General features: G+C 47.5%; 49 protein-coding genes and 2 tRNA genes (1 of these 51 running past the window's edge). 31 read left to right on the top strand and 20 right to left on the bottom strand.

The genetic code is table 11. The annotated features are described in order from the left end of the window. The 5 genes from mnmE to ABWQ15_RS03285 all read left to right on the top strand — a co-directional run. On the top strand, positions 1–1,259 hold the 3' portion of the coding sequence (mnmE, locus tag ABWQ15_RS03305) for a tRNA uridine-5-carboxymethylaminomethyl(34) synthesis GTPase MnmE (protein WP_353907402.1). Its footprint begins 127 nt before the window's first position; only the last 1,259 of its 1,386 coding nucleotides appear in the window; the start codon falls outside the window, past its left edge; its stop codon occupies positions 1,257–1,259. 166 nt (positions 1,260–1,425) lie between these two features. Beyond that, a complete protein-coding gene (locus ABWQ15_RS03300) occupies positions 1,426–1,998 on the top strand; it encodes a DUF1836 domain-containing protein (RefSeq protein WP_353907401.1) in 573 nt (190 codons plus the stop codon). Then, positions 1,998–2,870, top strand: coding sequence for a DegV family protein (locus ABWQ15_RS03295; protein WP_353907400.1), 873 nt, complete (start codon positions 1,998–2,000; stop codon positions 2,868–2,870). The genes ABWQ15_RS03300 and ABWQ15_RS03295 overlap by 1 nt, the downstream gene beginning before the upstream one ends. A 77-nt stretch (positions 2,871–2,947) precedes the next feature. Beyond that, positions 2,948–3,907: a 50S ribosomal protein L11 methyltransferase gene (prmA, locus tag ABWQ15_RS03290; RefSeq protein ID WP_353907399.1), complete on the top strand. Its 960-nt coding sequence runs from the start codon at positions 2,948–2,950 to the stop codon at positions 3,905–3,907. A gap of 8 nt (positions 3,908–3,915) precedes the next feature. Then, positions 3,916–4,929 (top strand): bile acid:sodium symporter family protein, encoded by a 1,014-nt coding sequence (locus tag ABWQ15_RS03285; protein ID WP_353907398.1) that lies wholly within the window; start codon positions 3,916–3,918, stop codon positions 4,927–4,929. A 211-nt stretch (positions 4,930–5,140) separates the two neighbouring features. Here the strand turns inward: ABWQ15_RS03285 and ABWQ15_RS03280 are convergent, their stop codons facing one another. From ABWQ15_RS03280 to ABWQ15_RS03240, 9 genes are all read right to left on the bottom strand, one after another. Beyond that, positions 5,141–6,343: an ammonium transporter gene (locus tag ABWQ15_RS03280; RefSeq protein WP_353907397.1), complete on the bottom strand. Its 1,203-nt coding sequence runs from the start codon at positions 6,341–6,343 to the stop codon at positions 5,141–5,143. 100 nt (positions 6,344–6,443) lie between these two features. Continuing rightward, complete coding sequence (locus tag ABWQ15_RS03275; RefSeq protein WP_353907396.1) at positions 6,444–7,091, bottom strand: response regulator; 648 nt, start codon at positions 7,089–7,091, stop codon at positions 6,444–6,446. Further along, a complete protein-coding gene (gene amt / locus ABWQ15_RS03270) occupies positions 7,078–8,994 on the bottom strand; it encodes an ammonium transporter (protein WP_353907395.1) in 1,917 nt (638 codons plus the stop codon). Before amt ends, ABWQ15_RS03275 begins: the two co-directional genes overlap by 14 nt. A gap of 460 nt (positions 8,995–9,454) precedes the next feature. Then, positions 9,455–10,450 (bottom strand): LacI family DNA-binding transcriptional regulator, encoded by a 996-nt coding sequence (locus ABWQ15_RS03265; RefSeq protein ID WP_353907394.1) that lies wholly within the window; start codon positions 10,448–10,450, stop codon positions 9,455–9,457. A gap of 227 nt (positions 10,451–10,677) precedes the next feature. Next, positions 10,678–11,544 carry an FAD binding domain-containing protein gene (locus ABWQ15_RS03260; protein WP_353907393.1) on the bottom strand — a complete coding sequence of 289 codons (867 nt, stop codon included), beginning with the start codon at positions 11,542–11,544 and terminating at the stop codon, positions 10,678–10,680. Further along, positions 11,537–12,016, bottom strand: coding sequence for a (2Fe-2S)-binding protein (locus ABWQ15_RS03255; RefSeq protein WP_353907392.1), 480 nt, complete (start codon positions 12,014–12,016; stop codon positions 11,537–11,539). Before ABWQ15_RS03255 ends, ABWQ15_RS03260 begins: the two co-directional genes overlap by 8 nt. Then, entirely contained in the window at positions 12,006–14,267 is a 2,262-nt protein-coding gene (locus ABWQ15_RS03250) for a xanthine dehydrogenase family protein molybdopterin-binding subunit (RefSeq protein WP_353907391.1), read from the bottom strand. The genes ABWQ15_RS03255 and ABWQ15_RS03250 overlap by 11 nt, the downstream gene beginning before the upstream one ends. A 125-nt stretch (positions 14,268–14,392) precedes the next feature. Further along, positions 14,393–15,982, bottom strand: coding sequence for a BCCT family transporter (locus ABWQ15_RS03245; protein WP_353907390.1), 1,590 nt, complete (start codon positions 15,980–15,982; stop codon positions 14,393–14,395). Between the two features lie 107 nt (positions 15,983–16,089). Continuing rightward, positions 16,090–17,631: an HAL/PAL/TAL family ammonia-lyase gene (locus ABWQ15_RS03240; RefSeq protein WP_353907389.1), complete on the bottom strand. Its 1,542-nt coding sequence runs from the start codon at positions 17,629–17,631 to the stop codon at positions 16,090–16,092. 362 nt (positions 17,632–17,993) lie between these two features. Between ABWQ15_RS03240 and ABWQ15_RS03235 the strand changes: the two genes are divergently transcribed. Continuing rightward, the gene (locus tag ABWQ15_RS03235; protein ID WP_353907388.1) at positions 17,994–19,499 is read left to right on the top strand and encodes an HAL/PAL/TAL family ammonia-lyase; all 1,506 of its coding nucleotides are present in this window, start codon (positions 17,994–17,996) and stop codon (positions 19,497–19,499) included. Between the two features lie 182 nt (positions 19,500–19,681). Here ABWQ15_RS03235 and ABWQ15_RS03230 read toward each other — a convergent pair whose 3' ends face one another. Beyond that, a complete protein-coding gene (locus tag ABWQ15_RS03230) occupies positions 19,682–20,389 on the bottom strand; it encodes a response regulator (RefSeq protein ID WP_353907387.1) in 708 nt (235 codons plus the stop codon). Continuing rightward, on the bottom strand, positions 20,386–21,471 hold the full coding sequence (locus ABWQ15_RS03225; RefSeq protein ID WP_353907386.1) for a sensor histidine kinase: 1,086 nt from the start codon (positions 21,469–21,471) through the stop codon (positions 20,386–20,388). Before ABWQ15_RS03225 ends, ABWQ15_RS03230 begins: the two co-directional genes overlap by 4 nt. A gap of 331 nt (positions 21,472–21,802) precedes the next feature. Between ABWQ15_RS03225 and arcA the strand changes: the two genes are divergently transcribed. Further along, complete coding sequence (gene arcA / locus ABWQ15_RS03220) at positions 21,803–23,029, top strand: arginine deiminase (protein WP_353907385.1); 1,227 nt, start codon at positions 21,803–21,805, stop codon at positions 23,027–23,029. 211 nt (positions 23,030–23,240) lie between these two features. Here the strand turns inward: arcA and ABWQ15_RS03215 are convergent, their stop codons facing one another. Next, a complete protein-coding gene (locus ABWQ15_RS03215) occupies positions 23,241–24,086 on the bottom strand; it encodes a DegV family protein (RefSeq protein WP_353907384.1) in 846 nt (281 codons plus the stop codon). 438 nt (positions 24,087–24,524) lie between these two features. On the opposite strand from ABWQ15_RS03215, the gene ABWQ15_RS03210 reads away from it, so the two are divergent. The 3 genes from ABWQ15_RS03210 (at position 24,525) to ABWQ15_RS03200 (ending at position 28,096) form a co-directional block, all read left to right on the top strand. Beyond that, entirely contained in the window at positions 24,525–26,489 is a 1,965-nt protein-coding gene (locus ABWQ15_RS03210; RefSeq protein ID WP_353907383.1) for a peptidoglycan DD-metalloendopeptidase family protein, read from the top strand. 135 nt (positions 26,490–26,624) lie between these two features. Further along, the gene (hpf, locus tag ABWQ15_RS03205) at positions 26,625–27,164 is read left to right on the top strand and encodes a ribosome hibernation-promoting factor, HPF/YfiA family (RefSeq protein ID WP_353907382.1); all 540 of its coding nucleotides are present in this window, start codon (positions 26,625–26,627) and stop codon (positions 27,162–27,164) included. Positions 27,165–27,301: 137 nt separating this feature from the next. Continuing rightward, complete coding sequence (locus tag ABWQ15_RS03200; RefSeq protein ID WP_353907381.1) at positions 27,302–28,096, top strand: PIN domain-containing protein; 795 nt, start codon at positions 27,302–27,304, stop codon at positions 28,094–28,096. Between the two features lie 44 nt (positions 28,097–28,140). Here ABWQ15_RS03200 and gap read toward each other — a convergent pair whose 3' ends face one another. Then, positions 28,141–29,163: a type I glyceraldehyde-3-phosphate dehydrogenase gene (gap, locus tag ABWQ15_RS03195; protein WP_353907380.1), complete on the bottom strand. Its 1,023-nt coding sequence runs from the start codon at positions 29,161–29,163 to the stop codon at positions 28,141–28,143. Positions 29,164–29,520: 357 nt separating this feature from the next. Between gap and ABWQ15_RS03190 the strand changes: the two genes are divergently transcribed. The 4 genes from ABWQ15_RS03190 (at position 29,521) to ABWQ15_RS03175 (ending at position 31,985) form a co-directional block, all read left to right on the top strand. After that, positions 29,521–30,342, top strand: coding sequence for a sensor histidine kinase (locus ABWQ15_RS03190; RefSeq protein WP_353907379.1), 822 nt, complete (start codon positions 29,521–29,523; stop codon positions 30,340–30,342). Between the two features lie 96 nt (positions 30,343–30,438). Continuing rightward, positions 30,439–31,515: a tRNA 2-thiouridine(34) synthase MnmA gene (gene mnmA, locus ABWQ15_RS03185; RefSeq protein ID WP_353907378.1), complete on the top strand. Its 1,077-nt coding sequence runs from the start codon at positions 30,439–30,441 to the stop codon at positions 31,513–31,515. A gap of 282 nt (positions 31,516–31,797) precedes the next feature. Beyond that, positions 31,798–31,884 (top strand) — tRNA-Leu (locus ABWQ15_RS03180). Between the two features lie 25 nt (positions 31,885–31,909). Further along, positions 31,910–31,985 (top strand) — tRNA-Met (locus ABWQ15_RS03175). A gap of 95 nt (positions 31,986–32,080) precedes the next feature. Here the strand turns inward: ABWQ15_RS03175 and ABWQ15_RS03170 are convergent. The 4 genes from ABWQ15_RS03170 to ABWQ15_RS03155 all read right to left on the bottom strand — a co-directional run bounded on the left by ABWQ15_RS03170 (position 32,081) and on the right by ABWQ15_RS03155 (position 35,582). After that, positions 32,081–33,502: a site-specific integrase gene (locus ABWQ15_RS03170; protein WP_353907377.1), complete on the bottom strand. Its 1,422-nt coding sequence runs from the start codon at positions 33,500–33,502 to the stop codon at positions 32,081–32,083. 26 nt (positions 33,503–33,528) lie between these two features. Then, positions 33,529–33,723 (bottom strand): hypothetical protein, encoded by a 195-nt coding sequence (locus ABWQ15_RS03165; RefSeq protein WP_353907376.1) that lies wholly within the window; start codon positions 33,721–33,723, stop codon positions 33,529–33,531. Between the two features lie 158 nt (positions 33,724–33,881). Further along, positions 33,882–34,838, bottom strand: a complete 957-nt coding sequence (locus ABWQ15_RS03160) for a phage/plasmid replication domain-containing protein (RefSeq protein ID WP_353907375.1) — start codon at positions 34,836–34,838, stop codon at positions 33,882–33,884. A 573-nt stretch (positions 34,839–35,411) separates the two neighbouring features. Further along, entirely contained in the window at positions 35,412–35,582 is a 171-nt protein-coding gene (locus ABWQ15_RS03155; protein ID WP_353907374.1) for a hypothetical protein, read from the bottom strand. Between the two features lie 795 nt (positions 35,583–36,377). Here ABWQ15_RS03155 and ABWQ15_RS03150 point away from each other — a divergent pair. The 4 genes from ABWQ15_RS03150 (at position 36,378) to ABWQ15_RS03135 (ending at position 38,249) form a co-directional block, all read left to right on the top strand. Next, a complete protein-coding gene (locus tag ABWQ15_RS03150; RefSeq protein WP_353907373.1) occupies positions 36,378–36,698 on the top strand; it encodes a DUF6442 family protein in 321 nt (106 codons plus the stop codon). Then, a complete protein-coding gene (locus ABWQ15_RS03145; protein ID WP_353907372.1) occupies positions 36,695–36,904 on the top strand; it encodes a helix-turn-helix transcriptional regulator in 210 nt (69 codons plus the stop codon). The genes ABWQ15_RS03150 and ABWQ15_RS03145 overlap by 4 nt, the downstream gene beginning before the upstream one ends. Positions 36,905–37,062: 158 nt before the next feature. Beyond that, positions 37,063–37,662 (top strand): hypothetical protein, encoded by a 600-nt coding sequence (locus ABWQ15_RS03140; RefSeq protein ID WP_353907371.1) that lies wholly within the window; start codon positions 37,063–37,065, stop codon positions 37,660–37,662. 197 nt (positions 37,663–37,859) lie between these two features. After that, positions 37,860–38,249, top strand: coding sequence for a hypothetical protein (locus ABWQ15_RS03135; protein WP_353907370.1), 390 nt, complete (start codon positions 37,860–37,862; stop codon positions 38,247–38,249). A gap of 216 nt (positions 38,250–38,465) precedes the next feature. Here ABWQ15_RS03135 and ABWQ15_RS03130 read toward each other — a convergent pair whose 3' ends face one another. Both ABWQ15_RS03130 and ABWQ15_RS03125 read right to left on the bottom strand, forming a co-directional pair. Continuing rightward, positions 38,466–38,882 carry a hypothetical protein gene (locus ABWQ15_RS03130; RefSeq protein WP_353907369.1) on the bottom strand — a complete coding sequence of 139 codons (417 nt, stop codon included), beginning with the start codon at positions 38,880–38,882 and terminating at the stop codon, positions 38,466–38,468. Positions 38,883–39,057: 175 nt separating this feature from the next. Then, positions 39,058–39,315, bottom strand: coding sequence for a hypothetical protein (locus tag ABWQ15_RS03125; RefSeq protein WP_353907368.1), 258 nt, complete (start codon positions 39,313–39,315; stop codon positions 39,058–39,060). A gap of 1,115 nt (positions 39,316–40,430) precedes the next feature. On the opposite strand from ABWQ15_RS03125, the gene ABWQ15_RS03120 reads away from it, so the two are divergent. From ABWQ15_RS03120 to ABWQ15_RS03060, 13 genes are all read left to right on the top strand, one after another. Further along, a complete protein-coding gene (locus ABWQ15_RS03120; RefSeq protein ID WP_353907367.1) occupies positions 40,431–41,534 on the top strand; it encodes a hypothetical protein in 1,104 nt (367 codons plus the stop codon). Between the two features lie 177 nt (positions 41,535–41,711). After that, positions 41,712–42,320 (top strand): ribonuclease H1 domain-containing protein, encoded by a 609-nt coding sequence (locus ABWQ15_RS03115; protein WP_353907366.1) that lies wholly within the window; start codon positions 41,712–41,714, stop codon positions 42,318–42,320. 272 nt (positions 42,321–42,592) lie between these two features. Next, on the top strand, positions 42,593–43,153 hold the full coding sequence (locus ABWQ15_RS03110; protein WP_353907365.1) for a recombinase family protein: 561 nt from the start codon (positions 42,593–42,595) through the stop codon (positions 43,151–43,153). 401 nt (positions 43,154–43,554) lie between these two features. Beyond that, positions 43,555–44,715 carry a hypothetical protein gene (locus ABWQ15_RS03105; protein ID WP_353907364.1) on the top strand — a complete coding sequence of 387 codons (1,161 nt, stop codon included), beginning with the start codon at positions 43,555–43,557 and terminating at the stop codon, positions 44,713–44,715. 250 nt (positions 44,716–44,965) lie between these two features. Beyond that, positions 44,966–47,284, top strand: coding sequence for a hypothetical protein (locus ABWQ15_RS03100; protein ID WP_353907363.1), 2,319 nt, complete (start codon positions 44,966–44,968; stop codon positions 47,282–47,284). Then, positions 47,281–47,508, top strand: a complete 228-nt coding sequence (locus ABWQ15_RS03095) for a hypothetical protein (RefSeq protein WP_353907362.1) — start codon at positions 47,281–47,283, stop codon at positions 47,506–47,508. The genes ABWQ15_RS03100 and ABWQ15_RS03095 overlap by 4 nt, the downstream gene beginning before the upstream one ends. A gap of 141 nt (positions 47,509–47,649) precedes the next feature. Further along, positions 47,650–48,081 (top strand): hypothetical protein, encoded by a 432-nt coding sequence (locus ABWQ15_RS03090; RefSeq protein ID WP_353907361.1) that lies wholly within the window; start codon positions 47,650–47,652, stop codon positions 48,079–48,081. A gap of 253 nt (positions 48,082–48,334) precedes the next feature. Next, a complete protein-coding gene (locus ABWQ15_RS03085) occupies positions 48,335–48,757 on the top strand; it encodes a YkvA family protein (RefSeq protein WP_353907360.1) in 423 nt (140 codons plus the stop codon). Between the two features lie 235 nt (positions 48,758–48,992). Next, on the top strand, positions 48,993–49,769 hold the full coding sequence (locus tag ABWQ15_RS03080) for a restriction endonuclease (protein ID WP_353907359.1): 777 nt from the start codon (positions 48,993–48,995) through the stop codon (positions 49,767–49,769). Positions 49,770–50,439: 670 nt separating this feature from the next. Then, positions 50,440–52,002 (top strand): type I restriction-modification system subunit M, encoded by a 1,563-nt coding sequence (locus ABWQ15_RS03075; RefSeq protein ID WP_353907358.1) that lies wholly within the window; start codon positions 50,440–50,442, stop codon positions 52,000–52,002. Between the two features lie 2 nt (positions 52,003–52,004). Beyond that, positions 52,005–53,234, top strand: a complete 1,230-nt coding sequence (locus tag ABWQ15_RS03070; RefSeq protein WP_353907357.1) for a restriction endonuclease subunit S — start codon at positions 52,005–52,007, stop codon at positions 53,232–53,234. Continuing rightward, positions 53,231–53,911, top strand: a complete 681-nt coding sequence (locus ABWQ15_RS03065; protein ID WP_353907356.1) for a GIY-YIG nuclease family protein — start codon at positions 53,231–53,233, stop codon at positions 53,909–53,911. The genes ABWQ15_RS03070 and ABWQ15_RS03065 overlap by 4 nt, the downstream gene beginning before the upstream one ends. 32 nt (positions 53,912–53,943) lie before the next feature. Continuing rightward, positions 53,944–57,081 (top strand): type I restriction endonuclease subunit R, encoded by a 3,138-nt coding sequence (locus tag ABWQ15_RS03060; protein WP_353907355.1) that lies wholly within the window; start codon positions 53,944–53,946, stop codon positions 57,079–57,081. A gap of 269 nt (positions 57,082–57,350) precedes the next feature. On the opposite strand, the gene ABWQ15_RS03055 is transcribed toward ABWQ15_RS03060, so the two are convergent. Beyond that, positions 57,351–57,671 (bottom strand): hypothetical protein (locus ABWQ15_RS03055; protein ID WP_353907354.1); only part of this gene is annotated, 321 nt, incomplete at its 5' end.

Below are 57,671 nucleotides of genomic sequence, written 5' to 3'. Positions count from 1 at the left end.
CCGCGCTGGAGCCCCGCAGACTTTTTCTGGGCGATCTGCTGGACCCGCAGGGCCGCGTTCTGGACAGCGGCATGGCCGTCCGCTTTCCCGGCCCCGCTAGCTATACCGGCGAAGACAGTGCGGAACTTCACTGCCACGGCTCCCCTGTGGCCATGGGCGAAATTCTCTCCGCCCTGTTTGCCGCCGGGGTGCGGCAGGCAAAGGCCGGGGAGTTCACGAAGCGGGCGTTTCTGAACGGCAAGCTGGACCTGACCCAGGCGGAGGCAGTGATCGACCTGATCGACGCGGAGACTCCCGCCGCCGCCCGGAATGCCGCCGCCCAGCTGGATGGGGCATTGGGCCGTACCGTCTCCGCCGTGTACGACAACCTGACGGCACTGGCCTCTCAGTTCTACGCCGTGGTGGACTATCCCGACGAGGACATTGAGGATTTGAAGCTCAGCGAGATTCAGGCCGCCCTCCGCCAGGCGGACGAGGCTCTCTCCCGGTTGCTGGCCACCTGCGGGCGGGGCCGCCTTTTAAAATCCGGCGTCCATACCGCGATCATCGGCCGACCCAACGTCGGGAAGTCCTCCCTGCTGAACGCCCTGACGGGATACGACCGGTGCCTTGTCACGGACATCCCCGGAACCACCCGGGATACGGTGGAGGAATCCGTGCTCTGCGGAGGAGTTTTGCTGCGGCTTATCGACACTGCGGGCATCCGCGAAACGGAGGACACGGTGGAAAAGCTGGGCGTGGAGCGGTCAAAAGCCGCTTTGGAGTCCGCCGATTTGGTGCTGACGGTGCTGGACGGGTCTCAGATGCCCACTGCCGAGGACCTGGATGTGCTGAAGCTGGCCTCTTGCAGCAGACGATGGATTTTAGTGCGCTCCAAGTCCGATCTGGAGACCGCAGAAACCGTCTGCGCCGCCTCTTTTCAGGTCGGGCAAAATCTGCTTCCGCCCGCCGCCGACGTCTCCGTCTCCGCCGTCACCGGCGAGGGTCTGGACACTCTGGAACAGGCCGTGGCAGGGCTGTTCCCCTTTGAGGATGGCGCAAGCGGTGAGCTTTTGACCGACCCCCGGCAGATAGACGCCGTCTCCCGCGCCCGGGACGCCATCCGGCGGGGGCTGGAAGCGCTGGAGTCCGGCCTCACTCCGGACGTGATACTCACCGATACGGAGGAGGGTATGAGCGCTCTGGGGGAGCTGACGGGCCGCACCGCCCGGGAGGATATCGTGTCCGCCATCTTCTCCCGGTTCTGTGTGGGGAAATGAGGGACCTTGGCGGATTTAAGGGGTATCTGTCAAACAGGCGCGGTTTACGGACAGCGTTTGTCCGTTAGACATTATCTGATATTCATTTCCGCAAAATACGATTTACAAAACCAGATAATTGTGATATTCTAACAGTGAATCAATATTTGCGGGAGGGAGACGTACAATGGAGGATCAAGCGGAATTGCAGGAGCGGCTGCGCCGACAGCGCCCCGTGGATTGGGACCAGCTGCCGGACTTTTCCCTGTATATGGATCAGGTACTGAGTTATATGGACCGACAAGTCTTACGCTTTGACGGAGACGACGGACTTACTGCCGCCATGGTGAACAACTATACAAAAGGCGGACTGCTTCCCCGGGCCGACGGGAAGAAATACAGCCGTGAGCACCTTGCCTATCTGACCGTGATCTGCGTGCTGAAGCAGGTCCTCTCCACCAGGGACATGCATCTGCTGCTTGACCAGGAGCTGAAGGACTCCGGAAGCGTGGAGGCCGGTTACCAGACCTTCTGCCGGAGTTTGGACGGCTCCATGAACCTGACCGCCGACCAGATGGATCGGCATCAGGACCCGGAAAAGCTGGCGGACTCCGCCATTCACTTCGCTCTTTTGAGCTATGCCGCCGGGGCGGCCAGCCGCCGGTATGTGACGCTGCTGCGCCACCAGCGGGATGCAGGTGAGGAAAAGCCCGCCCGCGATAAGCGGGTCCGGCAAAAAAAAGAGGAGGAATCTGACTGATGCGTGACTTTGTAATTTTGACCGACAGCAGCTGCGATTTGCCCGCCGACATGGCGGAGGAGCTGGAATTAGAGGTGCTGCCCCTGAGCTTCAGCATCGGCGGACAGGATTATCACAACTGGCTGGACGGGCGGGAAATCAGTTTCCCCGATTTCTTTGCAAAAGTACGTGCCGGTGAGATGGGCGTTACTTCCGCAGTCAGCGTGGGGACCGCGGAATCAAAAATGCATGAAATTTTGGAGCAGGGAAAGGATCTCTTGTGCCTGAGCTTTTCCTCCGGTCTTTCCACCACCTATCAGTCGGCGGCGATTGCGGCGGAGGATCTGCGCGGCGAATATCCGGACGCCAAAATCTATGTGGTGGACTCCCTTTGTGCCTCGCTGGGACAGGGGCTGTTTGTATATCTCTGCGCGCAGCAGAAAAAGGCCGGCAAGTCCATTGACGAAGTCTTCGCCTATGCCGAGGATATGAAATACCATATCTGCCACTGGTTCACGGTGGATGATCTGAACCATCTGAAGCGCGGCGGTCGCATCAGCGCGGCTACCGCTCTGTTTGGAACGATGCTGTCCATCAAGCCTGTGATGCATATGGATAACGAGGGACATCTGATCCCCGTCAGCAAGGCCCGGGGCCGGAAGGCGGCGCTGATGGCGCTGGTGGACCAGATGGAGCGTCTGTCCATAGACCCCGCCGGGCAAACGGTGTTCATCTGTCAAGGGGATTGCTATGACGACGCAAAGCTTGTGGCCGACGAGGTCACCCGTCGCCTCGGCACAAAGGATATCCATATCAATTATGTAGGTCCGGTGATCGGCAGTCATACGGGCTGCGGCGTGGTCTCCCTGTTTTTTGTGGGCAGAGAGCGCTGATTGAAAAGGGCCCCGTTTGGGGCCCTTTTTAGATAAAATACGATTCGATAAAATGGACGAAACGGGAGGCGCGGCTGATGAAGTGGCTGGAAGTCCACATTCATACGAATCACGGCGGGCTTGAGACGGTGGAGGCCTTTCTCTCCGGTCTTGGCATTGACGACGTGGTGATTGACGACGAAACGGAGTTTCACGAATTTCTGGAGGAAAATCGGAAGAGCTGGGACTACGTGGATGAAGAGCTCCTGAAAAAGGAGGCAGGCGCATCCCGGATCATCTTCTATTTGGAAGAGAACGAGGCTGGCTTTGCACGGCTGGGAGAGGTCCGCATTGCTCTGGCAGAATTCAAGGCCGCCCATTCGGACTGCGGTCCTCTGCGGATGACCTTGGATAATTTGAAGGAAGAGGATTGGGCCTTTGGCTGGCAAAAATACTACAAGCCCATGGAGATTGGCAGCCGTCTGCTGGTAATCCCCGAATGGGAGAAAGACAAAACCGACTGCAAGGGCCGTGTGCCTCTGATTCTGGACCCCGGTCTGTCCTTCGGCACCGGGAGCCACGCTACTACCCAGCTGTGTCTTCAGGCGCTGGAACAGGTGGTAAAGCCCGGCGACTCCGTGTTGGATCTGGGCTGCGGCAGCGGCATCCTCTCCATTGCGGCGCTGAAGCTGGGCGCCGCCTCCGCTCATGCGGTGGACATCGACGACAAGTGCCTGGACGTGGCCTATGAAAATGCCGCCCTCAACGGTATCGGCAAGGACCGGTATACCGTTTGGACCGGCGATGTCCTCAGCGACGAGTGTCTTCAAGCTCGACTTGGCGGAAATTACAACGTGGTGGTGGCCAACATCGTGGCAGACGTGATTTTGGGCCTCGCGCCCATGGTGCGGCGATTTTTGAAGCCCCGGGGGCTGTTCCTTTGCTCCGGCATCATTGACGACCGGGCGGTCGAGGTGGCTAACGGACTGCGCCGCAGCGGCTGGGCTATTTTGGAAACCCGTCAGGAAAGCGGGTGGTTTGCCTATACCTGCCGTTGAGGAGAATTATGGAAAAGTTGCAAAAAATTGATCAATTTTTCTCAGACAAGATTGTCTGGTTTACGATTCTATGTTTGCTGCTGGGCATCTTTTTCCATGCCCCGCTCAGCAACCTGGTCCCCATCACCCCGGTACTCTTCGCAATGATGACCTTTATTAACACCCTGGGGTGCAGCTTCCGGCAGATCGGCCATGTGGTCTCTCACCCGGTTCCTGTGCTGGTGCTGCTGGCGATGCTCCACGTGGTGTTGCCTGCACTGTGTCTGGGGCTGTGTACCCTCTTATTTCCGGATGCGCCGCTGTTTACCACCGGATTGGTGCTGAATTTCGTTCTGCCCACCGGTGTGGCGTCATTGATGTGGGTGACCATCGGCCGGGGAGACCTGCCCCTTTGCCTGTCCGCAGTACTGCTGGACACACTGCTCGCCCCTTTGATCGTTCCACTCAGCATGAAACTTTTGGTAGGGTCCATGGTTGAAATGGACGCCACCGGGATGATGAAAGACCTGCTTTTCATGGTGGCCCTCCCCGCTTTTTTATCCCTGCTGTGCCACCGCATTCGAGACGGCAGAACCGCCGCGAAGTGGAAGCCGCGCCTGTCCCCGCTTGCAAAGCTGATCATGTTCTGTATTATTACCTCCAACGCCACGGGCGTCGCCCCATTCCTGAAAGCGGTTACCCCCACTCTGCTGCTGGTGATTCTGGTTCTGGTGGCGCTGTGCGTTTTTGCGTATCTGCTGGGCTGGTTTGTCTCCCATCGGCTGATGCATCTGGACTTTCCCTCCTGCCAGACCATGACGATCAACACGGGACTTCGGAACATCAGCGCCGGAGCGGTGCTGGCGGCGCAGTATTTTCCTGCAGACGTGCTGTTTCCCGTGGCCTTCGCTCCCATTTTTACGCAGATCATGCTGGCTCTTTCGGTGAAGCTCCTGCGCCGGACAAAGGCTGGGCAGGCGGATCAGGCCGCTTATGACGCAGAGCACGCCACTCCCCCGAATTCAAAGTCAGAACAAGCATAGCGCCCTTTGTTCCCTCTGCTTGTAATAAAATACAATTTCATTATAAAAGGGCAAACGGATCATTTGATTTTGACCCGTTTGCCCTTTTTAAGCTCTCTGAACGATGCCGAAGTCCGGGCATAGAGAATCCTCTCACGCAGTCAGGTAAGAGAGATACCAAAAGCGGAGCAGTGCACCTGCGCTGCTCCGCTTTTGGTATTGCTGCCGGATCTTATGCCACCTCATGAAACAGACTGTCCAAACCGGCCAGTTCCTCCGCCTGAGAAACTTTGACCGGCACAAAGCACTGGATTACTTTCAGCAGAGCGAATGTAACCACAAAGGAGTACACTGCGACAACGCCCACAGCCAGCAGTTGGATCAGGAATTGATGTGGATTTCCGGCGATCCAGCCATCCACACCGCCGAAACTTTTCTGGGCAAAAACGCCCACCAACAAAGAGCCTAACATGCCGCCCACGCCGTGAACACCCCATACGTCCAAGGCATCATCCCAAGCTCTTCCTTTGCGGAATTGAATGGCCAGCCGGCAGACCACACCTGCAGCAACTCCGATCAAGGCCGCAGCCCATGGGGCCACATAACCGGAGGCAGGCGTTACGGTGGCAAGTCCCGCCACCGCCCCGGTCATGGCCTCCACAATACTGGGATGATGGTCTTTCCTCCATGCCAGCAGCATCCAGGTCACCATGGCGGTCGCGCCGGCAATGGCGGTATTGATGAACGCCACGGCGGCGGTTCCGTTGGCAGCCAGTGCGCTGCCGCCGTTAAAACCAAACCAGCCGAACCAGAGAATACCGGTGCCCAACGCTATGTACGGCACACTGTATGGCTGTGTATCCTCATCCGGACGAATGGTTCTCTTTCCGACAAACAAGATGGAAGCCAGAGCCGCCATCCCGGCAGCAGTATGAATGGCAATCCCTCCGGCAAAATCCACCGCACCCAGCTTTTGCAGAAAACCGCCGCCCCAAATCCAGTGGGCGCATGGCGCATACACGAGCGGGCACCACAACGCCAGAAAGATCAGATAGCTTTTAAAGCTGACACGGTCGGCAAAAGCGCCGGTAATCAATGCCGGAGTAATTACCGCAAACATAAGCTGAAACAAGAAAAACGCCAAAAATGGAATGCTGGGGGCATAGGTACTGCTTGCCTGAAGCCCCACGCCGTTTAAAAACGCGTACTCCAGCCCACCGATGATCCCTCCGGCATCCTTCCCAAAGGCCAGACTGAATCCGCATACAAACCAGACAACCGCCACGACCCCCATAGCCACAAAGCTTTGCATCATAATGGTCAAGGCGTTTTTCCGGCGTACCAACCCGCAATAGAAAAAGGCGAGCCCCGGCGTCATAAAGCAGACCATCGCTGAGCAGATCAATACAAATGCGGTGTTTCCATAGTCAATCATATGATACCCTCCAACCGTTCGATTGTAGTCTATTCTAGTCGATTGACGGATAAAAGGGCATCGGGAATCGCCTGTAAAACTTCCGGGTTTATACTGTATTTTATGGCTCTATAATATGATTTCTCACAGCGTAGAGCACAAGGTCGGCCAGATTGCGCAGGCCAAGCTTACGCATAATGTTGGCCCGGTGCGTTTCCACGGTTTTGATGCTCAGATATAATTCCTCGGAGATATCCTTATTGGACTTCCCCTCTGCCAGCAGCTGGAGAATTTCCCGCTCTCTGGAGGAGACTCCCTCGGTCTGAATGCCCGTGTCCCGCAACCCGCTGAGGAATCCGTCCACCACAAAACCGGTCACGTCCTGCGATAAAAACATTTTTCCAGCAGATACCGTTTCAATGCACTCAATGAGCTCCTCCAGCGCATTGTCCTTTAGAACGTATCCTCTCACTCCGGAACGCAGCGCTTTGGTCACATATTCTTCCGTCTTGTGCATGGTCAGGATTATTGTCCGGACCTCCGGCAGTTCATTCTTGAGTCTGGCCGCCAGATCCAAACCGTTCAGCCGCGGGATGGAGATGTCAAGCACCGCCACATCCGGTTTCAGCTCCGTAATTTTCTGGTAGGCCTCCTGCCCGTCTCCGGCTTCTCCGACAACCTGAATATTCTCCTTCTGTGAGAGCAGGATGACCAGTGACTCCCGCAGGATTTTGTGATCGTCCGCCAGAAATACTTTAATTTTTACCATGTGGAATCTCCAAAATCACACGGGTACCCTGCCCCTCCGCACTGTCGACCACCATTTTTGCGTTCAGCGCATCCGCGCGCTCCCGGATGTTGGTCAGCCCAAAGCCGGAATTTACGCTCTGCATGTCAAACCCCCTTCCGTTGTCAATGATGCTGATGAGAAATATTTGATTGCTGAGCGCCAGCAGGTTCACGTCGGCCTCTGTGGCTTCAGAGTGCTTGATGATGTTGGTCAGGCACTCTTGGACAATGCGGTAAATATTCAGTTCCTCGGTTTCGGCCCATTCCGGCATTGCATCGGTTATATTGCAGTGAAACTGAATGCCACTCAAAGACTCCAGCTTACTGCACAGCGCGCGGATACTGTTGGAAAGCCCGTCCCGTTTCAGTTCCGTCGGCTTAAGATTGCCGATGACGCTCCGGATTTCCGCAATGGCGCCGTCCACCATTTTCACAGTCTTTTCGGCGTCCCGTCTGAGCTGTTCATCCTCCGGGCAGCGGGAGAGCAGCCCCAGGTTGATCTTCAGCGCCACCAGGGATTGGCCCACGCCGTCGTGGAGATCCCGCGCGATCTTCTCCCGTTCCCGCTCCTGCGTGGCCACCAGCAGATCCGACTGCCTGCGCAGAGCGATATTCTGCTGCCGGATGGTACGGTAAAGATCCTGGGTCAGATTCTCATAGTGCTCATCTTTCAGATGCTCCAGCCAGGAGGCAACATCGGAAAATTCTACAATATTGAGGCCCTTTTCTTCTTCCTCCGGAGATACCCGCAGGCCGATGGTCCGATCCAGAATCCAAAACATCAAAAATCCCATGCCGAAGGCCCATACAAAATTAACACTTACGCCCAGCAGCTGCACCAGCAGCTGCTGCCCTCTGGATGCAAGGTTCAAATCTCCGGGAGCGGCAAATACCGCGCACAAAATCGTGCCGCATGCCCCGCCGAATCCATGAATGGGGACGGCGTTGACGGCATCGTCAATCTTCAGTCTCAGCAGCAGCATACTGGCCAGCACCGTCACCGCGCCGGTGATCATTCCCACCAAAATGGCCTGCCAAGGGGACAGAATTTCAGAGCTGGCCGTAATTGCCACCAGGCCGCCCAGCGCTCCGTTAAAAACCGCCTCCATATAGCTTTGATCTCGCGCAAAGAGATAGGTGGTGAGAATGGCGCCCACAACGCCGGACGCTGCGGCAAAGTTGGTGTTCAGCAGAATCAGACCAACCTGATCATCAAACCGGAAAAGGCTGCCGCCGTTGAAACCAAACCAGCTGAACCACAGGATAAACGTTCCCAGCGCCGCAAAGGGGATATTGGAACGGCCCATTCGCCGTGGCCGCCCGTTTTCATCCCAGCGGCCCCTCCTTGCTCCCAAAACCATGGTACCGGACAACGCAATCCATCCCGCGGTGGAATGGACCACTGTGGCACCGGCATAGTCCATAAATCCCAGACTTTCAAGAAATGTGGACTGACCGATGTAATTTCCACCCCAAACCCAGTGCCCGTAAATCGGATAGATGATGATGCCGGTTACGGCAGCGGCGATTACCAGAGCTTTAAGCTTGGTCCGCTCCGACATGCTCCCAGAAAAAATTGTCACGGCTGTCCCGGCAAACATCAGTTGATAGAGGGCGAAGATATCGTCATAATTTCCATTCAGCCCCAGAAGCAGCCAATGACTGGTCCCGATCAGACCGCTGTGCGTATCACCGAACATGAATGCAAAACCCACCAGGTAAAAGGACAGCGTGGCGATCACAAAGGCAATGATATTTTCAATGGCTACGCTGACCACGTTTTTGGGCCGCACAAAGCCCACCTCATAGCAGATGAACCCCGCCTGCATAAAAAACACGAAGCACGCACAGATCACAACCCACAGATGATCGATGCCATTCATACGTTTCCCCGCCTTTCCAGATCCCAAGCGGCGCGCCCCAGCGCCGCCGCGGAAGGTCGCCCTGTCCCCAGTAGTATATACTGCTTGCGCGGAAAATCCAAGAGGGAACCTGTAACACTCCAAATGGGCAAGTTTCCCGCAGCGCAGTGGTTTTTATAGGTGTTCATTCTTCACAGTTTTAATAAGCCCAGAGCTATTTTCGAGACCACGGCTCAGTCGGGACGAGGATTATTATATGCTAAGGTCTGGTGCCGTTTTCCACAAAGGTCGGCCGAGACTGGAGAATCGCGAAAAAGCTTTTGCAGAATCGATTCAACCTATAAAAGCAAGCGGTACAGTATTGAACTGTATCGCTTGCTTTATACGTTTTGAGTAAGGAAACTGGATGTGGTGCTTTATGTGCTGCATTATCAGCCGCTTGCTTCTGTCCACCGTCCCGGCGCTATGTGCATACTGGAGCTTAAATCTCCAGTACGGAACCCCTCTCCACGATTTCACCGCATACGACATACATCCCACGTTTTTGAGATCCATGTTCAATCATGGAAATCTGAGCGCCTACCGCCTGTTCGGCCATGCTTTTCAGATCAATTCCATACGTCGTCAGCGGAGGTGAGACCAGTGTGGAGAAAATATACCCGTAAAATCCGGTAACAGAGATATCCGCCGGTATCCGATAACCCTTTTGCTGAAGATCCTGCACAAAATGGTATGCCGCCTGATCGCTGCAGCAGACAAAGGCAGTGGGCATATCGGCAGGCAGGTCAAAGCTTCGCTTGAATTCCACCCCGTCCCGATCCGGAATAATCCACTCCCTGTGCAACTCGATTTTGTTAAACGTCAGAGTCTTCAGGTACCCGTAATAGCAGTCTTGCATATGAGTATTGGCATCCACGCTGCCCACAAAGCCAATTTTTCTGTGGCCCTTCCCAATCAAATATTCCGTCATTTCCGAAATACCCCAATAGCTGTTGGGAATCACGCAGACTGCCTTTGCATCACAGTTTGAATCAATCTGCACCAATGGAAGCGCCGTCTGTTCAAGCAGCTGGAGATAGTCGTGGGACATGCGTCCCAGCACAAATATTCCTTCCACGGTTCTATTGGAAACAAACGCTGGCAGCGTCGGCTTCTGCTCATCCGTGGCTACCGGCTCAAACATGCAATTATAGTTGTGTTCCTTCAGGCATTCCACAACGCTCAGATAAAGCGCCCAGTAAAAAGAATGCTCCGGCTTGATCAGATAGTGTGCAATCAGAATGCCAACCGTTCGGGGTTTTTCGTTGGCTCTTTCCATGTTTTTGGGCTGGTAGCCCATTTGGGCGGCAGTTTGTGCAATTTTCTGACGGAGGGATTCGCCCACTCCGTCTTTGCCGGACAGCGCTTTGGAAACGGTAACAACGCTGATGCCAAGCTCTTTGGCAATATCGCTCATGCGTACTGCATTTTTTGACAAAGACGGTTCTCCTTTCGAAAGAATATTGAATAATTGTACTATATTTGGTTCAAAAAATCAATGCCTCCATCTTGTAATTGTCAAAGAAGCATTTATATACGCCGCTGCCCCCCCACGCAAAAGCCGGCGGCCAGGATTGTGCCGGCGGCAATATACAAGCAGCGCGGCAGCCGGATTGAGGCTGCCGCGCTGCAATTACAGGTGCGCTTGATAATAGTCCGCATCTTTTATGGCAGGGTTATCCCGCTGCGCTGCCGGATGGTATCCAGAACATCCTGCAGCACACCTTTCGATGCGTGGGCCTTGTAAAAGCGGTTGGGCCTCTTATTGATTTCCAGAATATATTCCGAAAGCGCCGACGCTGCATTTTCCACTGCCTCGGGTTCTAGTCTGCTCCCTTCCAGGCAGCGCTCCGCCGAAAGCGCCCGCACGGGTGTCGTGGCAACGGCACCCAGTACAATTCTTGCGGTCGAGACCACTTCCTCTTGCATCTGAACCAGAACAGCCAGCCCGACTCTGGAAATTGTGACCTCGCTTCTGCTGCCAAGCTTCCGATAGGCCGTGTAGGTGGACGCCGGCGGAACCGGGTAGGAAAACGACAAAATTGCCTCATTATGGCATAAAGATGTCTTTTCAATCCCGATAACGGTCTCATCCATCGTCGCAGTTCGGATGCCCTGCGGGCCCGCAATGTGGACCTTGGCACCCATCAGCCACAGCGGTACGGTCAGATCGCCTGCGGGAGACGCATTCGCCACATTTCCGCCGACGGTGGCCTTATTCCGAATCTGAACCGAACCCACATGTCCTGCGGCGTCCGCCAGTGCCATACAGGTTCGTCTCACCAACGGACTCGTGGCAATGGTAGTCATATCCGCCATCGCGCCGATATGGATCTCTCCGCTTTGCTCGGAAATCTCTCTTCCCTCCGGCAAGGCTCCCAGATAAAGCAGAGTGTCCGGGTGTATTTTTCCGGCATTCAGCTTCAAAATCAGATCCGTCCCGCCGCTGATGAACCTGCTGTTTGGTGTCATCTTTCCCAGACACTCAAAAAGTTCCTCCCTGGTTTTGGGAGAGAAAAACCCTTCAATCACGTTCTGCCTCCCCGCGTTCCTCTGCGGCAGCCCGCTTCACTGCCCGGATGATCTGCGTATACCCCGAGCAGCGGCAGATGTTTCCGGCAAGTGCGATACGTATTTCTTCCTCCGTGGGGTTGGGATTTTCATAGAGCAGTGCCCTTGCCGACATCACCATTCCCGTGGTGCAATAGCCGCATTGAATTGCCGTTTCCTCCACAAACGCGCGCTGCAGATCGCTCATCTCACCGCAATCACTCAGGCCCTCAATGGTGACAACCTCTCTGCCGGGCAACTGCGCGGCAACCGTGAGGCAGGAATGGACGGCCCGACGATCCAGCAGCACGGTACATGCGCCGCACTCGCCTTCCCCGCAGCCTTCCTTCGTTCCGGTCAGCCCCAGATCCTCCCGCAGGATATCCAAAAGCCTGCGGTCAGGCGGGACCTCCAAGCTGACGTTTTTTCCGTTTACCGTAAATTCAAGCTTCATGTTGCTCCCTCTTAATCATCAGATCCACAATTGCGTCCGGCGTCAGCGGGAAGCTGGAAAGGTCACTGTCCAGCGCATCGTTCACCGCTCCCGCCACCGCCGCCGCCACCGGAACATAGCAAGCTTCTCCAATGGACTTTGCCCCGAAGGGTCCCTGTGTCCCGCCGTCTTCGATCAGTTCTACCCGGACATTTAAAAAATCAGGCGTATTCCGGACGTGATAATCCTTCATGGTTGCGGTGGTCTTTCCGTTTTTGGGGTTGGTATCCATATGTTCGCTCAGTGCCGCGCCACTGCCCATGGCCACCGCGCCCTGAATCTGTGCCACACACATTTCCCGGTTAATCGCCTGTCCAATGTCGTGTACCGCCAGGTAATCCAGCAGCTTTACCATTCCGGTACAGGTATCCACCTCCACCCATGCGAAATGGGCGCCTGTGACACCGGGGTTGCTTTGGGACTGGCTCTGATGGTTTACCCAAAGTTCTTTCTGTTCCTCCCGAAGCATCCACACCGCAACATCCCCGTAGGAGACTGCTCTTCCATCGGAATATCTGATTTCTCCGTCTTTTACCCACAGCTCTGAAGAATCCGTATTCTGCCAGCGGCCACAGGCTTCCAATAGTTCATCCCGGAGTTTTTCGGAACAGTCAAAGAGTGCGCGTCCAATGACGTAAGTGGAACGACTGGCAAAGCAGCCCACATCGTGAGGGGTAACCGCCGTGTCACCCTCCGAAATCTGAATCTTCTCCAGTGGAAGGTCCAGTACTTCCGACACAATCATTTTCATGGCGGTTACTGTCCCGCAGCCGTGATCGTGCAGAGTTGCCAACACCTGTATGCCGCCGGATTCGTTAACCCGCATAGACACCCCCGCATAGTCGGGGAATCTTGGATAATACCCGTTTACGTGCCCGGCACAGCCCACCGCGATTCCCCGGCGGAAACGCGTCTGTCCGGCGTTGAACGCGCGGTTCTCTTTTTTTCGCTTCTCCCAAAAGAACTTTTCCCTTCCCAGCAGAAGGCATTCCCGAATCCGGATCTCACCCAGCGAAAGTCCCGTCTTCCGGTCCACTTCACCGGGCAGCGCCACATTCCGGAGCCGCAGCTCCAGAGGATCCATATGCAGCCGTCGCGCCGCCATATTCAGGTTATGTTCCATCATGGTGTACATCTCCGGGGCGCTCCAGCCCCTGTAAGCACCGGACATCGGTGTATTGGTGCACACCGCTCTTCCTGTGTAGTGCGCAAAAGGATAACTGTAGCACCTGAAAAACTTGCTTGCCAGCGCCTGAATATAGTCACAGGCATTTCCCACGTAAGCGCCCGAGTCCAGAATGACATCTGCTCCCATGCTCTGGATTTTTCCCTGGGGCGTGATTTTGGTGACAAACTTTGCGTGAATCGGTCCGCGGGAGATTGTGGAAACCATGCACTCTGCCCGGTTATAGACCAGCTTTACGGGCCGCCCTGTTCTCAGAGCAGCTGCCGCCGTGACGGGCTCCAGAACCCACTCCTGCTTTGCGCCGAAGCTGCCGCCCATGGTGGTCTTGACCACCCGTACCTTTTCATAGGGCAGGTCAAACAGCTCCGCCAGAACCGTGCGAATCCCATAGACCGACTGGTTGGGGCTCCAGACGGTCAACTGCTCCATAGCCCGGTCCCACGAGGCGACACAGCAATGCGTTTCCATGGTCATATGGGTCAGGCGGGGCAGAAAGGTTTCCGTCACGGTCTCCACGGTGTCCGGCCGCATTTCCGGTTCTTTGCCAAAGGCTAGCTCCACCGCGCCAAAAACTGCTCCTTCGGAATGAATGCAGTCAATCTTTCCCTCCAGTACCTCGGAAACCGTGGTTGCGAACGGCAGCGGATCATACGTAACCTCTACCAAAGCGGCCGCTTCCCTTGCGGCCTGTGGCGTTTCGGCAAGCACACAGCCCACGCGGTCCCCCACATAGCGGACATGCCTTTGAAAAACCCGGTCCTGTTCCAGCGTCTTTTGCCCCTTCATCGTCCTAAACCGGTTATATGGCCGATCTGTGGTATTGAAGCAGTGCAGGATCTCCACCACTCCGCCAACCTCCATTGCCCGGTCAACATTTACTTGCGTCACATATCCATGGGGGATCTGACTGAATATAACCGCGGCATAGAGCATGCCCGGAAGGTCAAAATCCCCCGCATATCGAACAGTGCCGGTCACTTTTGCCTTTGCATCGTGAATTGGCCGACTGCTCCCAACAATTTTCATAGCGCTTCTCCCTTATCTTTTACCTGATCAACACCGCCAAGCCGAATTTTCCCTTGGCGGCATGGATCAAATAGAGGCGGGAGGAGGCTGACAGGTATTGTCAGCCTCCTCTGCGCGAGGCCATCTTACTCTTCAATCTTCTCCATGAAGAATACTTTGATTGAAGATATAATTTGCAGCAAAAATACAAACAGTACCAGGAAACCGCCCGCCGTGGCCAACGCCTTGACGCCGTCCACGCCTTGTGCTCCTCCGCCGAACGCAGCCATGACGATTGCCACCACACCGATCACGATGCCCCAAAGCACCTTGAGCTTTGCAGGAGGTTCCGTTCCAATGGGAACGTTTTTGACGCACATGGAACCCACATTTGTCAGCGTTGCATCCGCCGCAGTCACAAAAGAGATAATAATAATCAGCAAATTGAATGGCACAACCAGCTTGCCGATTCCAAACGGCAGATTCTGCAAAAAGACCCACAATGCCATGACGGCTCCGCCCTGATTGATGGCGCCCACCAGATCCGCGGTGCCCTGCATCTGCATGTAAAGTGCGCTGTTGCCCCAGATTGCGAACCACACAAAGCCGAACACGGAGGGCAAAATCCAGTTGACAATCATGAATTCGCGGATGGTGCGTCCGCGGGAGATCATGGCCAGGAAGATACCGGTGACGGGGGCGTAGGCGATCCAGCATGCCCAGTCAAACAGCGTCCAGGACCGGGTCAGGGCCGCGCCGCCAATGTCAATGGGGTCCAGGCCCCAGAGCCAGAAGTTTTGAAACCAAGTGGCAAGGCCGGCAGTGCTGTTTCTCATGATAAACAACATCGGCCCCGTGACCAGCAAGAGGATCAGCAGTCCATAATAAAACCATGCGTTGAGACTGCCCAGTACCTTAAGTCCCCTGTCCATACCGACATAGGACGAAAGCGTGAAGCAGGCCACAATTACGACGCCTATGCCAATGAAAAGGGGCAGCGAGTCTGAAATACCGTAACCGCGCAAACCTGTCATCACCAGCGTGATGCACATGGCCAGACCGCCGCAGATGCCGATGCCCAGCGCCAGCATGGAAAGAGTGTCGATAAAAGCGGCCAACGGACCCTTGGTGATCCGCTCGCCAAACAGAGGACGCAAGGTAGACGTGACATTGAGCTTTTGCTTTTTGTTATAATAGAGATAGGCTACCAGTACGCCGCACAAAGCGTAAATCGCGTAGGGCAAAAAGGTCCAGTTCATGAAGCTTCTGCCCATTGCGAACTGGGCGGCCTCCGGGGTAAACGGCTTAATGCCAAGCTGATCAAGTTCCCCCCACACATTGCCGTAGTAAATCAGCGGTTCATTGACCCCCCAGGTCACAATGCCCGTGGCCACACCGCCGGTCAGCGTCATGGCAAACCACGCCATAAATGGAATTTTGGGTTTTGCGTCTTTTCCGCCCAGGCGCACACGGCCCAATTTTGAAAATGTGATAATTGCCACCAGGATGGTACTCCCTATGACGACGTACTGATAAAGCCATCCAAAAGAGTCCAGTGACCAGTTAAAAAACGACATGGAGGATTTCGTCAGCGCCTCATTGTTAAAAATTCCCACAAATGCTGCGATGGCAAACAGTACGAAACCCGGAATAAATACTTCCCAGCGGATGTTTTTCTTGGTCTCCTCGAACGACTCCTGCTTTTTTCCCTCTTGCGTTTGAACTTCCTTATTCAATTGCTCATTCTCCCTTTCTTTTCTAAATAACCGTGTGAGTCTCAAGCGGCCTTTGTCGCACCTCCCTCAGCCAAAATCAGCGTCCCGAAGGATATCCGTGACAGCGGTCAGCCCAGATCCCCGACCGCCTGCTGTGCCAAGTCCAAAAGCTTTCCGGAGTGAATCATCCCGCGCAAATGCTCAATATGGGGATAAAGGCGGATATCGTTTTCCATATCCGGAATCGCTTTTCCGATCTCGGTAAAAATACCGGCAGTCGCACGGCTGCGCCGCAGGCCCGGGTCCAAAAACTTCTGGGCCTGATAACCCGACAGTAGCTCGATCGCCAGAATGTACTCCAGATTCCTGACGACCAAACCAGCCTTTTTGCATGCGTTGTAGCCCATGGCCACATAATCCTCCTGCCCGCAGCAGGTGGGTGTATTGTCAATCACGGAGGGGGTGGACAGAATCCGCATATCCCCCAGCAGTCCGGCCTGCGTATACTGCGGAATCATCAGTCCGGAATTAAGCCCCGGATTTTTCACAAGGAAAGACGGAAAGCCCGACATCGTCTCGTCAATCAGGCGATTGTTCCGCCTCTCCGACATCTTTGCGACCATCGTGCAGGCGATCGCCGCACTATCCATGGCAATCCCCGCGTACGCGGAGTCACAGTTACAGGCTGAGAGAACATCCGTCGAGTCACCGTTATCCCAGATAATTGGGTTATCGCAGCAGGAGTTGATCTCCGTCTCCAGCGTATCCACCGCCATATGGATGGTCTTTCTCGCCGCGCCGTGCAATTGAGGAATACACCGCAGAGACAGCGCATCCTGCAAGCGGGAGCCGGCGTAATGGCGGATGACTTCCGAATCTTCCAGCAGCTTTCTCACGTTGGCCGCAGACGCGGCCTGTTCCGGGTGCGGCCTGACGGACATCACCCGCTCGTCAAAGGCCTGCATAACCCCCTTGAGCGATTCCAGAGAGACAGCTCCCACCACGTCCGCACATTTCACCGCGTTGACCATATCATATGCAGCCAGCGCCGCAAGGGCTGTGACGGAGGTGGTTCCAGAAATGAGAGCCAGTCCCTCCTTCTCCGCCAACTCGATTGGTTCAACACCTGCGCGGCGCATCGCCTCACCGCCGGACAGGAGTTCCCCGGAGAACCAGGCCTTTCCCTCTCCGGTCAGGACCAGGGCCAGATGCGCCTCAGGAGCCAAATACCCCACGGAGCCGTCCCGCGGCATCCAAGGTGTCACCCCGCTGTTGAGCATGCTGCGGATCGTCTCCAAAGTCCCCAGTCGAACGCCGCTGTATCCCTGCCCAAGATTCTGCAGGATCATCAGCATGGTCGCCCGCGCCTGTTCCTCTTCAAAAGGTTCTCCCACAGAGACCGAATGGGACAGTATAATATTTTTCTGAAGCGTTTTGGCCTGCTCCCGGTCAATTGTCTTCGTGCTGAGCAAGCCAAATCCCGTTGTCACGCCGTACATAACCCGCTCTTGTGAAATTGCTTGCTCGATCAGGCTTCGGGATCGGTTGACCCGCTTGCAGTAGCTCTCGGAAAATTCAACTTTTGCCCCGAGTCTTGCCACAGTAACCAAGTCCTGCAGCTCAAGCTTTTCTCCCAGCTTCACCTGACGGATCGTCTTTGCCACCGGCATGTTGCAGCCCTCCTTTACCTATCTAATTGAACCCTACAAAACTCTTCGTCGCAACGCAGCGCTTTAATTTTAAAATGTATTTACTTAAAAATAGCATTAAAAGCAAAATAATTCAACTAAATAATCTGCCAGAATTTTCTTTGCGTTTTTGTATACTATTTACAAAATATAAGACAACGCAAGGATATTTTTATCGTTATGCACAGTTTATTTATAAAAATTTATAGGATATAGAAAAAATGCAGTAAATACAAAAAAATTTTAAAATTCGATTGCATCTGCCTCTGATTAAAATTATAATAATATTACTTTATATGTCAGCAATCTATTTAGCTAAAAAGATTTAAAAATGGAGGGAAGATATGGAAAAAATTACTTTGACAGGTGAGAATCTTACGATTGAGGAAGTAGCCTCAGTTGCTAAGGATTATACCCAGGTCGAACTTTCCGAGGGAGCTGAAAAGAGGCTCCGTGACGCGCGCCAACTGGTTTTTGACCTTGTAGATGCCGACTTTCCCATCTACGGATTCAATGTGGGCGTTGGCTGGAACAAGGACAAAAAGGTTTTCAAGGAATTTTTCGGTCAATATAACTGCAATCTGATTCGTTCCCACAGCATCGGAGTACCGCCCTGGGCCTCTACGGAACAGGTTCGGGCTATTATGCTCACCCGGCTCAACGGGATGCTCAGCGGCTGCTGCGGAGTTGCCCCCGAAATTCCGGAGATGTACACGAAGCTGCTCAACCGTCATATTCATCCCATGATTCCCATGCGTGGATCGGTGGGCGAGGCCGATATCGGTCTGCTCTCCCATATTGGACTGGCCATTATCGGAGAAGGCAACGTCGAATTCGGCGGAAAGGTTATGCCCTCCAAAGAAGCCTTCTCCCTGGCCGGACTTGAGCCCCTGTCCCTCGGTCCGAAGGACGGACTGGCCATCGTCAGCTCCAACGCCGTCAGCGCCGGGCACGGTGCACTGCTCCTCAAGGACCTTGAGGATTTCCTCAAGGTTGCGGACGCCATCTACGCTCTTTCTCTGGAGGGTTTCAACGGCAATGTTTCGCCGCTGGATGACCGTAACCACAAACTGCGCCGCTATGTGGGGCAGCAGAAGGTCGCCGCGCGCGTCCGAGAGGATCTGGATGGCAGCTTTATCTATGAGCCGGATCGGCAGAAGGCGGTTCACGATCCCCTATGCTACCGGGATGTCCCCCAGATCCACGGAGCAGTCTTGGAGCTGCTGCAATATACCCGGGAACGTCTGGAGATTCAGCTCAATACAACGGACGACAATCCTTGCGTGCTGTTAGGGGAAAAGACGATTGTACCCTCCGCCAACTTCGAACCCCTTAACTGGGTACTGGGCTTTGAGAGTCTTGGCGTGGCCCTCTCTCACGTCTCAAAGGCCAGCTGCCTGCGGCTTATTAAGCTCTCCGATCCGTCATTTACCAATTTGCCCCGGTTCCTCAGTCCCGCGGCGGACGTTCTGTGCTTCTGCACCGTCCAAAAAACCTACACTTCTCTGGATGCGGAAATCCGGCATCTGTGCAACCCCGTTTCCATGGATACGCTCAGTCTGGCTGGCGGCATGGAGGATATGTCCACCAATGCGCCCTACGTGGTACAGAAGCTGGATAAAATTCTTGACAATCTCCGATACATCTTTGCGTTGGAATTGATCCATGCCGCCCAAGCAGTGGACTACCGGAAGGGGCGCAGTCTCGGAAAATACTCCGGGGCCGTTTATGAAAAGGCCCGGTCCGTCATCCCGTTTTACGACAAGGACCGCAACATCACGGAAATGATTCAGCAGGCGCACGAGTTGATCGCAGACGGTACGCTGCTGAGTCTGCTTCCCCGGGATTGAGCTCTTAAAAAAGGCAGCCGCACAGAAAATGCCCTGGGAATCCTCGCCGCAGCAGGCAAAGAAAAGCCCTCTGAGATCAATGATTTCAGAGGGTTTTTTATTTAAAAAAATCTTACTGCCCAGGCAAAGTATCCAGGTCAGGGGGCAACACAAAAAGCCGTGATCACAGACCGCAGGTGGATTCACTCACCTTCGGCAAGGCGATAGCCAACGCCCACTTCCGTGAAAAGATATTGCGGCTCCGCAGGATTTTTTTCCACCTTGCGCCGGATGTTCGCCATATTGACCCGCAGGATCTGATTGTCATCCCCGGCCCGGGGCCCCCACAATTCTCTAATGATAAAGTCATAGGTCAAAACTTTTCCCGCGTATTTCCCCAGCAGGGCCACAATGCGAAACTCGCTGAGAGTCAGCTTCGCGTTTTCGCCGTCCACCAGCACCTGATGCTTGTTGTAGTCAATCGTCAAATCGCCCACGGTATAGATGCCCTTGCGGGCGATCTCGTCATTGGCGGAAGTAGTGCGGGTATGTCGAATAGCAGCCCGGACCCGGGCCAGCAGCTCTCCGGTTCCAAAGGGCTTTGTCAGATAGTCGTCGGCCCCCAGGTCCAGAGCCGCCACTTTATCCTGTTCATGATCCCGGGCGGAGACCACCACCACCGGAATACTCGACCAGGTCCGCAGGCTGCGGAGTATCTCCAGTCCGTCCATATCCGGCAGACCCAGATCCAAGATCACCAAATCCGGACAGTGGGACGAAATCATGGACTGCGCCTCCGCCCCGGTTCGAGCCTGTACAGCCTCATAGCCGTTATTGTCCAATATGGCGGAAATAAACCGGGAGATGCTTTTCTCATCTTCCACCACTAAAATTTTTTCCCGGATATTCACTGTGCTTCCTCCTCCGTCAGGGGCAGGCAAAAGAAAACTTCCGCACCGCCGCTGTCCATATTCCGCGCCTCCATAAAGCCGTTATGCGCCCGCACGATGGTGAGGCATACCATCAGGCCCAGACCCATATCCCGCTTGCCGTCGCCGGAAGGCGTTTCGCTGCGCTTCAGCGTTCCGTCAAACAGGCGAGGCAGTTGATCCTTTGGGATTCCTTGGCCGTTGTCTCGAACAGAGAATTTTGCCAGCCCTCCCTGACGTTCGACGCACAGGGAAACGTAGGTGGTGGTGCCGCCATGGCGCACGGCGTTTTCCAGCAGATTTGCCAGAACCTGCTCGATCAGGATTGCATCCATAGGCACCACCAGCAGCTCCTGCGGAGCCTCCACGGTGATGTTCACATCTGGAAACCGCTTGCGGAATTTCCGCACCGTCTCTCCCAGGATTTCTTCAGCCGCCTCATCTTTTTTTGTGATATGAGCCTGACCGTTCTCCCCAATTCGAGTAACGGACAGCAGATTTTCCACCACCCGGATGAGCCACTGTGCCTCGTCCCGCACGTCCTTCAGCAGGTTCTCCTGCTCCGCCCTGGAAATCGAGGGATTTTCCAAGATGACGGACGTGGACCCCACTATGGAGGTCAGGGGGGTTCGGATATCGTGGGACACAGAGCGGAGCAGATTCGCCCGCATCTTCTCTTTCTCGTTTTCCGCCCGCAGCCGCGCCTGCTGCTTCACCTGAGTCGTCATAGCGCTGGTAACCACGGAAACCATGAGAAACGTCAAAAAGGTCAGCGGATAGCCTGCAAGAGTAAAGTTGATAGCTCCGTACGGATAGGTGAATGTGTAGTTCACGGCAATGACCCCCACCACGGAAGCTACCAGTCCAAAAAAGTAGCCGTTCGTCAGCCGGGAGATCAGCAGCACCGCCAGCACAAAAATGGGAGATGCAAATCCCTCGCTGGTGGCTGCGGACTGCAGGAGCATACACACGCTTGCCGCGCAAAGCAGGATCGCCACGCACACCAGCAGATCCCGCCAACGAAAAGGGAACAGTTGCTTTAAAATAGATTCTTTAGAGCGCACACTTCCAGCCTCGTTTCTTTTTCAACCGTAAATCATACGAAAGCAAACAGCCACTTTGCCACCGAGGAGACAGGGCGCACGGTACACTCTGGCGCCTCCGTGTGTTCGACGCGGTGCGCTCAGAACGGCCGTCTTGCAGTTTATTATACCATAGCGTGCGCCAAGTTTCCGTTAATTTTTTTCGCTCTCTACAGGTTGCTCCCGTTTCTTATCTTTCAGCTTTTATTTTAATAGGAGCAGCTTCCGTTTCTCTTCTGTGCATGAAACTTGTATTTTCACAAACCATAATCAGGAAGACAGCAAACGCACTGCAAAAAGGAGTGACCTGGGTTTGGAAACAGGAATTCATAATACCTCGGAGATCGGGCGCCTGCGGCGCGTACTGCTCCACCGGCCGGGGCGGGAGTTGGAAAACCTGATGCCGGAATATTTGGAGCGGCTGCTGTTTGATGATATTCCTTACCTCCGGGAGGCCCAGGCGGAGCATGACGCCTTCGCCGACTGCCTACGAAAAAGCGGCGTGGAGGTGGTGTATCTCACCGATCTGGTGCTGAAATCCATTACAGGCCAGTCTGTCCGGGAGGAACTGATTCATCAGTTTATAGATGAGGCGGGCATTCGGGATGCCCGGACACACGATGCGGTGGCGGCCTATCTGACGGACCTGCCCGACCGGGAGATGGTGGAAGCCATGATGTCGGGCATTCGTAAGCAGGACCTTTCCAGAGGCGGCGAACGTCTGGGCGACTACCGGTGGGCGGCGGAGGAGGGATATCCCTTTGCCGTGGACCCCATGCCCAACCTCTATTTTACCCGGGACCCATTCGCAACCATTGGCGCCGGCGTGTCCATCCATAAGATGCACACGCCCACCCGGAACCGGGAGACGCTGTTCGGCAAGTTCATCTTTGAGCACGACCCGGAATTTCGGGATACTCCCCGCTGGTATGATCGGGGCAAAACCACATCTCTGGAGGGCGGCGACATTCTGATTCTCTCGCCCCAGGTGCTGGCGGTGGGCATTTCCCAGCGGACGCAGGAGGACTCCATCGACCGCCTGGCGGAGACCATTCTCACCGAAGGGGGCAGTTTTCAGCAGATATTAGTCTTCAATATTCCAAAAAACCGAGCCTTCATGCATCTGGACACGGTTTTCACCATGGTGGATCGGGACAAGTTCACTGTCCACCCCAACATCCTGAGCCAAATCACCGTGTTTGTCATGGAGTTGGACAAGGACCGCAAAATGTCTATTCAGCAGGAAGACGGGGGACTGGAGGACATTTTAAAGAAACACCTGCACCTGGACAGCGTGACCCTGATTCCCTGCGGACAGGGCAGCGAGATCGACGCCGCCCGAGAGCAGTGGAGCGACGGCAGCAACACGCTGGCGATCGCCCCCGGCGAGGTGGTGGTCTACACCCGGAATTACGTGACCAACCGCTCCTTGGAGGAGGCCGGGATTACCGTTCACGCAATTTCCAGCGCGGAATTGAGCCGCGGACGGGGCGGACCGCGATGCATGTCCATGCCCCTTTGGAGAGATGACCCAACGTAACCCCCCTGCACTCCAGCAAGGCTGTGCTGGTGTCCACCACCGGCAGGAGAAACCCCGAGGCAACCACATCCAAGACGTCCGCCACCGTTCTTCACGCGCGCTGCGGGCATCATCACAGGTGCGTCGGACTTTTTGATGCCATGTATCCGGCTGTGCGCATAAAAGGCGCCCGCAGAGAAAATCTCTGCGGGCGCCCGTCGGTTCTGACTGCTCAATAACCCAGGATCAGACCCTTTTCCATGGCGTAAAAGCTGGTGAGGCCCCGACAGGCCAAAATATCCACACTCTTCACCGGAAGGTCCTTTAGAATCTGTTCCTTCAGTTTCATGGCTCCGGGAAGATTCTGGCAGTGAGAAATCACCACCTCCGCGCGGGTGCAGTCCTTGCTGGAGGCCATCAGCTTCGTAATGGCCTGATAGGTCTTCGTTTCCCCCCGGGCCTTGTCCGCCACATGGATCGCGCCCTGGGGCGTGGCATTGGCAATCACATGGATGCCCAGCGAGTGGAGCAGATTGCCCACCAGCGGGCGCATCCGGCCGTTTTTAATCAGGTTGTCGAAATTCTCCAGCGTAAACGCCGTCCGAAGGGCCGCCTGATAGATGCGAAGCTCCCCGCAGATCGACTCAAAGCACAGGTTCTCACCACGCTGGATCAAAGCTTTCGCCTTGCGGGCCAGCAGAACCATGCACCCGGCGGTGCTTTTGGAATCAATGACGCAGATCTGCTTTTCCGGGTGTTCCTCCAGAGCCAGCTCCCGGCCCATCATGGCGGCGGACCAGGTTCCGGAGAGGTTAGCGGAAATCGTGAAGCAGATCGAGCAGTCCGCTGAGGAAAACGCCTGAGCAAACGCGGCAGGAGAGGGGCAGGCCGTGGATGAAGCCGCCTTCTCCTCCTTCATGCACTCCAAAAGCTGGGGAACGCTGAGCTGTTCGTCATCCAGAAATTCCCGCTCTCCCACCAAAAGCCGCAACGGTACGGAGAAAAAGCGGATATTGCCGTCATTCCGGCTCTCGGAGAGCAGGTCGGCGCTGCTGTCGCACACGATATTCCAAGTCATAAAAACTCCTTTGGAAACCCCTGACTGAGCCTAAATTTCGTCAGTGCCTCCGCACAATCTGATTTTCAATATCACATTACATCATTTGATATCAGTTGTCAATGAAAACATGGCGAAGGTAGTAAATTTCTATCTTAATCGACCACCTTTTCATACTGATTGCTTTTTTTATTTAACTGTTGATTTGGTTTTATTATATCCTGCCCATTTTTCAAGCGCTTATATTCGTGGGATATCCCTTTTCTTCGCTGCGGGCCTCGCTTTATCAATCCAGTCCTTCGTGTTCCTTCTTTGCTACATGGAAACGGATACAGCTCCTTTTTTAGCAAAAAATGCTTGACGGATCAAGCAAAACAGGGTATGATAGTGCAGGTTACAAATTGTAACTTTCCTGTTACTTTTTTGTTTTGTCTCTTTAAAACCGACTGTGAGGTCTTTATGAGTAAACGTTCCGCAAAAACTCTCAACCGTACCGCGCGCCGAGATGTAGGTTCACAGCCGTCTGCAGCTCACCGTCAGGCAGAGGAACCACAGGCCGCGCCGGTCTTTCGGCGGGTTCCGGATGCCCCGGAGCAGACCGTGCCCGCTCAAGCGGCGCACAGAGCGCCCGCGCTGGCGGGTGCGCGGGCTCAAACGCAGACCACCATCCCCGCGCATGATCAGGCACGGACGAGCAATCAAGCGGCGCGGTCCCAGCCTCAGCGCCAACCGGCCCCCCCGGCTGTGGCGGCGGTATCTCCGGCGCAGACGGCCCCGCGTCCGCTGCGAATGCCAAAACGGGTAGCGGAGGAACCTACAGAAACGCTTCCGGCAATTTTACAGGACATGCTTCTGGAGAAGAAAACCGCGTTCGTCAAAAAACTTCACCGCGTCCGCCGCCGTGTACGCCATGTGGTGCGGGAGGAAAAAGCTCGCCGCTTTCCGGAATCTGACCGGGCTGTGATCCAACTTCTGCTGTTTGCCCGAAATATGCTGCCCCTGCTAATCACGCGGCTAACAGAGCGCAAGCGGGGCCGGCGGCAGCAAATGGCAGGACGATTTGGTTCGATCCGCGCAAAACTCGAACACAAGAAGCTCAAGCCCCTGCCTTTCCTGGCAGCCACCGGCGCAGTGGCGTTGGTAATTTTGTTTTTCTCTCTCTACACCGTGGGTACCACGGTGACCTATAACGGCCAGCAGATTGCAGCGGTGAAATCCGTCTCCGCAGCCGACAGCGCCCGGACACAGCTTGAAGAGATTACCTCCCATGCCACCGGGACCCAGTACACCATTGATAAAAAGCTGCTGCAATATTCCTCCAGCCTGCTGCCCCGGTCCGAGGTGGTGAACGCCGACAAGCTGGAAGAGGACCTGTCCGAGGAGATTGGACTCGTTACCTACGGCTATTCTCTATATGTGGACGGTGAGCTGATCGGCGCCACTCCCTACGAGGGTGCACTGGACGAGCTGCTGAAGCAGCTGAAGGACGGCATCAGAGACGAAAATACCATCTCCTGCGAATTTGCGGAGAATGTGGAGATCAAACCCGGCTACGTTCCCACCGATAAGATCATGAACCTTGGGTATTTGGCCGAGACGCTGTACAGCACCAAAACCGCCGAGGTGAACTATGAGGTCAAGAGTGGGGATACCTGGTCCGAAATTGCCGAGAGCCACGGTCTTTCCTCCACTGAGCTGCTGGCCCTGAACCCCGGCTACGACATCAACCGTCTGTCCATCGGCGAGGTGCTGACCCTGTCCGCCTCCGTCCCCTATCTCACGATGACCGTGGTGGAACAGGAACGGTATATGGACACGCTTCCCTATGATGTGGAGTATTCCGACAGCGCCAATCTCTATAAGGGCGACTACAAGGTTGTCTCCGCGGGGTCCAACGGGTCCGCCGATATGGTGGCCAACGTCACCTATGTAAACGGCGAGGAAACAGAGCGGGTGGTGCTGTCCTCCGTCACGCTGAAAAACCCCGTCACGGAGCAGCGGCTCCAGGGCACCAAAGAGCGGCCCACGTGGCTCCCCACCGGTACCTTCCGCTGGCCGTGCTCCGGAAACATCACCTCCCCGTTCGGTTATCGGCACCTCAGTTACAGCTATGCCTCCACCAACCACAAGGGAATTGATATCGCCAACCGGTACGGCACCCCCATCTATGCCGCCGACGGCGGCACAGTGACTTACGCCGGATGGATGAGCGGCTACGGCTATCTGGTACAGATTAACCACGCAAACGGCTATGAGACTCTTTACGGCCACAACTCCAGCCTGCTGGTATCTGTGGGACAGCACGTCTATAAGGGCCAGCAGATCTCCCGTATGGGGTCTACCGGCAATTCCACCGGAAACCACTGCCATTTTGAGGTCCGGTACAACGGCGTGGCACGAAACCCCGTGAACTATCTGCCCTAACTGATTTGAAACCCGGCGCGTCCTTTGAGGCGCGCCGGGTTTTTTAAAATTTCCTTTTCAAATTCGACAAGCTGTGTTATACTGGGTAAAAGAGAGGTCTTCTCTTCTTTTCACCACATGAAAGGAGCGGTATTCATGAAGTGTACGTTTGCATGCAAGAAGGTTCCCCTGAACAATTCTGTAAAGGACTATACCGAGAAAAAACTGTCGAAGTTGGACCGCTATTTCCAGGAGGAAGCAGCCGCGTTTGCAACGTTTTCTGTGGAGAAGGATCACCTGTGTACGGTGGAGATCACAATACGCGGCGGCAACACGCTATTCCGCGCCCAGAAGCAGGAAACGGATGGCGATATGCGCAGCGCGATTGACGCTGCCGCCGACTATATTGAGCGCCAGATTCTCAAGAACAAGACCCGCCTTTCCAAACGTCTGCGGAACGAAGGTTTTCCCCCTGCTGCGCCGGATGATTTCGAGGTCAGTGAAGAGAAGGAATTCAACATCGTCCGCACAAAGCGCTTTGCCGTCAAACCCATGAGTCCGGAAGAGGCCATTTTGCAGATGAATCTGCTGGATCACTCCTTCTTCGTTTTCCGCAGTGAGGAGGACACGTCCCTCTCCATTGTCTATAAGCGTAAGAACGGCGGATACGGCCTGATCGAGACCGGCGAGGACTAAGGAAAAGCCCCAGAAATTGTTAATTTTCAACCGGGCCGCAATGCGGCCCGGTTGCTTTTTTTCTTTCTTCGGTATACACTAGGCATATCCTGCTAAAAATGTCTCCGAAACGGGGTCTTATAGAAAGGTTTTACTGGATGAACATGATTTTTTTGGTGGACGGCGACAACAATATCGGCACCGGCTTGCAAGGTGCTGACCAATTGACGGCGGACGACTCCATCCTGATTTTTTACCAAAAGACAGGCCTTTCGCTGGGCAAGATCAAGGAACTGTGCAAGGGCAGCAAGGCCAGCATTCAGTATCTTGAAAGCGTGAAGGGCGGCAAAAACTCCATCGATTTTCAGATTATTACAGAGCTGGGAGTCCTGGTGGGCCGGGGCGAGGCGGACTGCGCCTATGTCATCAGTCAGGATAAGGGGTACGAGGCCGCCATGAGCGCCCTGCGCGTCCGATATACCGGCGCGTTTCGGGAGGTGGCGCTTCGGTCCTCCATTGCCGCGTGTCTGAAAGGGGCCTATTTGATGCGGGCGACCAACTCCGAGGAACTGCGCTCCTCTTTGAAGCAGGAATTTGGCGAGACGCAGGGGGCCGCGGCTTTCCAACATTTACAGGAGCTGTTCCAGCCCGCTGCACCCAAAGCGGACGGAAAACCGACCGCCGAGACTGCTGCGGAAAAACCGGTAAAAAGGAACCGCGGTGGGCGGCGGCGACCCTCCAAGAGTACAGGGGTCAAGCCCGCCGACGTGAAGCCGGAAAATGCGGAGAAACCCGCCAAGCCGGCAGTCCAGCCCGCACCCCAGGCCCGGCCCATTCCTGAGCCGGCTGTTGCCGTGGCGGAGGAAAAGCCCCCCGTGAAGCTCACTCGTCCACGTCGGGGCGGACGGTGGAAGAAAAAGCCTGCCCCGGAAAAGCTCACGGAGGAAACATAAAAAACAGGGGATGGAGCGGCGCTCCATCCCCTGCCATCTTTTCGTTACTGGTGGTCCACCTCATACATATAAGCCATCAGGTCCAAAAGCTTGTTGGAATATCCCCATTCGTTGTCGTACCAGGCGATGAGCTTGACAAAATTATTGTCCAGCATAATACCTGCCGTCTCGTCGAAAATGCAGGTTTGGGAGAACCCGGTCAAATCGGAGGAGACCACCTGATCGGTGGTGTAGCCGATAATGCCCTTCATACTGTTGCGGGAGGCATTTTCCATGGCGACGCACACATCGTGATAGCTGGCGGGCTGCTTCAATCGGACTGTCAGATCTACCACGGATACGTCGTTGGTGGGAACGCGAAAGCTCATACCGGTCATTTTCCCCTTCAGCTCCGGAATGACAAGGCAAACGGCCTTGGCCGCCCCAGTGGAGGAAGGAATGATGTTGCCCATGATGCTGCGTCCGGTCCTCCAGTCTCGGCCTGCCCGGGAGTCCACGGCTTTCTGCTTGGCGGTGGCGGCGTGGATGGTGCTCATGAGCGCCTGCTCGATGCCGAAGGTGTCGTTGACGACCTTTGTCATGGGTGCCAGGCAGTTGGTTGTGCAGGAGGCGTTGGAGACTACGTTCATGTCAGGCGTATAGGTCTTGTGGTTCACGCCCATTACAAAGGTAGGCATCACATCGTCTTTGGAAGGGGCGCTGAGAATGACCTTCTTCGCCCCGCCCTTGAAGTGGGCGGAGGCTTTTTCCACCGTGTTGTACACACCGGTGGACTCTATAATGTACTCTGCGCCGCAATCATCCCACGGGATGAGATTCGCGTCGCTTTCGGAATAAACTCTGATCTTTTTTCCGTTAATGATGAGATGCCGGTCGTCATGCTCCACCGTTCCCTGAAAGGTACGGAATACCGAGTCATACTTCACCTGATAGACCATATACTCCAGATCCGCATTTCTCAGATTGATGCCGCAGATCTGATAGCTGCTGCAGCCCCGCTCGATCATGATCCGAAGAGCCACACGCCCAATGCGTCCAAAACCGTTGATTCCAACCTTAATCGCCATGTTTCTTACCATCCGATCCCCCATATTTTGCCGTGTCGTTCCCCCACGCCCGGCATATTTTAAGGCCATTATACCACGGTTTTAGAAAATGTGTACTATACGTTACGTAAAATTGCGTACTAATTTTTTTTATATCGTTAGTGACTTTTACCATACCCAAAGATCGCAAAAATTGTCATAATATTATTTAAAATGGAAAAATAGTAATTTAAAACAAAGCTCCCCTTGTTTTTATGGTTTTATTTTGATATTCTGTGGAGATATAAAGAAAAATGTGTGCTTGGTGTAAAAGCCAAAGTTTACCTGGGTTTTCAACCTGATTATTTGCAAATCCTAAGCCACGAAAGGAGGGACGCTGTGGAAAATTATGAGCGCAAGGAAGCGCAGCTGCTGGCCAGCTTGTTTCCTTCCATCGCCGCTCAGCTGCGGGGAATGCTGAGCGGGCTGTATCTGGCGGCCACAGCACTGGCTCCTGCGGAGGCCCGCGAAAAAGATCCGGAACTTGACCGGAGAGCATCGCGGCTGGATCAAAATTATTATCAATTGCTGAGACTGGTGAACTGCCTGTCCGCAGCAGCCCGGCTTGACACCCAGACGCCTTTGCCCATGCAGGACTGTGATTTGGTGGGGCTGGTCCGTGAAACCTGTGACGAGGCAGAACAGCTGGCGCAGTTTTTAAAGTTGGAGCTGACGTTTAATTGCGCCCTTCCCCAGTTGATTTGCTCGGCGAATCCGGATTCCATTCGCCAGTTGCTGTTTCAGCTCCTGTCCAATGCCTTCAAATTTACTCCCCCCGGCGGGACCGTGATGGTGGCGCTGAAGCGCCAGGATGATCAGGCGCTGCTGGAGGTGGCCGACACCGGCTGCGGAATCGACGATCTGCAGATGAAAGCACTTTTTGACCGTTATACTCATGCAGAGCTGCGGGACCCGCCTCCTCATGGTTTGGGTCTGGGTCTTCCCCTGTGTCTTCGGATCGCGGAGGATCACGGTGGGAGGATGATGGCTGAGTCCCAGCTTGACGTTGGGTCCAGATTCATGGTACGCTTTCCTATCCGGCATGTGAATCACAGCAGTTTATCCGACTCGAAATTCGACTATACCGGTGGCTTTAATCGGGCCTTGCTGGGACTGGCAGATGCGCTTCCAACGGAGGCATTCTCCATCTATAACCGGTAACGGAGTTTTGAGCATCTGCGTGAAAGGGAGCCGAAACGGTTCCCTTTTACACGTTTACAGTCCGGTGTATCCGGACCAAAGGAGGGTTTTTACAACATGGGTCAGAGTGTTTTTCTTGGCATGAGCGGCGGCGTGGACAGCTCCGTCTCCGCTTTGCTTTTACAGCAGGCGGGGTATGACGTGTCCGGTGTAAATCTTCGCCTATTTCATAACGAGGATTTGGGGGAAAGTCAGGAAAAGGCCTGCTGCTCTCTGGCTGACGCCGAGGACGCTCGGGCCGTGGCCGCCAAACTGGGGATTCCCTTTTATGTCTTTGATTTCTCACAGGTTTTCCGGGATACGGTAATTGCCGATTTCGTATCGGAGTACGAGGCGGGGCGAACGCCCAATCCCTGTGTTGTCTGCAACCGGGCTGTAAAGTTCGGAGCACTGCTCCAGAGGGCGTTGACACTTCACGGTCAGTTTCTGTCCACCGGACACTATGCCAGAGTGGAGCAGGACGAAGATACGGGCCGCTGGCTTTTGAAGCGCGGCGTGGATCGCAGCAAGGACCAGAGCTATTTTCTTTACATGCTGACACAGGACCATCTGAGCCATACCTTGTTTCCCTTGGGCAGCCTCCGCAAAACAGAGGTCCGGGAGATTGCGGAGCAAAACGGGCTGATCAACGCAAAAAAAAGGGACAGTCAGGATATCTGCTTTGCTCCCGGTGGTGATTATGCCGCCTTTATTGAACGGACAGTGGGCCATCCGTCCCCTGATGGTGACTTTGTGGACGAATCCGGCCGGACGCTGGGACGGTACAAGGGCTTTGTCCGCTACACCCGGGGCCAGCACAAGGGTCTGGGGCTCTCGGTTGAGCCGCCGCTGTATGTTCTGGACAAGGACCCGACTGCCGGGACGATTCGCCTTGGCCCGGACGCGGCCCTGTGGACGCAGACGCTGACGGCGGAGAAGATGAATTGGATTTCTGTTCCCGCACCGATCGGCCCCATGCGGGTCACAGCCAAAACGCGCTACAGCCAGCGAGAGTCCTCTGCCGTGGCAGAATCTTTGGAAGGCGGTGGCCTGCGGCTGACCTTTGACGAGCCTCAGCGGGCCGTCACGCCGGGGCAGGCCGTGGTCTTGTACGACGGCGAGAGTGTGGTCGGCGGCGGGACCATCATAAAATAAGCTCTGAAATGAAAAAGGCGGGGCGTACCCTACGCCTCGCCTTTTATCGGTCGCTGGTCAGCCAGCTGTCCTGGAAAATCAGATCGTCCACATCGCTGGTTGGTGACCCTTCCATACGCATACCGCGCCTCCTCTCAAATCCATATCTTAACTAGTATACGTGGGCTGCGGCAAAAAATTGCACGGAATCGTGCCCCTGTCAAAAGTTTCTCTGAAAAATATTTTTAAATTAGTCTTGACAACCAGGCGCGGCATGTGGTATTCTACTTGTTGCCGACATCTGCCGGTGTGGTGGAATTGGTAGACACAGGGGACTTAAAATCCCCCGGCAGTGATGTTATACCGGTTCGAGTCCGGTCACCGGCACCATCGGTATTCAAGAATGATTATATATCGCGGGGTAGAGCAGTTGGTAGCTCGTCGGGCTCATAACCCGGAGGTCGTAGGTTCGAGTCCTGCCCCCGCAACCAGAAAAGCACCTGATTTTTTACAAAATCAGGTGCTTTTTTAACTTCCTAGGTAGCTTTGAATTTTTCGGGTGCATGAGCTGGTGCACAAATTACAATTATTTGTTTTCTTCATCTTCACATACTCTATTGATCAGTGACTCAACTTCGTCCGCGGCAATTGCATCGGCTTTTTTGATCTCTTCGGTATAAAGGTTTAGTGTAACTGATGGGCTGGAATGTCCGAGCCTTCTGGATACCGTTGCAATGTCAGCTTTTTTGGCAATTAGAATACTGGCCATTGTATGGCGAAAAAGATGCGGATTAATATGTCTAAATCCATTCTTATTGCAGAATTTATTCATCCATCCATTAAAACTGTCTGGATGCATCCGTTTTCCATCTTTTTGAGTGAAAACATAGTCGCTTTTATTTTCCCAACGATCAGCCATAACTGCTTTTGCTTGATCTTGTTCATCACGATATTTTTGCAATATTTCTACTGTCTTTTGAGCAATCTTAATGTATCTTTTGCTTGTTTCAGTTTTGGGGGTATCCTCATGCAGTCCACTCTCAAGGGCCAGTAGAGTTTCCTGAATGTTTATGATGTGTTCTTTCAGATTAACGTATTTCCATTTCAGTCCAAGAAGTTCACCTCGCCGACAGCCGGTATCAATTGCTAAGTATAGTAACGCTTGCCATTTGATATCTTCTTTTTCTACCGCTTTAAGAACAGCAATTACTTCATCTTCTTCAAGAGGTTTTGGTTTCTTTTGCCTTGCTTTTGGTGCGATTTTTTTTGTTGCAATATTTTTTTCTATAAGCCCATCGTCGATTGCAGATTCAAGAATAGTTTTAATTAAACGATGGTATTCTAGCATGGTCTTATTTGATAGTCTCTTATCGCATGGCTGATAATTAAACGCCGCTTCGCCTGGCATATTTAGTTCACTTGCAATGATGTCTGCTTTGTCTTTCAGTATAGGTTTTCGGCCACGAATTTTCCGAAATGTTGCTGTCGAGACGTCACAGTTTCGAATTAGATCCGACTGTCTTATTCCATCCGTCTTCATGATCTCTAGAATGTCTACATTTTCTTTTACAATTGCAGTTGTTTGAAAGTCACACACAGTTTCTTTTTGCAGCTTAATATAAAATTTTTTTAAATCGCTTTGCGTAATATCCATAAGTCTCTTATCTCCGATTGCTTCAATGATACGCTCCAGCAATTTCTGATATCGTTCATAAGTTGACTCTTTAATAATATTTTGATCTCGCTTATACTGTATAGTTTTATTTGCATATGTTGCAAAAGTCGTACATCCAGTCAGATTGTGCTCATCAAAATACTTGCTTTCAAGAAAAAGTCCGCGGGAATAAGCATTTTTTTTAGCTGTAGCTCTGCTTTCTCCTTCCTTGGGATAATACGTTTCACAGCTACGAGTTGGTTTATGGGTTTTTGGATCCGTTCCGGTACAGCATGTGATTTTGTACACATATCCCTTGCCCTTTTTAAGCTGCTTTTCTTTAATTGATGGCATTTTTTAACTCCTCCCAAATTCAGATTTTAAGCTGCCATGTTTTCGATGTAATGGATAACGTTGGAATAAAGGACAATGGCCTTTTTGCCGACATGTCCTGCGGGTATTTCCTTTTTTTTAATTAGATCCCGCAGCATTTTTTCGCTAATGTAATAGCCTTCTTCTTTTAAGCGGGAATAAGTTTGTCGAATACTGCCGGCTTCAAATTTTTTTTCGTTCATTTTAATTAACTCCTTTTCAGTTCATTTTAAAATTGGTGAAATGCTTTTAAAATTTAGAAATAAAAAAATATATCAGCTAACGATGAATTAACTTTTCCCCTCCTTTTTAATGGTTTGATATAATATACGCATTTATTAAAAAAAATATTAGCAAGACTTTATTTATAAAAAGGATTTGCAATGAAGTCAATTCCAGTAGATTTACTGAGGCTTTCCGGAATTGTAAATGGACATATATTCATTTCAGTGCTAAAAATTGAAATATACTTGTTAATAGTGTTTCTACGGTGCTCTTTTGAAGCTATATCAAGTCCATTCGTTTGGATTATAAGCAAAAAGATCTTTAGCTTTTTCTTCATTGATTTTGTGATGTTGGAAAGATCAATGATTTCATTTGCCCTCTCTAGGGAGTAGAAATCCCCATGGGGAATATGCTTTTCTAATGCTTCTAAATACTCCTCTTCTCGACTGACTGACACCCAAAAATCTAAAGAGCGGTATGGGTTGCCTATATTTTTTGTCTTCCGTCCCAAAGACTTGGCTAACTTATTTGCGGCGTCTTTAATATATCGGCTTTTCAGCTGAAGTTCGACTCGAATAACATCGCTTTCATAGCTTCTAATAGATTCACTTTTTTCTATACGTTCAACCTCTTTGTCGTAAATTTGTAATGCTCTGGAGCGGTTATGCCAGTAAACACCATGATCGTAGCTCATTCCACTTAAATAATTGCATTGGGTGGCACATTGATGAAGAGTTTGAAACAGGATATCTCTTTCTTGCTTATTTGCCATCCTTTTGTTTGTGCAATAATCAATTCGTACAATGTGAAAATCATCAATTGTAAGAGCTGCTTGTTTTAAAAAGTCGTTGCATGCATCTTTAATAAGTAGAATGTCTTTGTCTTCAACGTTTATTTTCTTCAGAAGCATCAAGCAGTCCACATGCAACGTAAAATAAATAAGCTTAATGCCATACTTGGAGAAGCTATGAGAATACACTCGTATTGGGAAACTAGACTGATTCGCTCTCCACAGTTTAGGGAGATCAGAATACCGTGAATGCTTTAGTTGATTAATTACAATCACCTCAGAATTGAATGTCAGGGTATGCATAAAAAAGTCCTCCTTTAATATTTTGACAAAATTCACCGATAAAGTAATTCTCCCAAATCGCTGATTGGGCGAAAAATTTTATCATATCTGTTATATGCAGAAAGCATCGAAAATTATTAGTTTTTTTAGAAAATTTTATCCCACCCACGAAACTTACCCTTTTTCGTGGGGAAATTTACGATTAACACATAAAGAAAAAGGACAGCCCCTTAGCTCATAAAAGCTAAAAGGCTGTCCTTTTTCCCATTTATTTAGAAAAGAGGATGCATCCCGCAGGATTACCATCCTCTTTTCAATGGCTGATTTTTCCGGTGCTCATCACCCATCCGTTCCTTCTTATAGATAAATCTATAATTCTACGGAATTACATCAGGTTTTTCCGGTGCCTGTCACCATTCCATTCCTTCCTATGGAAAACCATAGTTCTATGGAATCACATTGAGTTTTAACCTTGTCAGCCCAAGGCATACGGAGTACCGTATGTTTCTATTGTATCTATTTAAAAGTTTTCTGTCAATGACCACAGTAGTAACAAATATTAAAAATGTCTAAAGCCAGAACGCAACGAAACGCTCACTTTGTAGAGGAATTTCTATGGTTTTCACCTTCCACATTACTCTCTTTTTTTGGCAAGTATTTAGCCGCTGTTGCTTGGATTTCTTTCATCCTTTCTGGGCTAATAACGCTTTCATCTTTAACGCCTGGTTTTCTTTTTCCGTAGATATAAGCAAAAGTTTTTGACATAGCACCAGATCCTCCCTTGTTTTTTTCTAAAAACCGATGATTATTGAGCTTTCCTTTGACCGTTTATTATTTTATTCTATATAGTATCATTCTCCGCAAAACAATCAAGTAAAATTATAAAAATAATTATATGTTCCTCCCCTAGTACGCACCAGCTTGCTCCCCTCGCCATGAGCAGAAGCCTACGTCTTTCCCATGGCTGATCCATTTTTTTGAACTAAATAAGCATAAGTACCCGCCAGAAATTATCTTGACAAATTCAGCGGGAAAAGTATAGTATATTTATAGAAACTTTCTGCGGTATTCCGTAGGGCTTGGGCTGACAAGGTAAAAACTCGAAACGTATTTTTGCCGAAAGGCAAAGGTTGGCTGGCAACGATAAAACCAGAAACGTATTTTTGTCGAAAGACAAAGGTTGGCGAGCAACGATAAAATCAGCCATTGAAGAGAGGGAGGTTATCCTGCGGGGTGCCACCTCTCTTTTGAATTTTATATAGAAATAAAAGTTCTTAAGTTTCTCGAGCCGATGAAGCAGTTCGATTCTCATACCCTGCTCCACTAATCCATGTGTTAGGATTCAAGCCTGCACATGGATTTTTTATATATATGGTGAGATTTATACAATGGTTGCTTAAGATTATTGAAATAACGATGACTCGAGGATATTATGAGCCATAGCGTTTGCACATAAAACTTTGCAAAAGGTATTGACAAGAGAACTTGGCGGTACTATACTACAGTTCAGACAAGAAAACTTGTCATAATAGCAATATTACTTGGATTGGGGACTTTATTATGGATAAAGAGGAAATTCTAAAAAGAAGCCGCGAACAAAAAGAAGATGAAGGAACCGTTTATGCGGACAATAATGGTCGCCGTTACGGGGCCATGGGTTTTTGTTCTGTTTTTATCATCATTATGTTTTTTAACATCTTTACAAAGCAAAACAATTTTATTCCATACAGTATGTTTTTCGCTTATATGTCGGCGGAAGCGTATGGCAAGTATAGGGCTACAAAAACAAAAACAGAAATGGTATCTACCATATTAGCGTCTATTTCGTCTGTTTCCTTTCTTGCTTGTTATATCTTAATAGTCTTGGGAATAGGAGCATGAAAAGTGAATTGATTTTAAAGAATCGGCTTAAAATTGCTCGTGCAGAAAAGAATTTGTCGCAAGGAGAGCTGGCTGAATTGGTGGGTGTATCCAGAAACACGATCAGTTCTATTGAAACAGGGCAATTCAATCCAACTGCAAAACTTGCGTTAATTCTCTGTATTGCATTGGATAAAAAGTTTGAGGATTTGTTCTATTTTGAGTAGATGATGAACATAAACAAAACTTAACACAAAAAAATCACCTATTGCAAAAACTGCAACAGGTGATTTTTTGCGGAACATTTTCATTTCAACTATTTTAATCAGAAAAGTTGACAAAACAAATCAAATAAGTATAATAGCAGGCAAAAGGAGTGACAAAAGTGGACATTTTGGTTAAATTTAAAGAAGCGAATTCTAATGGTGAAGTCTATGTCGCCTGTAAAAACCCGAACCGGCATTACTTACGCTGCCGAGACGGGAGAAAGAAAAGCCAAATGGTTTGGTCAGTGGCTGTAATCTGGAATACCGATAACGGTGTTTATGAAGCGGCGGCTAAAGTCTTGCCGGGAACGACCTTCCATATTGTTGATTCGATGCGAAAAGAGCTTTATTGTGAGCAAATTATTCTCGATAAAAAGAAGAATATTCCGGTAGCTAAAAGAACCGCCCCGATATTTGAAGATGAATTGTTAACCCTTATTCAGGATGCCACGGAGAAAAACCGACTCTGCGGTTACCAAGAATGGAGAGAAACAGTTACCTGTGCGGATGATCCAGCCCATCATCATACAGAAGAATGGGTTCGTACTAATTCTGAGCAAATCTCCGATACCGAAGTCGTTGAGGTTCATATGTATCTTGGCAAAGAAATCTGTCTCTGTAGGCAAGTTGTCGAAAGCAAGCAACTGGATCTACTCTGGACGGTTTATTATATCTACTGGAATGGCAGGGGTGTTGAAGTTGGATACCGCTTTAATTAATAAGAGAAAAAAGATAGACCTTCGCTCTAATGAAGGCCTATCTTTTTTCTTTTATCGTCTATCATACAGTTTATTTCAAATTAGCTTAGATTGCCCGCTCTGTCACCTCAATATTTTTTTTGAAATTTACGTATAACAATACAACCAACATTTTAGGAGTATTAATCTGTTGGAAATTTAATTGAGGAGAAACGTATATGAAAGAAATCAAAAAATGTCCTTTGGCCCGAGAGCAAGATGGGATTTGTCTGGCATCAGATCAACCATGTCTGGAAACAGATACCTGCATTTGCAAAGCAGCTCGGTCTGGCTACACAAACGGCTGTATTGATACAGAGTCACAGGGCAGCTTGCTGAGTCGGGAGAATCTTATGGCGGAATTAGAATCGGGCAATGGTCAGCTAGTCAGGGTTCTGGTTATCCATCCAGATGGGACAAAAGCAAAGGGTTTCGCAACCCAGCTTCCAAATAGTGATGACCCGTTGCAGGATCGAATTTGGCTTGCTGTTGGCAAGGTAGCCTGTCCACAACCTCTTTCTGAATTTGAAAAACGGGGGGATAAAATCTATCAATTCAAGTGCGTTTAATCCTATAACTAATTAAACTGGCCTGTGAATGAGCCGTCTATTCGTAAAGGTAGGCGGCTCACTTTATATATTTTAGAGAAGAAAGACCTGGTAATATGACCCTTTATGTTAGCAGCAGTCAAAGCATCCATTTGGTTTTCAGTCGTTGAATGGAGAGATATTTATTTTTACTCATAAAGAAAATGTTCGGTTATCTGATGAAACGGTTCTTTTCTCTTACATTAATTTGATTTGCTCTTGTAAAAGTGACCGATAGTTCTGGATGTTACCATCATTTAATGTAAAGAGCACATTTGATTCTGGAAGATCTTCTTTTTGCACCTGAGAAATTTTCACTTCCCTTGATGCGAATCTATCTGTAACAGCATCATAAAGAATATAAAAGGCCTTTCCACCTTTTGTCTTTCTAAATGCTTGCTCCATTGAAATTTCCTTGTTAATCATGCACAAAATATTTTGATTGTCTGTTTCTACTAAAAGGTGCATTTCTTTATTTTCATCAAGAAATACACCTAAGTATTTTTTCTCCGATTGATCTGTACAAACAAATAAATCTGGTTCATTAAAATATACAAGAATACTTTCAAAATATAATGATCCAAATGGATCAACTTCAATCCACTTTTCTTTCATAGTAATTCCTTCCTATAAAATCTACTCATCAACTTCGAATTCAGGACTCGGATCAGCACCATCATATAAAAACCAATGAATGGTAAGACACCGTAGAAACGGTAACAGCGAGCCACAATAGGCCCGCTGTATTACTTTCTTTATGCCTCGCTGAATTCCCGTATGAAATGGGCATTCAGTTTACCTTTTTAAGTTCCGCCACTTCCTTTGAGAGCTTTCTCACAATTGCTTCAAGAGTAGCGATCCTGCCGTTCATGATTTCAAGATCATCCTCATTTGGCAGTTTATCCAATATAGCTCGCTGCCCCTCCGCCAGCAAATCAAATTTGGGGGCAAATTCAGATTCCATCAGGACAATGGTGTTTTTTGAAATCCGCTGTTCTGCTTCGCCAATAATGGTTTTCATGGCATTTAATATTTCAGTATCTGTCACACAATCCACCGCCCTTTACTGTGATTATACGGTGTTAATAGGCCTGCTGTCAAGATTTGATGATGAGAGATACATAAGAAGAAAAAGGCGAATATCCACACAGAGTAATATCCCTTTTTTCAAGTTAATTATTATATGCAGATTATTAAAAAAATATGTATAGTACCATTATTGGGCTAAATGTTGCAAATAAAAATGTTTAATATAGTCCTAATAAAAGGGCTGGGTATAATTTTCACATAATTTTCACTTAATTATTTTTTGGCTAGGTATAATTTTCACGTAATTTTCACTTAATTATTTTTTGACTTGGTATAATTTTCACTTAATTTTCACATAATTCTACGGCATTAGTACGGAGTCACATGACAGCTCGCTAAGTCGGAAAGATCTGTATGAGCCACCTACCCGCAAGAAAGCATTGACATTTTTTTGAATTTGCTATAGTATTAAAATGGTTTTTGACTGGAAATTGAATAATCCCCAAAAAATGAGTCACCTATTGCACAATAGGTGGCTCATTAACTATTATGGAGATTATTCAGAAAACAACAAAGTTGGCATAGTCCTAAAGACGATGGCTTCCAGACTGAGTGGTTGCTGCCTTTATACACAAACTACAGTTACTTTCCCAAAGCCCTTACGAAACAGCAAAGAAGCTTCATACAAACCTCTGAATAGTTCACACTAGAGTCTATATATTTTGCTGTTCTTAAATTTGGACAGGGAAAGAGCACATTTATAGCTTTCATAGAAAGCTTTTTTGGCCACCGACAATTTTACATTTACAAGAAAACCGTTGCGGTTTAGGGCATTCCTTGTAAATAAAGTAAGAGGGGATGTGGGAGGGGTGCCGGAACAAATTCGGAACATATTTACCGATTGGATTAACAGATTAACAGCCTTTGCTGAACCACAAAAGGGATTCTGGAATTTCCCTCTGTTTTGTCCATCACTTCATAGCAAGACTCCGAAATTTATTCCGGCAATTTCCCACACAAGACTTCCTCAGACAAAATACGGTTGTTTTCTTAAAAGCAATCTGGTACAGTTCAAACTGTAAATATTTTCTTCACAGAATGAATATATTAGTGTATTTAAGAAAGGCTTATTCTATGAAAGAGATTATGGTTGGTGGTACACGCTATCCATCATTAAATGAGTTCTGTAAGAAGTACGGCTTGAAATACGGGTGGGTTCGCAGGCTGATGCTTGAAAAGGGACTGACTCCTGAAGAAATTTTGTCTCAAGAATATCAAAAGAGTTCCATTGGAAAGCCCATCTTTTGCAGCGGAGTCAGATATGTCTCTGTTTCACAGTTTTGCCGTGATAACGGATTGAGATACCCGACAGTGGTTGCTCAGCTAAACCGAGGAATGGCCCCGGAGCAGATCCTTGAGCAGCAACATACCAGTATGAACACTTTTTCCGCTCAGAAAAGTGAATGTGAATATGAAGGGCAGCATTTTCTAAGCCTTTCTAAAGCAGCGGAGCATTTTGGAATTCAACCTTCTTATCTGTATGCCTTAAAGAAAAAGGAACATCTCTCAGCAAATGAAACGCTCCGGCTTGCCATGGAACGAAAACAGGCAAAGCATCCAAGTGGTACTGTGGTGCCTTGCACAATTGATGGGGTTGAGTTTCTCAGCCAGACAGATGCCTTGGCCTTCTATCATTTTTCCAGAGCAACCGTGACTTCACGGATGCAGCGAAGTCATCTGACATTTGAAGAAGCTCTTATAGGTATGATTCAAAAGCAGAGACGATTGACACCAATGGTTTCTTTGTTTAATTCCGCAAATATTTCTCAAACAACTTGTGCCCCGGTTCAGGAACTCCTTGATCAGAAACTAAGAGATTGTCACTATGAACCAGAGTATTTTCAAGAGAAGGATCAGATTGTTCTTCGTATTCAGGAAACGTTAAAACCTGCATCTGAGCCGAAAGACATTTATTTGATTTTTACGGATAGAAATGTAGAAGTCATTCTGCCCGAGTTGTATCGAGTTTCGAAAGAATCATTACAGATTTACCAGAACATCAATCAACACAATAAAACCTATCAGGGAGCCAAGCTCTGGTATAATGATGAATCCAAGATTATTTCAGCAAATTGGAATTGCCCGTGGAAAGGAACAAGCACAGACGCAGCAGTGATTATGAAAATGCTGTTTACTTTCTTTGGCAGCTGTGAAATGTTCCTGAAGGAATTAATATAAGGAAAAAAAGAGAAGTCTTCGCTTTAGATGCGGAGACTTTTCTTTTTTTCAATAAATCTAATATTTTTTTGAAGTTTTGCATATATTAATATGTCAATTGTTCTTCACGCTATTTTTGTCGATCTGCAAATAAGAGAAGGGCGGTGATAAATTTTTTAATTAGAAAGAGGTTTTACTATGAATCAAAAGTTTTATGCAATTAAGGTCGGCTATTTAGCCGGGATCACGTCCGATGGAAATGAATGCAAAGCAGCTGTAAATGGTTATCCGAGTAATCAAATTAAAAGCTTTGGTACGCTTGAAGAAGCGGAAGCGTACTTAAAGTCGAAGGCAACGCCGGTCGATGACTGTTTCCAAGAAAATGATTTGATAATTTACTGTGACGGAAGTTATGATGACATCCTAAAAAGATATTCTTATGGCGTTATCATGATTGATCAGGATGGTAATGAAACATCGCTTTCTGGTTCTGGAAACGATTCTCGATACCTTCCAAGTCGAAATGTTGCCGGAGAAGTGTTTGGTGCCCTAGCTGGATTAGAGCAAGCATTTCGCAGTGGTTATCGAAATGTCCGGCTTTGTTATGATTATACTGGAGTGGAAAACTGGGCGACCGGTAAATGGGCAGCCAACGCCGAGATTTCTCAAATGTACCAAAATGCGTATCGTCAATTGATCAGTAAAGGTCTTAGAGTGACATTTAAAAAAGTTAAAAGTCACAGCGGCAATCCCTATAATGACCGAGCAGATGCCCTCACCCAAAAAGCTTTGTTCTCCGAAAACTAAAACTTGAGTACTTAAAAGAAAAACAGCAGTCTTCGCTTATACGCGGAGGCTGTTGTTTTTTTTGCTTATAAATAATTTTCTTAAAAAATGCATATAGTACTTATAAATTGAAAAAGGATTACAAACTACGATTCAATAGGGTATAGCCCAATGGCACAGGTAAAAAGTATGTCATTAGACTTGCTTTTCCTATTTTGAACTATGCCAAAAAGAATGACCACCCTATTGAGACAGATTTCATCACAAGAGATAAAACGAAAGGATTGCTTTAAATGAAAATTGGATATGTAAGAGTCAGTACACAGGAACAGAATACCATACGGCAGGAAGTACTTATGAAAGAACTTGGCGTTGAACAATTATATATTGATAAAGCCAGTGGAAAAAGCAAAGATCGCCCCGCACTTAAAAAGATGATTCATTATGTCCGTCAGGGAGATGTCGTGATTGTAGAATCTATCAGCAGGTTTGCCCGGAATACAAAAGACTTGCTGGAGCTGATGGAGCAGCTTTCAGAGAAGCAGGTAGCCTTTATTTCCAAGAAGGAAGCAATTGACACAACCACCCCATCAGGAAAGTTTATGTTGACAATATTCGGAGCCGTAGCCGAACTGGAACGTGACTACATTCTACAAAGGCAGCGAGAAGGAATTGAGATTGCAAAAAGGCAGGGCAAATATCATGGGCGAAAACCAATTCAAGTTGATCCTGCTATATTCCAAAAGGTCTGTTCCCGGTTGAAAATGGGGGAAATCACAGCTACTGCTGCTATGAAGCAGATGGGTTTAAAGCCAAGTACATTCTACCGAATGACCAAGAGACATGGGTTGTAAGGAAAAAATTGAGTATCGGAAGCAAAACAAGAGGAACAGCAGTGATCTGCTGTTCTTCTTGTTTTACTCTTGGTGAATTTTGTCAGAATAGGGGTTGACTATTATTGGAAAAAGAAGGAAGATAAGAGATAGAACAAACTGTATAATATAGCACAGGCTGTGTGAAAACGCGGAGATTTTCAAAGTGGTGGTGCAGTATCCCATAAAAGTGCAAGAATTGCACCATTATTGGTGATAATACCTTTACTTTATTGAAAAAATAGCATTGCAGTGGTGATTTTAAAAATGAGCATTTCGTTTGCACACAGCCTGAGCGATTATGCAAATTCAAGTAAGGTCAGATAGGACATACCGCTACATGAATTTCAAAAGGCTCAAGAATATAAAAAGGTGACTACTTTATGGAAAATTCGCATGCTTATATAAATAATTTTTTTGATAAGCTATCCTCACAAGTAATAAAAGATGACTTAAGAAAGGATAGAACTTTGATTTTTGGTACAGCACCACCAATCAACAAGGATCTTATTATAAACAAAATATCGTCTGATGTTATAACAAGCTTATTACTCTATGATCGTATATATATAAAAATTATGCGCTTAAGTAATTTTATTGATGTTTTTGGACTTAGGGACACGTCGATGCTTTTAGAAGCTAATATACTAAAAGTAGTTGATGATAAAGGCTTTGTTTCTCCGCTAATAGAAAATGATAATAATACATTTGGTTTCGGAGCTATGTTTGAATACGTAGATTTATTAAAAAATATTGAAGAAAAATTAGAAATATTGTATCCAAGTTCAAATGATGAAATAACTAAAGTGCTCTATTTAGCAGAGAGTAAAAGCGTTAAGCTTATAAGTGAAGATTTTCATAATAAAATTTTGAATGAGCTTGAAATAGAGTTTAGTAAAAATAAAAATAAACTATTTAAAAGCTCTAAGGATGTTAAAAATATTTCACCCAAAGACATAGTAAACGTGCAAAGAATTATTTCATTAAATGAATGTTTGCTATATGGGGAAGCATTAAAAGCAAAAAATATGATATTTGATGGATTTGTAAAAAGCTATCTTCAAATTAAATTCAGTCCATACTTATCTAAAGAAAATGATGGATTAGAGATCTTTGGTAAAATGCTGATTTTAAAACGTGTACCAGACCTCGGAAAGCTGTACCTTAAAAATGTAATAACTATTAAAGATATTTTGCAAATAAGAAATAATATTAATGGTAAAAAATTTAGGCAATGGTATCTTGATAAAAACTATTCTGAAGATGAATTTATTAGTGAGTTACTCAAGAAAGGAAAAACTGACTCAAATATTCTTACTAAGCTATTAAGATGGTCAATTCCAAATATGATTGGATTAGCAAATCCAGTCCTCGGTATAGAGGCATCTGGGATAGATTCATTTATTATCGAAAAAATAATAAAAGGTTGGAATCCAAATATTTTTCTCGATGATGTTTTGAAAAGAGCAATTGATAAGAAGAACGCTGACTATAATAAAATTAAACTCTGCGAAGAAGGCATGGCCTGGTCTGATTATTCATAAGTAGCGGACAAGCCCAGGGCTTCCGTCCGCCGGGCCTTTTAATAGCACAGGCTGTGTAAAAACGCGGAGATTTTTAAAGTGGTGGTGCAGTATCCTATAGGAGTGCAAAAATTGCGTTATTATTAGTAATTATATTTTTGCTTTGTTAAAGAAATAGCACTGTAGTTCATTTTCAAACAGCCTCAGCAATTAGAGGAAGTTTACACATTCGATTTATGCGAGAAAACACATATGAGGGAGGTTACGTAGTATGGAGCCTGTCTTCGTCGATATACATATTCACACATCAGATAACCCAAACCAGCTCAATGAAGAGTACGATGTAAAAAATCTACTCAAAAACGTAAGAAAAATTGCAGGGGATAACTTCCTTATTGCTCTTTCAGATCACAATACGATTAATAAAACGGCATATTTGCATCTACTTGAACTTACCGACAGAGTGGTTCTAGCCGTTGAATTGCATATTCAGAATTATAGAGAGAAAGCTCCATATCACTGCCATATTTTGTTTAATGTCAATTCGATTAACGAGGCTGTTATTGATGATATAAACCGCCTTCTTGATTTGTTATACCCTAACAAAGTGATTAATAAGGGTGTGGATGGGATTCCTTCAATTTCTGACGTTGTTAATATATTTGATAAATACGAATTTATTTTATTACCGCATGGTGGACAATCTCACAGCACATTTGATAAGTCCATACCTGCAGGAGTAAAATTTGATTCTACTCTAGAAAGAAGCATTTATTATAATCAGTTTGACGGTTTTACCGCAAGAAGCAACGACGGACTTGAAGAAACGCAGTTGTATTTTAAGCGTCTAGGAATAAAGGAATTTGTAAATCTACTTACATGTTCTGATAACTATAATCCAAGCGTCTATCCACAAGCAAAGGAAGCCGAGGCCTCTCGGTTTTTACCTACATGGATGTTTGCTTCACCAACATTTGAGGGATTACGGCTATCTCTTTCGGAGGCTTCTCGGTTTTCTTATAGTGACACTAGACCTGAATGTTGGGCAGAATATATTGGAAAGGTTTCATTGCAAAACGAAAAGATTTCTATTGATGTTAATCTTTTACCTGGACTAAATGTGGTTATTGGTGGCTCGTCAAGTGGCAAAACTCTATTTGTCGATTCCATTTATAGGAAAACCAGCGAGGACTTTTCGGATAGCAATTATTCGCAGTTCGACATAGCGGATATTCAGATTGTAAACCCTGCCAATCTACGACCACATTATATTAACCAGAATTTTATAATGTCTATTCTTTCTAATGAAGATCGAGGAATAGAAGAGATTGACATGGTAAGCAAAGTTTTTCCACTTGATGAAGAAATTGATAAACAGATTCAAGCAGCTTTGTCGGAAGTCAAAAATGATGTATATTCTCTGATTAACTGTGCGAAAAAGTTGGAAGATGATAGTGACGAACTTTCACGCATCCCAATAATATCACGCTTGATAGTAGAAGGAAAAATAAAAAAGAATATAATATTTTCATTTGTACCTGATCCAGTTGAGAAACTCAAATATACGCTTAAATCTCAAAAGCATGACGAGTATGCAAGCCACTTAAAAGAAATCGGTGACTTTTTATTGGCAAATCCATTCTGTAATGATATCTCTACCGAACTTAATGCAGTTGAGGCTGAACTTGAACACGCATATACAATATCTAAATTTGAAAGAGCAATATATGAAATCATTTCTGCTCAAAAAAGGTCGGTTGACGAGCAACTAAAAAGCGAAGATATGGAGAAGCAGAGCAAAAGCCAGAATCTCGAAAAATTATATAAATTAATTGAAAAATATGTCGCAAATCTAAATGCTTTTTATTTGACACTTGGGAAGATTGCAAAATACGATGTTAAGTGTAATACAGATTCGTTAGCAGTTATGGGTCATGAGTTAAGTATCGAAAACCATTTTAGTCTAAGTAAAGATATTGTTTTGGTTGCCATCAACAAGTTCCTCAAAACAGAATATAAAATTGCTGATTTTGCAAGTATTACACCGGAGAGTTTATTGATTGATCATTTTTCAAAAAAATCTCCTAAAATAAGTAGCTATGATATTGCCAAGAAGAATATATACGCAGAAATTGAAAAGTCGAACAGAAAAACGTATAAGATTATTACAAAAGACGGTCAAGCGTTTGAATCCTTAAGTCCGGGATGGAAGTCGGCAGTTTTGCTTGATATTATTCTTGGCTATGATCGCGATGCAGCACCACTTATTATCGACCAACCCGAAGATAACTTGGCAACGAACTACATAAATTCTGATCTTATTCAATCCATCAAGAAAATGAAAACATGTAAACAGATAATTCTAGTCTCACATAACGCCACAATACCAATGCTTGGTGATGCACAAAACATTGTCCTTTGCAGAAATGAGAACGGAAAAATTAATATCTGTTCACAACCACTGGAAGGAAAGATTGATGGAAAAAGCATGGTGGATTACATCGCTGAAATAACCGATGGCGGGAAACCCTCAATAAAGAAACGTGTAAAAAAATACAACTTAAAAACGTTTAAGGAGGAGACTCTATGAATATCAAAATGTTAAGAGACGGCGATGATACCACCACATATCTTGTTAACAACGATGGTGTCGAAACTTTATTTGATTATGTTTCAATGATTAAGCTGCTCCATAGTGAAAAGGCAATTGGTGATACAGAATTTGAAGGTACGTATTCTGATGAGGAAAGAGCCAGCATTAAACAAATGGTTGATAAAATAGCAAAAGCCGTGATTCCCGTTGAAGCCGAATAAGAGCAATGTTAATTGTTTGTGCATAAACTTTGCAGTTTGTTTAATAGGACAAGCCCAAGGGCCCCCCTTAGACTTGCCAACAGCAATTCAAAAATTCGAACAGTGTAATGCTGCCTTTTAATAAGAACAGAGGAGGTTAGAATGCGGATAGATAGCGATGAAAAATATGTTCTGGATTTAGTTTCTGAAGTATTAAAAGAGAATTATGAGTGGCAAAAAAAATTTAATGATTTACTAGGGGACCCTGGTAAATCGGGACGAAGAGCAAAACTTTCTGTAGATGCGTACTTTCCAGAAAATAATCTTATAGTTGAGTATAGAGAGAAACAGCATTACCAGCCAATTGCGATTATGGATAAACGCATGACTGTTAGTGGTATTTCCCGCGGTGAACAACGAAAGATTTATGATTTGCGTAAAGAACAATGGGCCAGAGACAATAATTTCAAATTATTTGTTATAACATATGCCGATCTGTCCCATAAAAAGAGCGGTAAATTAATTAGAACAGAAGTAGAGGATATATCAAAGTTAATGAGATTGATTCAACAGAAGTTGGGGGGGTGTTACTGAGTGATAATAATATTGAATTCAATGTCGATTCTTCAAGTGGATATGAAAGCTTAAAACCTAATTCAACCTATAACGATTGACAATAAGTTCTTGTTCGTGATAAAGGCAGCAATGGGTATTTGAAACCCGGGGATATGAATAACTTCAGATGAGCTTTACTTGGTTTTATACACTTGTAGAAAAAGGCAAATTGTTCTGAACAGAACGATAAATCAGAACTTGTTAGAGAAGTTCTATAATCAAGGAGAATAAAATGAGTATGGACAATGGTTTTAATGAGCAAAAGGCTCAAAAAGAATTGGAGAAAGGATATGAACCAGCAAAAAAACTATTAAATGATCCAGACAAATTTGAAAAATTTCTACAGCGTCTTGAAATGAAATTAAAAGTAATTCCTCTGGCGGGTGATAGGTTGGCAAATATTCCTATCATGGTATCTTTAATAAGAAGTTTTGTAAAAAAGGAATATACGGATATACCAATAGGCTCTGTTATTGCAGTTACCAGTGCTCTAATTTATTTTGTGTCTCCGATAGATATTCTTCCTGATAGCATACCGTTTTTAGGATATATTGATGATGCGGCCGTAATTGCAGTATGTTGGAAACTGGTGGAATCAGATGTTGAAGAGTATGTTAAGTGGCGAGATAATAATGGCATGGTATTAAACGTATAAAATTATATAGCTCACGGTTCATATGAGTTTCTCATAATGGTACCGATGCATTATGTTACGGGAATAATACTCGCCGAAAAGAAAGAAGTTTCCGTTTTGTTTAAAACTTATTACAAACCAACTAGCCGTGATATTGATAAAAGAGAGCGATTTTTAATAGATGCGAGATTAAATAAAACAGAAAAAGAAAAATCTTTGATAAATCAATACAATTTTATAAAGGGAGAAAATTATTTTGATTTTCAAACACGAACCACAATCATGGATAGAACTTCAAGATTACGTGAAGAGGATTTTTGTCAATTGCGGATATCAGGCTGAATCACCAAAGATTATTGAAACTGCACGATCGCAGAAACTTGAAGTAGATGTTTTTGCTGAAATAGACGGGGTTCCAAAGCAGACAATAATTTGCGAGTGCAAAAATTGGAACGTTAATATACCTCAAGCTATTGTACATTCATTTAGAATGCAAGTTAATGATTCGGGTGCAAATTTGGGCTTGCTTATTTCCAAAAAGGGATTTCAACCAAGTGCTATAGAAGCGGCACGCTTTTCGAATGTAAGGCTGTTAACATGGTCTGAGTTTGAAAAAATGTATGAGATGACTTGGTACAAAAACTACTTTATCTCAAATCTACGTACTTTATTGAGCCCATTAATTGAATATACTGAGCCTATTAACTCTCGGGTCTTTAGGAAGGCGGATTTACTATCTGAAGATAAACAAAAAAGATTTAATGAATTACGTATTCAATATGAACGCCCCACAAATTTAATTTCAGAATTGTGTTTTAGAGCCAACTTATGTACTGATTTAAAAACCGGATTTCAAGCAGATAAAACTCCTCTTGAATTGCCCCTTAGCAAAAATAGTATATTTTTAGAGAATAGGTGCTTTCCAGCCTCCATTCTTAATAGTAGCTCTTATGAGAATGTCTTATCAGAACTAACCGCTTTTATTCTTGAAGCAATTGCAGCATTTGATGACCTGTTTGGCGAAAGGGCTTAAGGCTGGCAGAGAAACTCCAGCTTTTTTGCATACTATCCAATTACCCGGCACCATCAACAACTCTTTGCACATTGTTTGGCATAAAAATTTTGTGAATTCGTAGGCATAAATGAGGCTTACACATCCGCGATGCCCCGTTGTATAATGGGCGTGGGAAATGCTCCTCCAGAAGATGTTGGCGGCATAGACTGATATGCTGAATTCAGAAAAATTGTAAGTGATCCGGAGCATGATAATTATAGACGCTTGAAAATGTGGGCAGATGAGATGTATTGGATTCCTTTTGACATAGACTATTATATGCAAATAGTAAAAAAAATATCTTTAAAAACGTCATAATGACATCGAAAACATTTTATGAAAAAAATGCAATTGAGAATATTTGTTAAAGGGAAAACAGACCATCCGCGAGGCGAAAGGCCTGTTTTTCCTCTTATATATCAATTAATAAAATTGCTTTTGATCGTTCATTTCCTGAAGATTTCGCATATTTTGCATTTTTGGTTCATCAAACATTTTGTGCCGACGGAGAGAAAAAGAGCAGTGAATTTTCCTTCAAAAACCATAATGCCAATAATTGTGTTGTTCTTTAATAATTGCCGCATTCGGCCTAAAATGTGATATAGTATTAGGAAATTAAAAACATTATAACTTAGCGGGGGTAGAGGAAATGGCAGATACAAAGAAAGAGCAAGAACGTGATGAGCTGCACCGGGCAATCTGGGCAATTGCGGATGAGCTGAGAGGTGCGGTCGATGGCTGGGACTTCAAAAACTATGTCCTTGGCACCATGTTCTATCGCTACATTTCGGAAAACCTCTGCAACTACATTAATAGCGGTGAGGCTGAGGCTGGTAACAAGGACTTCGACTATGCCAAGATGACGGACGAGAAAGCCGAGGAAGCAAAAGAGGGGCTAGTCCAGGAAAAAGGATTCTTCATTCTCCCCGGAGAACTATTCTCAAACGTCAGAGCCGCTGCCCCTACGGATGAGAATCTAAATGAAACGCTTGAGAAAGTATTCCGACATATTGAAGAATCAGCACAGGGCAGTGCTTCAGAAAACAGCTTTGCCGGCCTATTCGACGATTTTGATGTCAACAGCAATAAGCTGGGCTCCACCGTTGCTAAGCGGAATGAAAAACTGGTCAAGCTGCTAAATGGCGTTGCTGCCATGAATCTTGGCGATGTCAAGGACCATGATATTGATGCATTCGGTGATGCCTACGAATATCTAATGAGCATGTACGCTTCCAGTGCAGGTAAGTCAGGCGGGGAGTTCTTTACCCCTGCCGATGTATCCGAACTTTTGACCAGGCTTGGTACGGTAGGCAAGACAGAGATTAACAAGGTCTATGACCCTGCTTGTGGCTCTGGATCGCTGCTTCTGAAAACAGAAAAGGTTTTAGGTCACGAAGCTGTCCGCCTCGGTTTCTACGGGCAGGAAATCAATATTACTACCTATAACCTTTGCCGTATCAACATGTTCCTACATGATATCGACTTTGATAAGTTTGATATTGCCTGTGAAGATACGCTGACAAATCCCCAGCATTGGGATGATGAACCCTTTGAATTGATTGTCTCCAATCCTCCCTATTCCATCAAGTGGGCAGGTGACGAGAATCCCCTGCTAATTAATGACCCTCGTTTTGCTCCTGCCGGGGTACTTGCTCCTAAGAGTAAAGCAGATCTTGCCTTCATCATGCACAGTCTGAATTGGTTGGCTCCAAACGGTACAGCTGCAATAGTCTGCTTTCCCGGCATTATGTACCGTGGTGGAGCAGAGCAAAAGATCCGCAAATATCTGATTGACAACAACTTCATTGACTGTGTAATTCAGCTACCCAGCAATTTGTTCTTCGGCACCAGTATTGCAACCTGCATTATGGTTATGAAGCGTAGCAAGACTGACAACAAGACTTTGTTTATCGATGCTTCCAGCGAGTGCATCAAGGTAACCAACAACAATAAGCTGACTCCGGACAATGTCAAACGAATTGTTGACACCTTTGCAGGCCGTGCGGAAGAAGCACACTTTGCTCATCTGGCTACTTATGAAGAGATTACCGAAAATGATTACAATCTCTCCGTTTCTACCTATATAGAGGCAGAGGATACCCGGGAAAAAGTGGACATTGTGAAGTTAAACGCTGAGATTGAAGAAATCGTTACTCGGGAAAATGAATTGAGAGAAGCCATTCGGAACATCATCGAAGAGATCGAGGTGTGAGAATGAGCAGATTAGATGAACTGATTCGGAAACTTTGTCCAGATGGAGTGGAATATAAAAAGTTGGGCGAAGTTGCCACAATTACAAGAGGTGGCAACTTCCAAAAAAGCGATTTTAGTAAAGTGGGAATTCCATGTATTCATTACGGTCAGATATATACAAGTTATGGATTGTTTACGGAAAAAACTATCACATTTATTAGTGGTGATAAGGCCAAGAAGCAGAAGATGGCAGTCACAAACGATATTGTGATGGCTGTGACCAGTGAAAATATTGAAGATGTTTGTAAGTGCGTAGCTTGGCTTGGTAATGAGGATATTGCTGTTAGTGGGCATACTGCAATTATCCACCACAATCAAAATGCAAAGTATCTTACTTATTACTTCAATTCCATATTGTTTTTTTCTCAAAAGCGAAAGTTAGTTCATGGAATAAAAGTAATTGAAGTTACTCCTGATAAGTTGGCAGACATTAAAGTACCTATCCCTCCCATTGAAGTCCAGCGTGAGATTGTCCGCATTCTGGACACTTTCACAGAGCTTACCGCAGAGCTTACCGCAGAGCTTACCGCAGAGCTTGCAGCAAGAAAGAAACAGTATAAGTATTATAGGGATGGCATGATGAATATCGAGGGAGCGGTATACACATTAGAGGATGTGTGTCAAATAGTGGATTGCCCACATACTTCGCCAAAGTGGAAAGAATCAGGTGTTCCCGTTATAAGAAACTATAATCTTGTTAACGGAATTATTGATACGACGAATCTGTCGTATATAGATGAGGAAGAGTATCAAAGCAGAATTAAGCGAATTGCTCCGAAGAAAGATGATATACTATTTTCAAGAGAAGCACCAATAGGTAATATTGGTATTGTCCCTGAAGGGTTTGTATGCTGTCAAGGACAGCGAGTGGTATTATTGCGTCCGAATCAAGATATTGTTTTGCCAAGGTATTTGTTATATGAGCTACAAGCAAGTGTGGTAAGAGAGCAAATTTTTCGTGTAGAACAAGTTGGCTCTACAGTAAGCAATTTTAATATATCGGATTTAAAAAAACTACATTTCACCCTACCTTCACTTGATGCACAAAAGGCTATTGTGGAAAAATTAGATGTTTTTAGTGGTTTATGTGCTAGTATCACTGAGGGGTTGCCAACAGAAGTTGCTGCCCGTCAAAAGCAGTACGAGTATTACCGAGACAAGCTACTGACTTTTAAAGAGGCGACTGTATGAGCACAGATAAAAAAGCAGGCGTTATATATATCCTGACAAATCCATCGTTTCCTGATTATGTGAAGATCGGCTATGCAACCGATATTGAAAAGCGTCTCGCCCAACTGAACCGAAGCGAATGCATTCCGTTTGCTTTCCGTGTCTATGCCACATATGAAGTTACGGCTCCCCTTCAGGACAAGCAGCTGCACAGTATCATTGACAGCTTAAATCCCGATCTCCGGGCAATCGACACCTTTGACGGCAAGACCCGCACAAAAGAGTTTTATGCCATGACTGCCGAAGATGCCTATGCTTTGCTTGAAAGTATCGCAACGATCAGTGGCACACTTGATAAGCTGCAAAGATTGACTCCGGAAGGGCATGAGATTCTTGATGAAGTAACTGCTGACGAGATCAGAAACGAGGCAAAAGAAAGACGTTCCCCAATATCTCTGTTCAAGTGTGGGCTTTCTGTTGGGACAGAGATCATACTTATCGGTCACCCCGAAGTAGTTGCTACTGTTTGTGATGACAGACGAATTGAGTACCAGGGACAATCGTATTCTCTTTCATCCCTTGCCTCCGTGGTTCTGAAAATCAACTATGCCATTCAAGGCCCGATTTATTGGGAATATAACGGAAAATCCTTACGAGATATTCGCCATGAACGTGAGGAAAAGGGCTTGTACGAGTGATGGTGTAAATCTTCGGCAAAGAAGGTAGATCAATGAGCTATTTCAACATTGTCGCAGCCACAAGTGAAGATACCGTTGTTACCGAATATGAGCCGGTCAAGGCTCGTTCTGACAGCTACCAGAGCGAAGCAGCATTGGAAAAGGAATTTATTCGTCTCCTTTGCGAACAGGGCTATGAGTATCTGCATATCCACACGGAGCAGGATCTGATCGTTAACCTTCGTGGGAAGCTGGAGAATTTGAACAGCTATCAGTTCTCTGAAACAGAATGGAACCAGTTCTTTAATGAGGCCGTTGCCAATCCAAACGAGCATATCGTTGAGAAGACCCGAAAGATTCAGGAGGACTTTGTTCAGGTTCTAAAACGGGATGATGGATCTACCAAAAATATCGTTCTGATTGATAAGAAAAACATCCACAACAACAGCCTTCAGGTCATTAACCAGTATGCGGTCGGCACAGAAGACGGAGCTAATCATGATAACCGGTATGATGTGACAGTTCTGGTAAACGGTTTGCCGTTGGTACATATCGAGCTGAAACGCCGTGGCGTTGCCATCCGGGAAGCCTTTAACCAGATTAACCGCTATCAAAGAGATTCCTTCTGGGCTGGCTGTGGCTTGTTTGAGTATGTACAGATCTTTGTGATCTCCAACGGCACCAATACCAAGTATTACTCCAACAGCACCCGGTTTAATGCAATCAAAGACGCTAAATCTGGGAAAGCCAAAAGAGAAAAGACAAGCAATAGTTTTGAATTTACTTGCTTTTGGGCTGATGCCAGTAACCGTGTGATTCCAGATCTGATTGACTTTACAAAAACGTTTTTTGCCAAACATACAATTCTGAATGTCCTGACCAAATACTGCATCTTCACTTCAGAGAACATGCTGATGGTTATGCGGCCTTATCAGATTACTGCAACAGAACGTATTCTCAACCGAATTGAGATTGCAAATAACTATAAAAAGTACGGCAGCATTGATGGTGGCGGATATGTCTGGCACACAACAGGGTCAGGCAAAACACTGACTTCCTTCAAAGCGGCAAGGTTGGCATCGCAGCTCCCTTATATCGACAAGGTCTTGTTTGTGGTAGACCGTAAGGATTTGGACTACCAGACCATGAAGGAATACGACCGGTTTGAAAAGGGTGCTGCCAACAGCAATACCTCCACGGCAGTTCTGAAAAAGCAGTTGGAAGACCCGAATGCCCATATCATCATCACGACCATTCAGAAGCTGTCTACCTTTGTCAATAAGAATAAGGGCCACGCGGTTTATAACCAGCATGTAGTTTTTATCTTTGATGAGTGCCACCGCAGCCAGTTTGGTGATATGCACACCGCTATCGTCAAGAATTTCAAAAAGTATCATCTGTTTGGGTTCACCGGAACACCGATTTTTCCTGAAAACACCGGGAGCATTCGCAATTCACAGTTCTTTACAACGGCTCAGACCTTTGGAGATCAACTCCATACCTATACCATTGTGGATGCAATCAATGACGATAATGTACTGCCGTTCCACGTTGACTATATCAAGACCATGGATATGGATAAGGATATCCAAGACGAAGATGTTTGGGATATTAACCGTGAAAAGGCATTTATGGCTCCAAAACGGATTTCGGGTGTTACCAGCTATATTCTGGATCACTTTGATCAGAAAACTTATCGCGGTGATAAAAGCTATGAGTTTAGCACTCTAATCAATATTTCAGAAGTGGCCTCTGCCAGCAGGGGTGCCGTTGAAGAAATTAAACAGAAGCAACGGATCAGCGGTTTTAACTCCATTTTTGCCGTTGCTTCCGTTCAAATGGCCAAGCTGTATTATCAAGAGTTCCAAAAGCAGATGATTACTGATCCAACCAGGAAGCTACGTGTTGCTGTCATTTACAGCTACGGAGCAAATGAGGCTGAAGCTGATGGCATTCTGGATGAAGAAAACTCTGAGGATACCAGTGCTCTGGATCAGAGTTCCCGTGATTTCCTTGATGCAGCGATCAAGGACTACAATGAGATGTTCCATACCAATTACGATACATCCAGTGAGAAGTTCCAGAACTACTATAAGGATGTTTCCCTGAGGATGAAGAACAAGGAATTAGACCTGCTGATTGTAGTCAATATGTTCCTGACCGGCTTCGATGCAACGACTCTTAACACACTTTGGGTGGACAAGAACCTAAAGATGCACGGATTGATTCAGGCATTCTCCAGAACCAACCGTATTCTCAATTCCATAAAAACTTTTGGAAACATCGTCTGCTTCCGGAATCTTCAAAAACGTGTGGATACAGCTATCTCCTTGTTTGGCGATAAAAATGCCGGTGGTATTGTTCTTCTCCGAAGCTTTCAGGATTACTATTATGGATATGCTGCCCAGGATGGGGTACCAAAACCGGGATATGTGGATCTGGTAGAACAATTGAAAGTCAAGTTTTCACTTGAAGAACCACAGATTATAGGGGAGCAAAATCAAAAAGATTTTATCTCTCTGTTTGGTGCCATTCTTCGTATGAGAAACTTGCTTTCTTCCTTTGATGAATTTAAGGGGAAAGAATTGATATCCGAGCGTGATCTTCAAGATTATCTTGGCCGTTATCAGGATCTCCGTGATGAGTGGAAACGCAAGCGTGAAGCCGGTGAGAGTACCGATATTAGTGACGACATCGTTTTTGAGGTTGAACTTATCCGTCAGATTGAGATCAATATCGACTACATCCTGATGCTGGTCAAGAAGTACCACGATGCTCACTGCGATGATAAGGAAGTGCTTATAACCATTCAAAAGGCCGTTGATGCAAGCCCGGAGCTGAGAAGCAAGAAACGGCTGATTGAGACCTTTATAGCCGGTGTCAACGATGTTGATGATGTTCTGGCTGGATGGCATGACTATGTTGTTCAGGAGCGTGAAAAGGAACTGGAGCAGATCATTCAGGATGAGAAGTTGAAAGAATCAGAAACAAGAAAGTTTCTTGAAAATGCATTCCGAGACGGTGAGATCAAGACTACTGGTACTGATATAGAAAAGATTATGCCGCCCGTTTCTCGCTTTGGTGGCGATAGCCATGCAAAGAAGAAACAGAGTGTGATTGACAAGCTGAAGAATTTCTTTGAGAAGTATTTTGGAATCGGTGGTTCCTCCTTTACAGAATCAGATCAGTAAAGAGGAATGTGGGAGGTGTGCCGGAACAGATTCGGAATGCATTTACTGATTGGATCAACAGATGGGCAATTTTACAGAGCTACAAAATTGGTTCTGGAAATTTTTACTTTTTCTGCCAATCCACAGCAGGACTCCGAAATTTATTCCGGCATACCTCCCACAGCAATACTGATTTTTTTAAAAGAAGTTGCGTGCTTAATTTTTTACATTTACACGCAACTTCTTGTGCTGCAATAATTTCCGTGTAAAAAATGAGACGAGATTTCGGCTCATTCAGCATTGGAAGCTGGCTGAATCCGTCTGAAGTATGCACTAACCCCATAGGGACCGAACCGTTTTGTCATGCAGATTTCTTCACGTTCACTGACTGCCTGAGTAACATATTCCCAGCCAGGTATCTCCTTCATCATTTCACGGACTGCTTTTACATCCTCAGACTGGATGTTTTCACGTTTCTTGTTCAGGCATTCGCACAACACTTCATCGATGCAGATATTATTCCGTAGAACGCCGCTTCCCTGTCTGGCACTGTCTAATGCGTATTCTCCGGCATCCGGCCAAGGTTCGCATCTGATCCGGCCAGATGTCGC

Origin of the sequence: Oscillibacter sp. (genome assembly GCF_040505565.1) — a bacterium.
GTDB lineage: Bacteria > Bacillota > Clostridia > Oscillospirales > Oscillospiraceae > Oscillibacter.
Note: the sequence above shows the minus strand (reverse complement) of the source record. Positions and strands in the feature narration are given on the sequence as shown.

What these genes read in the sequence shown, in the direction of transcription:
- ABWQ15_RS03150 (WP_353907373.1), top strand. Translation starts at nt 36,378, where the DNA reads ATGGATAAAGAGGAAATTCTAAAAAGAAGCCGCGAACAAAAAGAAGAT.
- ABWQ15_RS03095 (WP_353907362.1), top strand. Translation starts at nt 47,281, where the DNA reads ATGAATATCAAAATGTTAAGAGACGGCGATGATACCACCACATATCTT.
- ABWQ15_RS03105 (WP_353907364.1), top strand. Translation starts at nt 43,555, where the DNA reads ATGGAAAATTCGCATGCTTATATAAATAATTTTTTTGATAAGCTATCC.
- ABWQ15_RS03255 (WP_353907392.1), bottom strand. Translation starts at nt 12,016, where the DNA reads ATGAAGCTTGAATTTACGGTAAACGGAAAAAACGTCAGCTTGGAGGTC.
- ABWQ15_RS03085 (WP_353907360.1), top strand. Translation starts at nt 48,335, where the DNA reads ATGAGTATGGACAATGGTTTTAATGAGCAAAAGGCTCAAAAAGAATTG.
- ABWQ15_RS03060 (WP_353907355.1), top strand. Translation starts at nt 53,944, where the DNA reads ATGAGCTATTTCAACATTGTCGCAGCCACAAGTGAAGATACCGTTGTT.
- ABWQ15_RS03110 (WP_353907365.1), top strand. Translation starts at nt 42,593, where the DNA reads ATGAAAATTGGATATGTAAGAGTCAGTACACAGGAACAGAATACCATA.
- prmA (WP_353907399.1), top strand. Translation starts at nt 2,948, where the DNA reads ATGAAGTGGCTGGAAGTCCACATTCATACGAATCACGGCGGGCTTGAG.
- ABWQ15_RS03090 (WP_353907361.1), top strand. Translation starts at nt 47,650, where the DNA reads ATGCGGATAGATAGCGATGAAAAATATGTTCTGGATTTAGTTTCTGAA.
- ABWQ15_RS03160 (WP_353907375.1), bottom strand. Translation starts at nt 34,838, where the DNA reads ATGCATACCCTGACATTCAATTCTGAGGTGATTGTAATTAATCAACTA.
- ABWQ15_RS03135 (WP_353907370.1), top strand. Translation starts at nt 37,860, where the DNA reads ATGAAAGAAATCAAAAAATGTCCTTTGGCCCGAGAGCAAGATGGGATT.
- ABWQ15_RS03100 (WP_353907363.1), top strand. Translation starts at nt 44,966, where the DNA reads ATGGAGCCTGTCTTCGTCGATATACATATTCACACATCAGATAACCCA.
- amt (WP_353907395.1), bottom strand. Translation starts at nt 8,994, where the DNA reads ATGAATGGCATCGATCATCTGTGGGTTGTGATCTGTGCGTGCTTCGTG.
- ABWQ15_RS03115 (WP_353907366.1), top strand. Translation starts at nt 41,712, where the DNA reads ATGAATCAAAAGTTTTATGCAATTAAGGTCGGCTATTTAGCCGGGATC.
- ABWQ15_RS03275 (WP_353907396.1), bottom strand. Translation starts at nt 7,091, where the DNA reads ATGGTAAAAATTAAAGTATTTCTGGCGGACGATCACAAAATCCTGCGG.
- ABWQ15_RS03210 (WP_353907383.1), top strand. Translation starts at nt 24,525, where the DNA reads ATGAGTAAACGTTCCGCAAAAACTCTCAACCGTACCGCGCGCCGAGAT.
- ABWQ15_RS03250 (WP_353907391.1), bottom strand. Translation starts at nt 14,267, where the DNA reads ATGAAAATTGTTGGGAGCAGTCGGCCAATTCACGATGCAAAGGCAAAA.
- ABWQ15_RS03165 (WP_353907376.1), bottom strand. Translation starts at nt 33,723, where the DNA reads ATGAACGAAAAAAAATTTGAAGCCGGCAGTATTCGACAAACTTATTCC.
- ABWQ15_RS03200 (WP_353907381.1), top strand. Translation starts at nt 27,302, where the DNA reads ATGAACATGATTTTTTTGGTGGACGGCGACAACAATATCGGCACCGGC.
- ABWQ15_RS03065 (WP_353907356.1), top strand. Translation starts at nt 53,231, where the DNA reads ATGAGCACAGATAAAAAAGCAGGCGTTATATATATCCTGACAAATCCA.
- ABWQ15_RS03145 (WP_353907372.1), top strand. Translation starts at nt 36,695, where the DNA reads ATGAAAAGTGAATTGATTTTAAAGAATCGGCTTAAAATTGCTCGTGCA.
- ABWQ15_RS03130 (WP_353907369.1), bottom strand. Translation starts at nt 38,882, where the DNA reads ATGAAAGAAAAGTGGATTGAAGTTGATCCATTTGGATCATTATATTTT.
- ABWQ15_RS03155 (WP_353907374.1), bottom strand. Translation starts at nt 35,582, where the DNA reads ATGTCAAAAACTTTTGCTTATATCTACGGAAAAAGAAAACCAGGCGTT.
- ABWQ15_RS03075 (WP_353907358.1), top strand. Translation starts at nt 50,440, where the DNA reads ATGGCAGATACAAAGAAAGAGCAAGAACGTGATGAGCTGCACCGGGCA.
- ABWQ15_RS03120 (WP_353907367.1), top strand. Translation starts at nt 40,431, where the DNA reads ATGAAAGAGATTATGGTTGGTGGTACACGCTATCCATCATTAAATGAG.
- mnmA (WP_353907378.1), top strand. Translation starts at nt 30,439, where the DNA reads ATGGGTCAGAGTGTTTTTCTTGGCATGAGCGGCGGCGTGGACAGCTCC.
- ABWQ15_RS03240 (WP_353907389.1), bottom strand. Translation starts at nt 17,631, where the DNA reads ATGCCGGTGGCAAAGACGATCCGTCAGGTGAAGCTGGGAGAAAAGCTT.
- ABWQ15_RS03295 (WP_353907400.1), top strand. Translation starts at nt 1,998, where the DNA reads ATGCGTGACTTTGTAATTTTGACCGACAGCAGCTGCGATTTGCCCGCC.
- ABWQ15_RS03215 (WP_353907384.1), bottom strand. Translation starts at nt 24,086, where the DNA reads ATGACTTGGAATATCGTGTGCGACAGCAGCGCCGACCTGCTCTCCGAG.
- ABWQ15_RS03235 (WP_353907388.1), top strand. Translation starts at nt 17,994, where the DNA reads ATGGAAAAAATTACTTTGACAGGTGAGAATCTTACGATTGAGGAAGTA.
- ABWQ15_RS03170 (WP_353907377.1), bottom strand. Translation starts at nt 33,502, where the DNA reads ATGCCATCAATTAAAGAAAAGCAGCTTAAAAAGGGCAAGGGATATGTG.
- ABWQ15_RS03280 (WP_353907397.1), bottom strand. Translation starts at nt 6,343, where the DNA reads ATGATTGACTATGGAAACACCGCATTTGTATTGATCTGCTCAGCGATG.
- ABWQ15_RS03285 (WP_353907398.1), top strand. Translation starts at nt 3,916, where the DNA reads ATGGAAAAGTTGCAAAAAATTGATCAATTTTTCTCAGACAAGATTGTC.
- ABWQ15_RS03070 (WP_353907357.1), top strand. Translation starts at nt 52,005, where the DNA reads ATGAGCAGATTAGATGAACTGATTCGGAAACTTTGTCCAGATGGAGTG.
- ABWQ15_RS03300 (WP_353907401.1), top strand. Translation starts at nt 1,426, where the DNA reads ATGGAGGATCAAGCGGAATTGCAGGAGCGGCTGCGCCGACAGCGCCCC.
- hpf (WP_353907382.1), top strand. Translation starts at nt 26,625, where the DNA reads ATGAAGTGTACGTTTGCATGCAAGAAGGTTCCCCTGAACAATTCTGTA.
- gap (WP_353907380.1), bottom strand. Translation starts at nt 29,163, where the DNA reads ATGGCGATTAAGGTTGGAATCAACGGTTTTGGACGCATTGGGCGTGTG.